This is a genomic window from Snodgrassella sp. CS2, from assembly GCF_050310315.1.
Lineage (GTDB): Bacteria > Pseudomonadota > Gammaproteobacteria > Burkholderiales > Neisseriaceae > Snodgrassella > Snodgrassella alvi_E.
This window is the reverse complement of record NZ_JBNPBA010000003.1, coordinates 168,250-208,914: the sequence shown is the minus strand read 5'-3', so window position 1 is coordinate 208,914 and position 40,665 is coordinate 168,250. Positions and strand designations below refer to the sequence as shown.

General features: G+C 41.0%; 33 protein-coding genes, 3 tRNA genes and 1 pseudogene (1 of these 37 only partly in view). 14 read left to right on the top strand and 23 right to left on the bottom strand.

What is annotated here, in order from left to right:
- Positions 1-77: 77 nt before the first annotated feature.
- The 4 genes and pseudogenes from ACQP6D_RS06240 to msrAB form a co-directional block, all read right to left on the bottom strand.
- Positions 78-153 (bottom strand) — tRNA-Gly (locus ACQP6D_RS06240).
- 31 nt (positions 154-184) lie between these two features.
- A tRNA-Gly gene (locus tag ACQP6D_RS06235) sits at positions 185-260 on the bottom strand.
- 107 nt (positions 261-367) lie between these two features.
- Positions 368-940, bottom strand: coding sequence for a CDP-diacylglycerol--glycerol-3-phosphate 3-phosphatidyltransferase (gene pgsA, locus ACQP6D_RS06230; RefSeq protein ID WP_100141323.1), 573 nt, complete (start codon positions 938-940; stop codon positions 368-370).
- Between the two features lie 236 nt (positions 941-1,176).
- Positions 1,177-2,163: pseudogene (gene msrAB / locus ACQP6D_RS06225) on the bottom strand (bifunctional peptide-methionine (S)-S-oxide reductase MsrA/peptide-methionine (R)-S-oxide reductase MsrB); the annotation flags it as partial.
- Between the two features lie 155 nt (positions 2,164-2,318).
- Between msrAB and ACQP6D_RS06220 the strand changes: the two are divergent.
- From ACQP6D_RS06220 to rfbD, 5 genes are all read left to right on the top strand, one after another.
- Positions 2,319-2,807 (top strand): GNAT family N-acetyltransferase, encoded by a 489-nt coding sequence (locus ACQP6D_RS06220; protein ID WP_100141321.1) that lies wholly within the window; start codon positions 2,319-2,321, stop codon positions 2,805-2,807.
- Between the two features lie 484 nt (positions 2,808-3,291).
- Positions 3,292-3,747, top strand: a complete 456-nt coding sequence (gene nrdR, locus ACQP6D_RS06215) for a transcriptional regulator NrdR (RefSeq protein ID WP_100141320.1) — start codon at positions 3,292-3,294, stop codon at positions 3,745-3,747.
- 103 nt (positions 3,748-3,850) lie between these two features.
- Positions 3,851-4,441: a cytochrome C gene (locus ACQP6D_RS06210; RefSeq protein WP_267391080.1), complete on the top strand. Its 591-nt coding sequence runs from the start codon at positions 3,851-3,853 to the stop codon at positions 4,439-4,441.
- Positions 4,441-5,577: a bifunctional diaminohydroxyphosphoribosylaminopyrimidine deaminase/5-amino-6-(5-phosphoribosylamino)uracil reductase RibD gene (ribD, locus tag ACQP6D_RS06205; protein ID WP_427857702.1), complete on the top strand. Its 1,137-nt coding sequence runs from the start codon at positions 4,441-4,443 to the stop codon at positions 5,575-5,577. Before ACQP6D_RS06210 ends, ribD begins: the two co-directional genes overlap by 1 nt.
- Positions 5,578-5,763: 186 nt before the next feature.
- Positions 5,764-6,624 (top strand): dTDP-4-dehydrorhamnose reductase, encoded by an 861-nt coding sequence (gene rfbD, locus ACQP6D_RS06200; protein WP_427857701.1) that lies wholly within the window; start codon positions 5,764-5,766, stop codon positions 6,622-6,624.
- A 52-nt stretch (positions 6,625-6,676) separates the two neighbouring features.
- Here the strand turns inward: rfbD and ACQP6D_RS06195 are convergent, their stop codons facing one another.
- Together ACQP6D_RS06195 and ACQP6D_RS06190 are read right to left on the bottom strand one after the other, a co-directional pair.
- The gene (locus tag ACQP6D_RS06195) at positions 6,677-7,132 is read right to left on the bottom strand and encodes a DNA polymerase III subunit chi (protein WP_427857700.1); all 456 of its coding nucleotides are present in this window, start codon (positions 7,130-7,132) and stop codon (positions 6,677-6,679) included.
- Entirely contained in the window at positions 7,133-8,542 is a 1,410-nt protein-coding gene (locus ACQP6D_RS06190) for a leucyl aminopeptidase (protein ID WP_427857699.1), read from the bottom strand. It abuts the gene before it with no gap.
- 129 nt (positions 8,543-8,671) lie between these two features.
- Between ACQP6D_RS06190 and lptF the strand changes: the two genes are divergently transcribed.
- Complete coding sequence (gene lptF, locus ACQP6D_RS06185) at positions 8,672-9,781, top strand: LPS export ABC transporter permease LptF (protein WP_267403254.1); 1,110 nt, start codon at positions 8,672-8,674, stop codon at positions 9,779-9,781.
- Entirely contained in the window at positions 9,781-10,869 is a 1,089-nt protein-coding gene (gene lptG / locus ACQP6D_RS06180; protein ID WP_100141313.1) for an LPS export ABC transporter permease LptG, read from the top strand. The genes lptF and lptG overlap by 1 nt, the downstream gene beginning before the upstream one ends.
- A 571-nt stretch (positions 10,870-11,440) precedes the next feature.
- Here lptG and ACQP6D_RS06175 read toward each other — a convergent pair.
- The 7 genes from ACQP6D_RS06175 to ACQP6D_RS06145 all read right to left on the bottom strand — a co-directional run bounded on the left by ACQP6D_RS06175 (position 11,441) and on the right by ACQP6D_RS06145 (position 22,289).
- Entirely contained in the window at positions 11,441-12,763 is a 1,323-nt protein-coding gene (locus tag ACQP6D_RS06175; RefSeq protein ID WP_427857698.1) for a TolC family protein, read from the bottom strand.
- Positions 12,763-14,196, bottom strand: a complete 1,434-nt coding sequence (locus ACQP6D_RS06170; RefSeq protein ID WP_370387409.1) for an HlyD family type I secretion periplasmic adaptor subunit — start codon at positions 14,194-14,196, stop codon at positions 12,763-12,765. The genes ACQP6D_RS06175 and ACQP6D_RS06170 overlap by 1 nt, the downstream gene beginning before the upstream one ends.
- 26 nt (positions 14,197-14,222) lie before the next feature.
- Positions 14,223-16,364 carry a type I secretion system permease/ATPase gene (locus ACQP6D_RS06165; RefSeq protein ID WP_370387408.1) on the bottom strand — a complete coding sequence of 714 codons (2,142 nt, stop codon included), beginning with the start codon at positions 16,362-16,364 and terminating at the stop codon, positions 14,223-14,225.
- Between the two features lie 776 nt (positions 16,365-17,140).
- Entirely contained in the window at positions 17,141-18,661 is a 1,521-nt protein-coding gene (locus ACQP6D_RS06160) for a catalase (protein WP_370387407.1), read from the bottom strand.
- 281 nt (positions 18,662-18,942) lie between these two features.
- Positions 18,943-19,290 (bottom strand): iron-sulfur cluster insertion protein ErpA, encoded by a 348-nt coding sequence (gene erpA / locus ACQP6D_RS06155; protein WP_100141308.1) that lies wholly within the window; start codon positions 19,288-19,290, stop codon positions 18,943-18,945.
- 53 nt (positions 19,291-19,343) lie between these two features.
- Positions 19,344-20,384 (bottom strand): N-acetyl-gamma-glutamyl-phosphate reductase, encoded by a 1,041-nt coding sequence (gene argC, locus ACQP6D_RS06150; RefSeq protein WP_370470219.1) that lies wholly within the window; start codon positions 20,382-20,384, stop codon positions 19,344-19,346.
- Positions 20,385-20,417: 33 nt separating this feature from the next.
- Positions 20,418-22,289, bottom strand: coding sequence for a potassium transporter Kup (locus tag ACQP6D_RS06145; RefSeq protein WP_370470218.1), 1,872 nt, complete (start codon positions 22,287-22,289; stop codon positions 20,418-20,420).
- 432 nt (positions 22,290-22,721) lie between these two features.
- On the opposite strand from ACQP6D_RS06145, the gene rimP reads away from it, so the two are divergent.
- From rimP to rbfA, 4 genes are all read left to right on the top strand, one after another.
- A complete protein-coding gene (rimP, locus tag ACQP6D_RS06140) occupies positions 22,722-23,204 on the top strand; it encodes a ribosome maturation factor RimP (protein WP_100141306.1) in 483 nt (160 codons plus the stop codon).
- 47 nt (positions 23,205-23,251) lie between these two features.
- Positions 23,252-24,739, top strand: a complete 1,488-nt coding sequence (gene nusA, locus ACQP6D_RS06135) for a transcription termination factor NusA (RefSeq protein ID WP_427857697.1) — start codon at positions 23,252-23,254, stop codon at positions 24,737-24,739.
- Between the two features lie 10 nt (positions 24,740-24,749).
- Entirely contained in the window at positions 24,750-27,677 is a 2,928-nt protein-coding gene (gene infB / locus ACQP6D_RS06130; protein WP_427857696.1) for a translation initiation factor IF-2, read from the top strand.
- A gap of 81 nt (positions 27,678-27,758) precedes the next feature.
- Positions 27,759-28,130 carry a 30S ribosome-binding factor RbfA gene (rbfA, locus tag ACQP6D_RS06125; RefSeq protein WP_100141364.1) on the top strand — a complete coding sequence of 124 codons (372 nt, stop codon included), beginning with the start codon at positions 27,759-27,761 and terminating at the stop codon, positions 28,128-28,130.
- An 80-nt stretch (positions 28,131-28,210) separates the two neighbouring features.
- On the opposite strand, the gene ACQP6D_RS06120 is transcribed toward rbfA, so the two are convergent.
- Entirely contained in the window at positions 28,211-28,696 is a 486-nt protein-coding gene (locus ACQP6D_RS06120; RefSeq protein WP_427857695.1) for a YbhB/YbcL family Raf kinase inhibitor-like protein, read from the bottom strand.
- Positions 28,697-29,189: 493 nt separating this feature from the next.
- Between ACQP6D_RS06120 and ACQP6D_RS06115 the strand changes: the two genes are divergently transcribed.
- Positions 29,190-29,888 carry an alpha/beta fold hydrolase gene (locus ACQP6D_RS06115; RefSeq protein ID WP_370470216.1) on the top strand — a complete coding sequence of 233 codons (699 nt, stop codon included), beginning with the start codon at positions 29,190-29,192 and terminating at the stop codon, positions 29,886-29,888.
- Positions 29,889-29,968: 80 nt separating this feature from the next.
- Here the strand turns inward: ACQP6D_RS06115 and ACQP6D_RS06110 are convergent, their stop codons facing one another.
- The 3 genes from ACQP6D_RS06110 to eno form a co-directional block, all read right to left on the bottom strand.
- The gene (locus tag ACQP6D_RS06110; protein WP_367578279.1) at positions 29,969-30,349 is read right to left on the bottom strand and encodes an STAS/SEC14 domain-containing protein; all 381 of its coding nucleotides are present in this window, start codon (positions 30,347-30,349) and stop codon (positions 29,969-29,971) included.
- 262 nt (positions 30,350-30,611) lie between these two features.
- Positions 30,612-30,932, bottom strand: a complete 321-nt coding sequence (gene ftsB / locus ACQP6D_RS06105; protein WP_367422852.1) for a cell division protein FtsB — start codon at positions 30,930-30,932, stop codon at positions 30,612-30,614.
- Positions 30,933-30,965: 33 nt separating this feature from the next.
- Positions 30,966-32,249 carry a phosphopyruvate hydratase gene (eno, locus tag ACQP6D_RS06100; protein WP_427857694.1) on the bottom strand — a complete coding sequence of 428 codons (1,284 nt, stop codon included), beginning with the start codon at positions 32,247-32,249 and terminating at the stop codon, positions 30,966-30,968.
- A gap of 475 nt (positions 32,250-32,724) precedes the next feature.
- Here eno and ACQP6D_RS06095 point away from each other — a divergent pair.
- Together ACQP6D_RS06095 and ACQP6D_RS06090 are read left to right on the top strand one after the other, a co-directional pair.
- Positions 32,725-32,817: transfer RNA gene (locus ACQP6D_RS06095), tRNA-Ser, on the top strand.
- A gap of 312 nt (positions 32,818-33,129) precedes the next feature.
- The gene (locus tag ACQP6D_RS06090; protein WP_370470215.1) at positions 33,130-35,109 is read left to right on the top strand and encodes a ligand-gated channel protein; all 1,980 of its coding nucleotides are present in this window, start codon (positions 33,130-33,132) and stop codon (positions 35,107-35,109) included.
- Positions 35,110-35,322: 213 nt separating this feature from the next.
- Here the strand turns inward: ACQP6D_RS06090 and ACQP6D_RS06085 are convergent, their stop codons facing one another.
- The 6 genes from ACQP6D_RS06085 to pqiB form a co-directional block, all read right to left on the bottom strand.
- Positions 35,323-36,087 carry a TatD family hydrolase gene (locus ACQP6D_RS06085; RefSeq protein ID WP_267391104.1) on the bottom strand — a complete coding sequence of 255 codons (765 nt, stop codon included), beginning with the start codon at positions 36,085-36,087 and terminating at the stop codon, positions 35,323-35,325.
- A 45-nt stretch (positions 36,088-36,132) separates the two neighbouring features.
- On the bottom strand, positions 36,133-36,564 hold the full coding sequence (locus ACQP6D_RS06080) for a ProQ/FINO family protein (RefSeq protein ID WP_370470213.1): 432 nt from the start codon (positions 36,562-36,564) through the stop codon (positions 36,133-36,135).
- 113 nt (positions 36,565-36,677) lie between these two features.
- A complete protein-coding gene (aroC, locus tag ACQP6D_RS06075) occupies positions 36,678-37,778 on the bottom strand; it encodes a chorismate synthase (RefSeq protein WP_100152036.1) in 1,101 nt (366 codons plus the stop codon).
- 234 nt (positions 37,779-38,012) lie between these two features.
- Complete coding sequence (locus tag ACQP6D_RS06070; protein ID WP_267403264.1) at positions 38,013-38,258, bottom strand: hypothetical protein; 246 nt, start codon at positions 38,256-38,258, stop codon at positions 38,013-38,015.
- Between the two features lie 283 nt (positions 38,259-38,541).
- Complete coding sequence (locus tag ACQP6D_RS06065; protein WP_367433060.1) at positions 38,542-39,075, bottom strand: PqiC family protein; 534 nt, start codon at positions 39,073-39,075, stop codon at positions 38,542-38,544.
- On the bottom strand, positions 39,075-40,665 hold the 3' portion of the coding sequence (gene pqiB / locus ACQP6D_RS06060; protein WP_427857693.1) for an intermembrane transport protein PqiB. 53 nt of this gene lie beyond the right edge of the window; only the last 1,591 of its 1,644 coding nucleotides appear in the window; the start codon falls outside the window, past its right edge; it ends in the stop codon at positions 39,075-39,077. Before pqiB ends, ACQP6D_RS06065 begins: the two co-directional genes overlap by 1 nt.

Genomic DNA, 40,665 nt, shown 5'->3' with positions numbered 1-40,665 from the left:
ACCTCAACCTTGGCAAGGTTGCGCTCTACCAACTGAGCTATTCCCGCATTTCACTTTATACATGTGAGCATGTTTTTTGGAGCGGGAAACGAGTCTCGAACTCGCGACCTCAACCTTGGCAAGGTTGCGCTCTACCAACTGAGCTATTCCCGCATTTCACTTTATACATGTGAGCATGTTTTTTTGGAGCGGGAAACGAGTCTCGAACTCGCGACCTCAACCTTGGCAAGGTTGCGCTCTACCAACTGAGCTATTCCCGCGGTGCTCATTCGTACTGAATGAAGAAGCAACATTATATCGATGAAAAAATCTGTGTCAAGGCTATTAATGAAGCTTGCTTGTTTTTTTTTGCTTTCACTATGATTTTTTAAGATTTAAATTCTTTAGTAGCCATTTTTAAATAATACAGCATGGACCAGATGGTCAGAATGCAGGCCACAAGCATCAGAATATTTCCAATTTTCCATAGCAGATTGGGTTCTGCTAATGGGGGAGATGTCATCAATAGTATAAATATGGCACCCATTTGAGCAGCGGTTTTGAATTTGCCTAGTTTGGCTACTGCCACACTATTGCGTTTACCCAGTTGGGCCATCCATTCACGCAAAGCAGAAATGGTGATTTCCCGCCCGATAATTATCATGGCAAATATAGCGTATGTGCGGCCGGTTGCTACTAGCAATATCAAGGCTACAGCTACCATTAGTTTATCGGCAACTGGGTCAAGGAAAGCACCAAAATTAGATGTTTGCCCCCATCGGCGTGCTAGATATCCATCAAACCAGTCAGTAATGGCCGCGGCTGCAAAAAAGCCTGCCGCTAGCCAGTTGATAATCTGACGGTCGCTGATCCAGTCTGTAGGCAAATAAAATAAGAGGGTGAATACAGGAATGATAAGGATACGCAACCAAGTGAGCAATATCGGAAAATTCCATGGCATAACGGGGTGTTCCTGATGGGTTTAGGTTTGGTTAGTTCACATGATACCTGTTTGATCGTTTTCAGGTAATTTTTTATTATTCGTTGTTGTCCGCATCAGTGCATAGAGAGATGTAGGTTCTTAATTTCAAAATAATATCGGTTAAATATTGCTTTGGTTCTAGATATGAGCAGTAATATTCAAATCTTTAATCAGGCAGCATGGCTATTGCACCCGTGCTGCCTAAACGGTAGATATTATTTGACCATATCCTTATAAGCGCCATAGCCTGCTGCTTCCATTTCATCATATGGAATGAAGCGCAGGCTAGAGCCGTTGATACAGTAGCGCAAACCACCCCGTTCTTGCGGACCATCATTGAATACATGTCCTAAATGCGAATCAGCCTGATGGCTACGTATCTCTGTGCGTTGCATACCATGGCTGTTATCATGATGTTCACTAACGGCTTCTGATTGAATTGGCTGGCTAAAAGCGGGCCAGCCGCAGCCGGAATTGAATTTGTCACGCGAACTGAATAAGGGTTCTCCACTTACAATATCCACGTAAATACCAGGAACAAACAGCTCATCATAGGGATGGCTAAAAGGTCGTTCGGTAGCAGAATTCTGTGTTACCTGATAGGCTTCTTCGCTTAACTGTTGATGTAAAGCAGCATTATCGGGTTTGTGAAATGAATTAGGGTTGTAGGCTTGAGTAGGAGTAGTTGGCTGAGGCAGTTCGGGCAATGGTTCACGCGCTTTTTGTAAATCAATATGGCAATAGCCCTGTGGATTTTTATCCAGATAGTCCTGATGATATTCTTCAGCCGGGAAAAAATTTTGTAATGGCAGATTTTCCACAACAATTGGTGCTGTGTACCGACCCTGTTCAGCTTTGATGGCCGCCTGAATAATATTGCGATCAGCTGCATCAACATAATAAATACCACTGCGGTACTGGGTACCTACATCGTGGGCCTGCCGGTTTAGGGTAGTGGGGTCAATGATTCGAAAAAAATGTCGCAGAATATCTGTTAAGGACAGAATGTCTGCATCGTATTCAAGTTTGATGGTTTCGGCGTGGCCGGTATTTTGGTTGCATACTTCTTCGTAACTGGGATTAGTAGTACGTCCATTGGCATAACCTGCTTCCGTGTGCAACACGCCTTTTAGTCTTTTAAAATAGCCTTCCATACCCCAAAAGCAACCGCCAGCTAAATAAATAGTTTTTTTATTCATGATGTTATAACCTGTCGCTGTATGATATTTATCTATATGCTATCACCTGCTTATTATGAATGAAAGGTGTTGTTTTGCTTAATTATGTGTGTGTGATATAAAATCTTAATATTTGATGAGTAAATCTATGTAGTGCAGACCTAATTTAAAGAATTGTTATGAGTATTATTACTTATTTGCGTCCGGCACGGGCGGAGGATTGTGAAGACATCTACAATGCGCATCGCTATGCAGTGCAATATACTTGCGCACGCAAGTATGATGAAACCGTGTTGAAAGCTTGGTTATCATTATTAAATATTGAAAGTTATTTACATACTCTGGCTGATACAAATAAAGCTTTATGGGTAGTTGATTATAAAGGCCATATACAGGGTTTTTTTCAAATGGATCTTGTTGAGGCACAATTGGATGCATTGTATATCCATCCGTTTGTACATAATCAGGGGTTAGGAACGGCTTTGTTGCAGCGTGCTGAAAATGTTGCCATTCGTGCAGGTTTAGGGATGCTGAAGCTGTATGCATCGCTTAATTCTGTAAAGTTTTATGAAATCAATGGCTATGTTTCTTTGGGAGAATGTGCTTTGCCGCTTAATAAAGAGGTTACGGTGAATTGCCTGCTGATGCGTAAATATTTAACTGAGTAGCTTTTTTACAGTAATCTTTTTTTGTAATCACAATTATTATATCTATTAATTTTGTAATATCTACAAAATATATTAATGGTACTTTTTCTTTTTGTTTTAGATAAATCAAAAATTTAATCAATCATTCCACATCTTTGTTTATTTGTGAATTTTAATTTCAATGTTTATTATGTTTTCACAGGTTGATGTAGATGATTTTAGCTCAGTGAATATATCGTTCTTGATTGTTGTATACACTTAATATTGGTAGGTATTTATAAATTGCCTATTTTTTAATCAATTAAAAATATTCTCTAAAAAACAATAGTATATTATAGTTATCCCCAGATTTTACCCGCAGTTTTGCGCTGAAATTTGTGTACAGGTGGATAAGTTAGCGTTTCATGTTCGAATTGTACTAACTCTGTATATAAAGAAGCTTGCCAGCCTTGGTAGTGCCTGCCACAATAGTTGTTCAATTCCTTTTTTATCAATTTGCATTTATATGAAATGTCCCTTTTGTCAACATCATAATACACAGGTAATAGATACCCGTCTGAGTGAAGGTAATAATAGTATTCGTCGCCGTCGCCGCTGTCTTGCCTGTGATAGCCGCTTTAGTACACTGGAAGTGGTGGAAATGCGCATGCCTTTGATTATCAAGCGGACAGGTGAAAAAGTGCTGTTTGATCCTGCTAAACTTTATACCAGTATAAGTAGGGCATTACATAAACGGCCAATGGATAGAGAAAGTATTGAGAATGCAGTAGCAGAGATTGAAACCAATCTTTACCATATGGGTATTAAAGAAGTGCCCAGCCATATGATTGGAGATATGGTACTGGGCTTACTGGCAAAACTGGATGAAGTAGCGTATGTCCGTTTTGCATCGGTATATAAAAGTTTTCATGATGTTTCAGAATTCACACAGCTCATCGCTAGTTTAAAAAAGAAAAATTAGAAGTATAAATTCTCATAGTGTTTCTTTCTGTTCGCTGCAATGGCAGCTAAATCTTGTTATACTTTGTAACTATTATGCCTTGTCATGAAAGCTTGAATTTATCATGTTGAAATCTCGTTTATGGTTGCTGGTTGCAATTGCTTTGCTGAGTTTATCTGCTTGTAAACAGAAAGATACCTCTGTAACGATTGATGCCAGCGACACTCAGGCAGCAAGTAGTGCCAGTGAAGCTTCTGAGACTAATGCAACCTCTACTCAAACATTAAGCAGTAACGATGGCAAAGTTAGCATTGTGTTGGATGGTGATTTTACTGATGTTTTGGATAGTGCCTCAGACTGGGTTGATCAGAGTCAGGTAAAGAATCTGACATTATTGCAGCACGATGATGGCAGCAATATTACACTGGCGGTAAATAATCTGGGCGTAATGAAAATTAAACCAGACGAATATTTTAAAAACTTAGCAGACAGCTTGAAAAACAATGCAGCCATAAGCAAAGTTAAGCTGGGAATTGCTACTGAAAACCGCATGAATTACCGCTTCAGCCATCAGCAGAACGGCACTTTATTAAATGAAAGCTGTGTTGCATTAGTGGCAAATGGAAATCTGTATACAGTTTGTGCCAGCAGCGATAGTGCTTCTGATGATGCTCTTGCCGCTACTTTGAAAACAATTAATTTACAGAATAGTTAATGATGAGCTTTTCCGAGCTGGATAGAAAATTTATGCAAACCGCCCTTGATCTGGCCTGGCAAGGGCGGTTTTCTACTTCTCCCAATCCCCGTGTTGGATGTGTCATTGCTCGTGGTGAGCAGATAGTAGGTGAGGGTTTCCATGTGCAAACTGGTTTAGCTCATGCTGAGGTTAATGCTTTGAAACAGGCTGGATCATTGGCTCACGATGCTACTGCATATGTCACACTAGAGCCTTGCAGTCATACAGGTAGAACGGGGCCCTGTGCACAGGCGTTGATAGAAGCAGGTATTAAGCGCGTTGTTGTGGCCATGCTAGACCCTAATCCACAGGTCAGTGGCAAGGGTATAAAGATGCTGGAACAAGCTGGTGTGAATGTTGAAAGCGGATTGTTTACCTTACAGGCGCGTGAGCTTAATCCAGGTTTCCTTTCTAGACAAGAAAGAAACAAGCCTTATATCAGACTAAAAATTGCAGCCAGTCTTGATAGTAAAACTGCATTGAGTAATGGGCAAAGCCAGTGGATTACAAGTGATGCTGCTCGTAATGATGTTCAGACATTGCGCGCTGAGAGCTGTGCAGTCTTAACAGGTATCAATACCGTTATTGCAGATGATCCACTGCTGAATGTGCGGAGGTTTACAACCTTGCGCCAGCCAGTGCGTATTATTTTGGATAGTCAGCTGCGTATTACTCCTGCTTTCCATGTGATTCAGGATACAAATAGTCCAACACTAATTGTGACTACAATCCGAGACAAGGCTAAACATGCCGTTTTTGCACCATATCCCCATGTTTCCGTTGTAACCATGCCTCCAAACCAGCACGGACAAATAGAACTTTCCGAACTTTGGCCTATACTGGTTCAACGTAATATCGGTTTGATTCTCGCGGAAACGGGCGCGACCTTGAATTCTGCTTTACTGGCAAGCCAAGCAGTAGACGAAATTATTTATTATCAGGCGCCGAAGATTCTAGGTTCATCCGCAAGAAACGCAATCGAACTTCCTGAAAATCAAGAGGCATTGAATGAATCTGAATGGCAATCAGTCGATCTTAGACTGCTGGGTAATGATTGTCGCTGGACAATACGCCATGAGCAGAGTGCTTCTTGGTTAAAAGGTAGTTTGTTATAGCAGTTAAAAATCTACCTATATCAAACATTCTTTAATTAATGTATCAAACACAGCTGAAAATAAAATTTCGTTGTGTAACAATATTCTCATTGTTAGTTTATTTTACTAATCCTACATAATGTATGCAGCATTATTGATATTACAATATTAATTATTACATTGCTCATTGATAATAAAGGCTTCGCTATGCGTATTCTATTAACGGGTTCAAAAGGTCAGGTAGGAAGTTGCTTGCGGGAAAGATTTCCTGAAAACTGGGAATTGATAGCAAGTGATTCTCAGACACTGAATATTACAGATGCACATAATGTGCTCAATATGGTTAAGACATTTGAACCGGATATGATCATCAATGCTGCCGGTTATACTAAAGTCGATGCCGCTGAAACAGATAGCGATAAAGCATTTGCAGTAAATGCAACCGGAACTCTGAATCTAGCACAGGCTGCACAGTCGATTGGTGCACGTTTGATTCATTTGTCCACTGAGCAGGTATTTGATGGACATCATCATGTGGTGCTCACTGAAAATATGGCTCCTAATCCAGCAAATATTTACGGACACAGTAAATTGGCAGGTGAATTACTTGCTTTAAATGCCCATGTTGAAACTGCAGTCATCCGAACTTCTTGGGTTTACAGTGAACATGGTCACAATTTTGTTAAAATTATGTTGCAAAAAGGTTTGGAAGCACCGACTATCCGGGTCGTTGATGACCAAATTGGTTGTCCAACCTATGCCGGAGATTTAGCTGAAGCCATCATCCGCCTAGCTGAATTAAAGAGTTCGCCACGTGGAATATTCCATTTTGCTGGTAGTCAGCAAATGAGCTGGGCAGAATTTGCTCAGCGCATTTTTATCGAAGCTGCCAAAATAGATGATCGCTATAGTAAAGTAAAGGTAGAACACATCGCTACCGCAGATTATAAGTGTGCAGCTAAGCGTCCTGAGTTTGGTATTCTAGATAGCCGTACCTTGCAAAATATCATACAGCAACCAGTAACCGATACGCCTTTATCGCAAGTCGTTAGCAAACTTTTGAAATAAAAAATATAAAATTAGCGGGTTAATAAAAACCCGCTAATTTTAGTTTGACGATTTATTTTTCTTTACGCATATCATGGTGTTCGATTACGAATCCTGCTTCCTTATAAGTACGGAATCTTTGTCTTGCCATTGCGACTTCATCCAGATCATTAGCCACCAGCTCTAATACACGCTCTGGTCTTTGTGGTGCTTCAGACCAATAAACATCTGCCAGATTAATAACTACCCAATCAGTTTTAATAGCAGGTAAATCATTGCCATAAGAAAGTAATACCCATTGTCCTTCTACGGGTAAAGGCTGTGAGTGAGGCCAGATTTCATGTGGTAGGAAACTAGTAGCGTTAAATGACCACAAAGCATGATCAAGTTCGTTGACTTTACCTGCATCTTCCAGCCAAATTAATACACTTAGCCCGCTTTTAAACACTTTTTGTGTCAGCCGGCAGGTGAACGAAACTATGTCAGAGAGGTGCGTGTAAAAAGTGGTAGTGGCCATATCATCTCGCATTTAGACTTGTTGAAGCAGATACTCCACTAGCAGTGGCACGGGTCGGCCTGTTGCACCTTTATTAGAGCCGGAATGCCATGCTGTACCAGCGATATCCAAATGTGCCCATGGGTAGGATTTTGTAAAATAAGAAAGAAATGCCGCAGCAGTAATCGTACCAGCGGGCCGGCCACCTATATTTTGCAAATCCGCAAAATTGGATTTCAGCTGTTCTTTATATTCATCGAATAACGGCAACTGCCAAGTTTTATCGTTAATATTGTAGGCTGCTTCTAACAACTGTTCTATTAGTGGTTGATTATTGCCTAGTACTCCCTGAGCTACATGCCCCAGAGCAATAATACATGCACCTGTCAAAGTAGCGAGATCGATAACAGCTTTAGGCTGGAAACGTTCCGCGTAGGTCAGCGCATCACATAAAATCAGCCTGCCTTCTGCATCAGTATTTAGCACCTCGATGCTTAATCCATTCATGGCTTTTACTACATCACCAGGCTTGACAGCATTACCCGATGGCATATTTTCACAAGTAGGAATAACTGCAACTAGGTTTAAGGGCAGCTTAAGTTTTGCTGCAGCTGCAAACGCTCCGATAACTGAAGCTGCGCCGCACATATCAAATTTCATTTCATCCATAGCTGCGCCCGGTTTAAGCGAAATTCCTCCCGAATCAAAGGTAATACCTTTACCTACCAATACCACTGGATTCTCATCCGATTCAGGAGCACCATGATATTGCAGTTCAATCAGGTAGGCACCTGCTGTACTGCCCTGAGCTACAGCCAGTAACGCATTCATCCCCATTTCCTGAAGTTCTGCAGTAGACATGATACGGGCACTGGCACTTACGTTTTCAGCAATCCTAGCCGCTGTAGAGGCCAGATAGGATGGAGTACATACATTACCGGGTGCATTACCAAGGTCTTTACAGATATTCATTCCGTAAACTATGGCTTCAGCTTTTATAAGGTATTCATTTACTTCTTGAGTAGTATAATAATGTACTTGCTCCAATTTGATTGGCTTAGCATCTTTTTTAAAAGTGTCAAAACGATAAACTGCCTCACCTACAGCGATAGTAAATGCCTGTACCCATTTTTGCACAATGACTTTTGAAACTAAACTCAGATCCACATCAATCCGAATTTGTTCTTTGGCCCAGCATGCTACAGATGTTGCCAGTTTTTGTATGCTGGCATAATCCTCTTCTTCTATACGTGCAACCGCTACAGCTTGTAGCTGATTCTGCTCAAGTGTATGTGTAGCAAGAAAATCTTTTTCTTGCTGGTCTAATTGAGACAGCAAAGTATCGATAACTGTGTTATTGCGATTATTGTTGGCAGCGGCGATAATCAGTAAGGAACTGTTGTTTTGCGGCTGCAATAGTTCGGTTTTTATGCTAAATTTCATATTTCTTCTCCCAATCTAAGGGCGTTGTATATATTCTGTTCAAATCAGCCTTTAGGCAGATTTGGATTCCCCTATTGTAACGCAGGCTGTCAGTAAAATATGGACAGTCGCAGATGTGTTTATTAATTTATGATTTATCAACGCCAATTTATTAAAGAATTATCATGGACGGCCGTTGGCATATTCGTGATTTTACTTGTTGTACTGGTGGCCACTCAGGCAATCAATTTACTTGGAAGAGCTGCCAGCGGGCGGGTAGCCATTGATGCGGTAACAGCGCTGATTGGGTTTTGGACGATAGGTCTGACGCCGGTATTACTAATTCTGACAGCCTACATCAGCATCATTACAGTATTGACACGCTACTGGCGTGACAGTGAGATGGTAATCTGGCTATCTAGTGGCTTATCATTAAGAAATTGGATTTTTCCAATTATGAAATTCAGCATACCATTTGCTGTGCTGGTTGCGCTGGTATCAATGCTGATACAACCGTGGGCAGAATGGCGCAGCCGAGAATTTGCAGAATTACTGAAACAGAAACAGGAAATGTCTTTGCTCGAACCGGGCGTATTCAGAGAAATAGGTAAAAGCCATCCTCGAGTTTATTTCATTGAAACTTTTGATCCTGATACGGGCAAGGCCAGCAATCTTTTTGTACGTGAAAAAGAAAAAAATGGCAAAGACAGTACCATATTTGCCAAAAGAGGGGAGTTTAAACAGGATGGAGAAAAAAGAATTCTGACACTTGAAGACGGATTCCGCTATTACGGACAACCCGGACAGGCAGATTATCAAAGAGCTTCATTTAACAAAATGACACTTGTAATCAGTGTCAATACAATGATTATTGATCCGAAGCAAAATAGACATACCATACCAACAGCGGCACTATTAAGTAGTAATGAAGCCATTTATAAAGCTGAGCTGATGTGGCGGTTGTCACTACCGATTAGCGTAATTATTCTGGCTCTGCTTGCCTTACCTTTGTCTTATTTTAATCCGCGTACAGGTCATACCTACAATATCCTGATTGCAATAGCCATTTTCCTGATATACCAGAACGGACTCACTTTTCTACGTGACTTAGTTGAGAATGAACGTATTCCGCTATGGTTGGGTATCATACCAATGCATCTGTTGATGTTTCTGGTGTTTTTATTTCTATTACGCTGGCGGGATATGCCTTCAGCACCATTTAAAACAGCATTTACATCATTGCTGGGAGGCCGCTCCTGATGCGTCTGCTCAATCGTTATGTAATTAGCCAACTATCGATTTGTACAATTTATGCACTTTTAGCGCTGATTAGTTTATACAGCTTCTTCGATATTATGGGGGAAATTAGCCATGTTGGTGACGGACGATATACGGCTGATAAAATGCTGTTTTATGTTTTATTGCTGATTCCTACTCATGCTTACGAACTGATGCCTCTGGCCGTACTAGTAGGTGCTTTGGTTTGTCTGAATCAGATGGCCAGCCATAGTGAATTTACCGTCATCCGAACATCTGGAATTAGTCTGGCCAGCATCATTGGTATGATGCTGCAATTTGGTCTAATGTTTGCAATTATCGCAGCATTATTAGGTGAATATGTGGTTCCTAAAACAGGACCATATGCAGAACAATATCAGTTGCACGCTCGTCAAAACACTATTAGTGCTGGAGATAGCGGTATCTGGCTCAAACAGGGCCAAGATATTGTAAATGTAGCAGAAATGTTGCCAGATGGTAGTTTAAAAGATATCAGCATATACCGACACGATGATCAATTTCATTTAAGTGAAACATTACATGCTGCCAGTGCTAATGTAGATGTGCATACTCAAGCGGGTAAACAGACAAAATGGCACTTGCATCAGGTAGACCAATCAATATTACAAGCACATCAGATTGTCGTAAACCATCTGGAAAATGTTGATTGGCATATGTCCATAAATCATCAGCTGCTCAATATTTTGCTGGTAGCACCAGAGCAAATGTCTATAATCGCATTATCTACGTATATCAAGCACCTGAAAAATAATCACCAGCAAATAATTCGTTATGAACTCGCTTGGTGGCGCAAAATTGCTTATCCATTAGCCTGCATTGTTATGGCACTGGTGGCATTGGCATTTACACCCCAACAAAACCGGCGCGGTAATATGGGCTTGAAACTATTTTACGGCATCTGTTTGGGTTTGTTTTTTCATTTCTCGGGTCGTTTATTTGGTTTTACCAGTCAATTATATGGAGTGCCAACACCGGTAGCAGCATTTTTGCCGACACTTTTATTTTTAGGTTTGGCAGTCTATCTTATAAGACGACAAGAAAAAAGGTAGTAAGAATATATTGATGCCCTATAGGTAAAGAAGTTTATCAGTAGGGTATCAATTATATTTATCTACTATAGTAGTACATAATAAATAATTCACATGAAATTCAACAGAAATGAAATATTATTTTGATATTGAATATAGCTTAAGTTACAACTCTTCCGAATAATCAAAAATCATTTTTTTACAATATCATTATTATGATTTTTTATATAAATAAGAATGATAGAGATAAGCTAGCTATTTTAAGCAAAATCGAATAAAACTGAGCAAAAACAAATACGTCAAAAGAAATACTCTAAATAATTAGAATGTCGGATATAACTTTTTAAAAATATCTTTCAATTATACGTGAATATTTGTTATTCAACATATTCTAATTTATTCATATAATTTGAGTTCTTGATTCATCATGGGGAAATATAGGTCAGCAAAGTCACTCAAGAAACTAGATTTTAATTTATCAAAACTTTCAATGAATGATTAAGTAATAATCTAAACAGCTTTTAAAAAGAGTTATCAAAGTTAATTTTAATAGCTATTTAATTTTTTCTTAAATCAAATAGAAAATATATATTTAATAAAGCAATTTATGCAGTTTTTTCTGTTCGTTCATTTGTGTCAGAACACCTGCACTTTGAAGTAACTGAATATATGTAGTAATGTAGCTATACTGCGCTTCTGCCAGTTTTTGCTCTGCATCAGCTTTGGCCTGCAAAGCCTGTAATTCGTCCAAATTGCTTCGTATGCCAACCTTACGTCCCAATTGCGTAGCTTGTAGTTTTACTGCATTGGCTTCCAATAATTGTTGTTGGGCCTGAATCTGGTATAGATTACCCATAGTTGTTTGATAAGCCTGATCTATGTTTAGTTCAATTTTACGTTCAGTAGCAATTAGTTGAAATTTATTTTGCTGTTCTTTGGCTGCTGCTTCCTTGATTTTACTGTGAATCATTCCTCCTGAAAATAAGGGCATAGAAAGCTGAACGGTTACAATACCTCCTTTACTTCGCGTGCCATGATCCATACCATAAAATTGCTGAATCTGATGATTATCCTGATACCCACCATTTAGAGTTAGTTTAGGCCAGTTTTCAGCTTTGGCAGCAATATAAGCCTGTTTGGCATTTTGCAGAGCCAGTTTTTGCTGCTGCCATTCCGGATTATTTTTTTGTGCCAGCATCAGCCAGTCTGATTTACTTGTTTTCCCAAGTAAATCACCAAAATCGGTGTGTTTCAACCGCTTTATTTGTTTGGGATCCAATCCTGTAATATTAGCTAAATTATTTTGTGCTACCAACAAATCCGTCATAGTACTGACTTTTTTTGCTCGTGCAGCTTCATAGCCTGCCTGAGCTTCATTGGTATCTACAATAGTGGCCGCACCCTTATTGAATAAAGCTTTAGCCTGTTTGATTTGCATGGCGTAAGCTTCTTTTTCTTTTTCGATTGAAACTAATTTGTCTTCTATCAATAAAACCTGAAAATAGGCTTTCGCAACTTTAAAAAGTAAATCTTCTTTCACATTTTCCAGCTGCCACTCAGCCATGCTGGCCGTGATTTTACCCTGCTGATATTGCGCCCATTTGGATTTATCAAATAATGATTGACTTGCCTGAACATTCCATCCGTGAGTCTGAGTCGTACTGGATAAAGAGGAAGGTTGTTTCTGGTATACATAGTTAGTATTTACTTGCGGCAGTAAAGCAGCTCGAGTTTGTGGCAGTTGTTCCTTTTGTACATCCCGCTCGCTTTGTGCCGCAGCATAATCTGCAGAGTAATTGATTGCAGCCTGCCAGGCTTCGAATAAATCGAATGCCTGTGCATTATGGTGTAGAAATACGAAGCCGAGTAAAGTACAGATAAATTTTCTGCAATTAAAGGGGTAATTTTTGTGCATCAGCGTTCTCGCATACTTTCATCTACTTTGGTTTGTAACGGGCTTAATAAATAAGTAATAACGCGACGCTTACCGGTTTTAATTTCAGCAGTAACATTCATACCTGCAGTCAAATTAACTTTTTTACCATCTATCATTAAATAATTTTTGTCTAGAACAATTGTTGCAGCAAACACCAATCCTAGTTTTTCATCTTCAATAGCATCAAAGCTAACATTTTTTACTTTTCCGGTTAGATAACCATAACGAGTGTAGGGGAAAGATTCGATTTTAATAACTGCATTCTGCCCAGCTTTGACAAAACCGATATCTTTATTTGATACCAATGCTTCAATTTCCATTTGATCCTGATCAGGCACCACCACCATAATCTGTTGAGCGGCAGTCACCACACCGCCCACAGTATAGGTGGCTAGCTGCTGTACTGTACCATCAACAGGGGATTTCAAAGTCATTAGCTGTTTGCGTTGTAAAGCCTTTTCTGTTGCTTGAGTGAGTTGCTGTATTTGTTCGTTTGCCTGTCGAAGCTGATCTAGCGTATCTCGTTTAAGTGTACTGGTTTGTAATTGACGATTTTGCTCTGCTTCACGAATACTTTCCTGTATCTGCCGTAACTGACTGCGCTGACTAGCTAAATCGTTTTTATTCTGAATAAATTTGCTTTCCTGTTCATAGTAAGCGTGTTTCGAAACAAAATTTTGTGCCAGTAAGTCTTTATAGTCTGATGTCCGGCTTTGTTCAATGGCTGTAGTTTGCTCCAGCTTGCTTACCTGAGACTGAGTACCTTGAAGCTGAGCCTGATGTTCACGCAGCACCGTTTGCAATTGTGCATCTTGAGTAAACCAAGTCTGATACTGATTTAAAGCCAGAGATTGTGCTTCTGTAATCTGATCAGGACTAAGGTGCCACTGTGTCGCAAGCTTCTTATCCAGTATAGGAGGCTGATGAGTATCTAATGCGCGGATTACGGCCTCCAGACGCAATTTATTCAAACGAGCCGCCTGTAAAGATTTTTCCGATTGTGCATAATCACTGTCAGAGCCAATGCCACTTAACTCGACAAGTACTTGCCCGTTTTTTACATGGTCGCCATTTTTTACTGCAATTTTATCTACTACCGAAGTTTCTAATGGTTGAATAACTTTGCTGCGTCCACCTGGTGTTGTTTTGCCCGTGGCCACTGCAACAATATCCAGCTTACCGATTAAAGCCCATAGAAGAGCAATTACTGCGAACAGGATAATCAGTCGAGCGGTCCACTTTGGTGCCGCAGAAAGTGGAGTTTCGGTTAATTCCAGATGTGCTGGTAAAAAGTCACGTTCATCTTTATCGCGTTTAGGTGGATCGAGCTGAAACCGTACGGCCCACACATTTTTCCATACTGTGCTATAGCGTTGCAGGAAATCTTTAAATGCTTGAATGCGAATACTCATATATTATTTTCTTATTCTGATTCGTTTCAGCTGTTTTGCAGCTGATATAAATAGCGATAATAGCCATCTGGTTTGGCTAGTAATTCTTGATGAGTACCTTCTTCTACAATGCTACCCTTATCCATGGCAATAATGCGATTAGCCATACGCACTGTAGATAAACGATGAGCAATAATCAAAACAGTACGACCTTTACAAATAGCCTGCATATTTTTCATAATTGCACGTTCAGACTCATAATCTAGCGCACTTGTCGCTTCATCAAGTATTAAAATACGCGGATTACCAACCAGTGCTCGAGCAATGGCAACACGTTGTCGTTGTCCGCCAGACAATCCTGCCCCTTGTTCACCAACGATTGTGTCGTATCCTTCAGGCAATTCCATAATAAAATCGTGTGCACCAGCCATTTTTGCTGCATACATTATTTTTTCTAACGGCATGCCTGGATCTGCAAGAGCAATATTAGCGCGGATACTCTGATTTAGCAGAACGTTTTCTTGTAAAACAACGCCCACCTGACGACGTAACCACGCAGGGTCTGCCAGTGCTAAATCATTACCATCTACCAGTACCCGTCCACGCTCTGGCGTATATAAGCGTTGCACCAGTTTGGTTAATGTAGATTTGCCAGAACCGGAACGACCAACAATGCCTAGTATTTCACCCGGTTTAATCTTTAAGTTCAAATCACGTAGAATTTCTGCACCATCTGGACGATAGCGAAAAGAGATTTTTTCAAACTCGATTTGTCCTTTAATATTGGGTAAGGCCATACGTGAAGTGGGATTTTCTGTTGGGGTATTTAAAATGTCCCCAAGTCTGGACACAGAGATACCCACCTGCTGAAAATCCTGCCATAACTGAGCCAGACGGATAACCGGAGCGGATACTTGCCCTGCCAGCATGTTAAAAGCGATCAACTGTCCTACAGTCAGTTCACCTTTAATTACCAGATGTGCGCCAAGCCATAAAGTAATAAGTGTGACCATTTTTTGGATAAACTGCACGCCTTGCTGGCCAATAGTAGCCAGACGGGCAACACGAAATCCGGAGCTGACATAAGCTGCGAGCTGCTGATCCCAGCGTCTGGTCATCTGAGGTTCTACAGCCATGGCTTTGATCGTACCAATGGCAGTTACCGATTCAACAAGAAAAGACTGATTATCAGCATTGCGCGCAAATTTTTCATTCAGTCTAGAACGTAGTATGGGACTGATGGTGGCAGACCAGAAGGCATAACAGGGTAGTGAAATAATCACGACCAATGTAAGCCAACCACTATAAAACCACATGACTATCAGAAATATAAATGAAAAGCACAAATCCAGAACAGAGGTCAGTGCTTGCCCGGTTAAAAAGTTACGGATTTGCTCAAGCTCCCGTACTCTTGCCACCGTATCACCTACTCGGCGATGTTCAAAATAAGCCAGAGGCAGGCTTAAAAGATGACGAAAGAGTCTTGCACCTAATTCGACATCAATACGTGAGGTAGTATGGGCGAAGACATAAGTACGCAGGCCACTGAGGACTACATCAAAAATAATAATTACCAATAATGCAAAGGTAATTACATCAAGAGTAGAGAAACTGCGGTGTACTAGAACTTTATCCATGACTACCTGAAAAAACATAGGTGTCACCAGAGCGAAAAGCTGAATAAAAACCGATACTACCAATACTTCTAGAAAAATCCGGCGATATTTAATTACAGCAGGAATAAACCATGTGAAATCAAATTTAGCTAATTGCCCAAGTACAGATGCTCTAGAAGTAACCAGAATCAGTTGACCAGAATAACGCTGTGCAAATTCTTCTTGGCTGAGTATAACCGGCTTGCCCTGTGCTATATCCTGTATCAGATACCGGTCGCCATCTACTCTGGCTAAAATAAAATGTTGTCCATCCTCACGCCAGACTACTGCTGGTAATGCTACCAGAGAAAGCCGCTCTATACGATGCTTTACCAGCTTTGCTTTCAGCCCTAAATCTTTTGCAGCAAGAAGCCATTGCTCAACATTTAAATCTTCTTTATCTGAGTATTTATGCGTTATATCTGCCGGATTAACTGCAATACCATGATAGTGAGCCAGTAAAACAAGCGCTGATAACGCAATATTACTTTTTTGTGCTGAAGATGTTTCAGATAATTCCGAAGATGGCTGCATAAGAATGAATAAATAAGTTGGTATAATTTACCCTAATTTAACACAAATACTTAAAAATTAATACACCTAGAATAGTATAAAAATTATGTGGTTATTATATTTATTAGTTAGTTGTAATTTTTAAAATTGAAATGGCATAGAGTTATATAATTAAATTTAAGTATATATAATGAATTAAAAAAAGAGTTTTATATATATTTGTCTTACAAAATTAATATCTATGAAATAATATTTAAATAATTTGCTAATTATAAACTTTAATATTAATTTCAAGTTTCTCTTTAATCATATTAAAAATTAAGTTTTTCATTATTGTATTAATATATTTGTAACTCTAAAGCCATATTCAGACTCAGGCTTAGATTGAGAAAGATATAATGAATAAGGAAAATGAATATTTAAATTATTAAATTTTTCATATATTTACTAACATATTCTTGGCTTGCTAGGTTTAAAAATAAAACAATATGATTGAAACTAGACAAGAAAATAATAATAGATATATCGTGAAATAATAGATGCATACAGATTATGGCAATTTAGATTTGCAGATTTTATAATTTATCTTTAACAGCTTTTTATTTACTAAAAAAACATGAAAATTAGGCTAATAAATATTGAAATATTTTTACTTAATTGTCTGATATTATTTATTTTTTCAACAGTTATTTTGACTATCGATTTATTTTAAGTTTTAAACAATATTTTTAAAACAAAAATAAAAATCAGAAATCCTTAGTCTCAAATGTTTAAGGATTTCTGATAGACATGAATAATTAAATTAAAACTGCACAACCTTGAGCTGGATCACTGCTGCGCGCAGCCAGCGCATCTTCAACGGTCATGCCTAAGGCTTTGGCTACACCGGCGCCATAATCAGGATGGCAGGCATGGCAATTGCGGATGTGGCGATATTTAATAAAATCAAGTGCATCCCCCATAGCTCGTGCGGTATTTTCAAACAATACTTGTTTTTGAGCATCACTCATCAGATTAAAAAGAGCTCGAGGCTGACTGAAATAATCATTATCGTCTTCATGAAAATTCCAGAAGTCTGCATCTCCGTGTATTTTTAATGGTGGCTCTCTGAATTCCGGTTGTTCTTGCCACTGATGAAAACTATTTGGTTCGTAATGTGGCAGACTACCGTAGTTATCGTCTACTCGAGTTAAACCATCACGATGATTGCTGAATACGGGACAACGGGCTTTATTTACTGGTATCTGATGATGATTCACGCCAACGCGATAACGAGCAGCATCTGCGTAGTTATATAAACGAGCCTGCAATACTTTATCGGGTGAAACGCTTATTCCCGGAACCAAATTGCTGGGGGCGAAGGCAGCTTGTTCAACATCAAGATAATAGTTATCGGGATTACGGTTTAGTTCGAATTCGCCTACTTCGATCAGCGGATAATCTCCATGTGGCCAAACTTTGGATAAATCAAATGGGTGATAAGGTACTTTTTCTGCATCGGTTTCGGGCATAATTTGAACGTACATAGTCCATTTTGGATAATCGCCTTTCTCTATAGCATTGTAGAGATCTCTCTGATGACTATCCCGATCCTGTCCCATGATGTTGGCAGCTTCTTCATCGGTAAGATTTTTGATGCCTTGTTGGGTACGGAAATGAAACTTAACCCAAAATCGTTCTTTGTTGGCATTGATAAAGCTGAAGGTGTGGGAGCCAAAACCATGCATATGACGATAACTAGCTGGAATGCCTCTGTCTGACATAGTAATGGTGACTTGATGAAAAGCTTCGGGAAGCAGTGTCCAATAGTCCCAGTTATAAGTAGGGCTACGCAGATTGGTACGTGGGTCCCGTTTAACTGCTTTGTTTAAATCTGGAAATTTGCGAGGGTCACGCAGAAAAAAAACCGGTGTGTTATTGCCAACTATATCCCAATTGCCTTGCTCGGTGTAGAACCGCATGGCAAATCCTCGAATATCCCTTTCTGCATCGCCGCCTCCACGTTCGGCTGCTACTTCTGAAAAGCGAACAAACATTTCGGTCTTTTTGCCAATCTGACTAAACAATTTGGCACATGTGTATTGTGTAATATCGTGAGTGACAGTAAATGTACCAAATGCACCAGAACCTTTGGCATGCATTCGTCGTTCGGGAATAACTTCGCGCACGAAATTAGCCAGTCTTTCATTTAGCCACAGATCCTGTGCCAATAATGGGCCACGAGGACCGGCGGTGAGACTGTTCTGATTATCAGATACTGGGGCACCCTGATCGGTGGTCAGGTGGGTAACTGGGCATTTTTTTAAATCATGGTTCATGGTAAAGCTCCTTATTAATTTATTATTAAGTAAGAAAGGCCTTTACTGCTCTGGCACCTTGATTATTATAAGCTTGGTATAAAAATTCTAATGTAAATAACTTGTTATTTTACATTTTATTGAAGATGACAAATTTTTTTAAAACTTGTCAATTTAATTATATTTTAATGTTCATTGTTTAGTTAAAAAAATAAACCAGCCTGTTTTGGCTGGTTGATGTTTTTTTAAATTTAGTTAATTTTGATTTATTTTAGCTGAATTGATATTTTAAAGTTTTACGGTTAAACAGAAAAAGATGAGCCACAGCCACATGTGGTGGTGGCATTTGGATTGCGGATGACAAATTGCGAACCATGCAGGCTTTCGGAGTAATCAATTTCTGCTCCGACAAGATATTGGTAACTCATTGGATCAATCAAAAAGGTTAATCCGTCTTTTTCAATTTCAAAATCATCTTCATTTACGATTTCATCAAATGTAAAGCCATACTGAAAACCAGAACAACCTCCTCCAGTTACAAATACCCGCAGTTTCAGATCGGGGTTATTTTCTTCAGCAATCAAATCTTTAACTTTGGTACAGCAGCTTTCGGTAAATACAATGGGTGTTTCAATGTCGGTTTCTGACATGGTAATTCCTTTAAAAGATAAGTGCATACTGGATTGTCTATCCTGTCGGCTAGTTATGGCAATAGGGGAACAAGTGCTAATCCGCAGCTTTCATCCAGCCCATACATGATATTCATATTCTGTAATGCTTGTCCGGCTGCGCCTTTAACTAGATTGTCTATGACCGACAGAATTATCCATGTGTTATTTCCAGGAGCTCGTTGTACGCTGATTCGACAAAGATTTGCTCCGCGAACAGATCGAGTTTCCGGCGTACTGCCGCTTGACATGACGTCTACTACCTGACTGTTACAATAGTAATCCTCAATCAGTTTGGCTGGATTGTAACCATTTTTTACCTGTACATATATGGTGGCATGCATGCCGCGAATCAAGGGGGTGAGATGGGGAACAAAAACGAGATTGTTTCCCATCTGGGGGTGTAGATGATTAAGGGTTTGTCTTATTTCGGGTAAATGACGATGGCCGCTGATGCCATAAGCCTTAAAATTATCGCTGCATTCAGCATACAGATTGCTGGAGCTCGCTTTGCGCCCTGCACCGGAAACGCCAGATTTGCAGTCTGCTATTACTGGCTGATTATCAATCAGGCATTGCTTTTGCAGCAATGGGATTAAAGGCAGGCTGACGCAGGTCGGATAACAGCCTGGGTTCGCTACTAATTGTGCATTGGCGATGGTTCTGCGGTTTAGTTCGCACAGACCATATACAGCTTTCGCAACCCATTCTGGGCTACTATGAGTAAATGGATACCATTGTTGCCACAGAGAAACATCTTTGATGCGGTAATCCGCTGATAGGTCAATAACTTTTACACCTTGTGCCAGTAAAGGTGGTGCTTCCTGCATAGCTATGCCATTGGGAGTAGCAAAAAAAACGACGTCACAATCCTTTAAACAGGCTTGTTCTGGATGTTGAAACACCAGATCATCGTACTGCCCACGCAGACTGGGAAAGTATTCACTTAATTTTATTCCTGCTTCACTTCGGCTGGTAACGGCAATGATTTCTGCTTCGGGGTGGTGGGCAAGAAGGCGCAGTAATTCTACTCCTGTGTATCCTGTAGCACCGACAATACCAATTTTAATACTCATAAATTTTTCCTGTTTTGGTAACGGGTATGTTGGTTAAATGACTACTTGAGCGCCCAGTTCGACTACACGGTTAGCAGGGATATGGTAGTAGTTTGTAGCTGTTGCGCTGTTTTTATATAACCATTTAAATATGCGGGCGCGTAAGCGTCCCATATTGCCATGTTTGGTTCGAGCAGCAACGACGATGCTGTCATGAGAAAGAAAAAACGATGTGTCCATGGTATCAAGTGTGATGCCTTGTTCGGCCATCAATGACAGAATGTGGCTAATGTTGGCGGTTTCCTGAAATCCGTAATTTGCAATTACGCGGGTAAAACGTGGCCCTATTTGCTTCATGGCAATGCGTTCATTATCGGTGACATAAGGTATTTCTTTGGTTTTGATACTGAGTAAGACATTGTGGTTATGTAAGACTTTGTTATGTTTAAGGTTGTGAAGTAATGCGCGAGGTACGCTGAATGGATCTGACACCATAAATACGGCATTACCTGTAACTATCTGTGGTGGGTATTCATGTAGATTTTCGACAAAGTTATCAAGTGAAAATTCTTTGCTTTGCTGTGCTTGATGCAATTGCCATTGTCCACGGCGCCAGGTTGAAAAAAGAGTAACGACAATCAAAGCTACCATTACGGGAAACCAGCCTCCATGAATAAGTTTCAATAGATTGCTGCTGAAAAAAACCAGATCAAAACAAAGGAACAATGAGGTAAGCATTACTGCAATGGGTATAGGCCAGTGCCAGTTTTTAATCATGACAACACAAAACAGGCATGAGGTAATGACCATGGTTCCGGTAACGGCAATGCCGTAGGCTGAGGCTAAATGTTCAGAATCGTGAAAAGCCAACACTACTAAGGTAACGGCGGTTAGTAATAACCAGTTGACTAATGGCAGATATATCTGACCAATTTCTTCATTATTGGTATGGATGATGTTCATGCGTGGTGCGAATCCAAGCTGAATGGCCTGACGAGTGAGAGAATAGGCACCAGCTATAACAGCTTGACTGGCAATAATGGTTGCGAAGGTAGCAAGTATGATTAATGGGATTAATAACCAGTGTGGAGCACTCAAATAGAAAGGATTGTTAATTGCCGTTGGGTTATGCATAATCAATGCTCCCTGTCCTAGATAATTGACTATCAGGCTTGGCAACACTATTTTAATCCATGCTGTTTGAATGGGCTGGCGACCAAAATGCCCCATATCGGCATATAAAGCTTCAGCACCAGTTACAGCTAATACAACACAACCCAATCCGATAAAGCCATCCCAGCCATGATCAATGGCAAATTTGATGCCATAGTAGGGATTGAATGCCAATATTACTCTTGGTGCCTGTACTATCTGATAGAGACCTATCAAGCCGATGGCACTAAACCAAACAAGCATAACAGGGCCAAACAATTTGCCGATTTTATGAGTGCCCTTTTTTTGTATCAGAAATAATCCGAATAGAATTGCCAGTGCTATTGGCATTACGTACGGCCGAAAGCTTTCATTGATGACGGTCAGGCCTTCAGCAGCAGAAAGTACAGAAACAGCAGGCGTAATCATGGCATCGCCGTAAAATAATGCTGTGCCGGTAAGCCCCATCATCATGGCAATCAAGACTGGTTTCCCTTTTAGATGCCGCATAGCCTGTTGCATGAGGACTACCACTCCACCTTCACCATTGTTGTCAGCTCGCAAAATAAAAAGTACATATTTCAAGGTGACTATTAGTAGCAATGACCAGAGAATAAGAGAAACAAAACCTAATATATTTGCTTCAATGGGCGCTAAGGAAGATGCGCGAAAGCTTTCTTTTAAGGCATACAGAGGGCTGGTGCCAATATCGCCGTAGACAATGCCCAATGCTGCAAGTGTCATTGTCGTATTGGCAGAAAACTGTATACGCATTTATTTACCCTATTGATGTGTTTAACAGGGGGAGCAGTTTAGTCTTAACATGGGGTTTAGCCAATCCCTTAAGACTGGGTTTTTATAGATTTTTTTGTTTATTAGACATTGATGTGTGCTCTTGGTGTGCAATGAGTGCTTATTTTTGGTAAATATGCAGGTTTCAGCCAGTTTAAGTTAAGGTAGTGGCAAGTATTGTTGTAATAAAACCAAGGGTTAAGCTAAAAGTTTTTTATGATCGGACTTTTAAGAAGTTATAAGAATATAAGAACCGATACAATTGATTGATATGTCTAGTTTTATCGCATTATATGGGCAATCAAAATAATGGCAGGTGGTTTCTTTTTTTTCAACAATGAGTTAAAATAAAGAAATTTTTCGAATTATTGAGAAATGGCCCTGAGGCCATTTTTTTGTTTTTACGGAGCACAGATGGATATTCAGGGCATTTTGGAAAAAACTTTGCCAGGTCTGGGCTATGAGTTGGTGAATTATGAGCTGACTTCGCAAGGAGATTTACGGGTCTTTATTGATAAAGCTGAAGGCGGCATTTCTCTGGATGATTGTGTAGCTGTTAGCAACCACTTAAGTCGTGTATTGGCGGTGGAAGATGTTGATTATCAGCGTCTGGAAATTTCCAGTCCTGGTTTGGATCGTCCGCTGACTAAGCCTGCTGATTTTGCACGTTTTGCAGGACAACTGGCTAAGATTAAAACCCGTTTGCCGATTGATGGCCAGAAAAATTTTATCGGTCGCATCAATGGTATTGATGATAATGGTTTGATTAGTATTACGCTGGAAGAGGCGAATGAGATACGCAGGGCCAAACGTGCAGCGGTTGCAGCCGGTAAAACGGTATGTATTGAATGGCAGAATGTTGACAAAGCACGTTTAAAGCCAGAGTTTGATTTTTAAATTAAATTTTCATATTGTTGTAAGCGCAGGCTTGCAAGGAGAATTAAATGAGTCGTGAAATTTTACTACTGGCCGAAGCTTTGGCAAGTGAGAAAAACGTTGATACAGAAGTAGTATTTAGTGCACTGGAGTTTGCTCTGGCCAGTGCAGCTAAGAAAAAAACCGAGCGTGAAAATATGGATGTGCGGGTAGTGATTGATCGCAATACTGGCGATTACCGCAGTTTTCGCCGCTGGCTGATTGTGGCCGATGAGGATTATACGTATCCGGATATTCAGAAAACGATTGAAGAAATACAGGAAGAAATTCCGGATACTACGCTGCAAATTGGTGAATATTATGAAGAGCCAATTGAGAATGTTGAATTTGGCCGGATTGGCGCACAGACCGCTAAGCAGGTTATTCTGCAGCGCATTCGTGATGCAGAACGCGAACAAATTTTAAATGAATTCTTACAGCGCAAAGATAATCTGGTTCTAGGTACGATTAAACGTATGGAACGGCATGGTGCTATTGTGGAAATCGGACGATTGGAAGCATTGCTGCCGCGTGATCAGATGATTCCTCGGGAAAATTTTCGAAATGGAGACCGTGTAAGAGCTCTGTTTTTACGTGTCGACCAGATCGGCAATCGCAATCAGGTTATCCTGACTCGTATTTCGCGTGAATTTTTGCTGAAACTGTTTGAAATGGAAGTGCCCGAAATTGAGGACGGTCTGCTAGAAATTAAAGAAGTCACTCGTGATCCTGGCTTACGCGCCAAAATAGCGGTGAAATCAAATGATGCCCGCATTGATCCGCAAGGCACCTGTATCGGTGTTCGTGGTTCTCGTGTGAATGCGGTTACTGAGGAGCTTGCTGGTGAACGTATAGATGTGGTGTTGTGGTCACCTGAAACCGCTCAATTTGTAATTAATGCATTAAGTCCGGCTGAGGTTACACGCATTCTGATTGATGAAGATCACCATTCTGTAGATGTGATTGTGGCTGAAGAGCAGTTGGCACTGGCGATTGGTCGTGGTGGTCAAAATGTACGCCTTGCCGCAGAACTGACTGGCTGGCAACTGAATATTATGACTGTGGAAGAGGCGCAGGAACGCCACGAAGCTGAAGATAAGGCTATACGTGAACTCTTTATAAACAATCTTGGTGTTGATGAAAATGTGGCCGAAGTACTAGTTCAAGAAGGATTTACTAGTCTGGAAGAAGTGGCTTACGTGCCTGTTCAGGAAATGCTGGAAATTGAAGGTTTTGATGAAAGTACAGTTGAAGAGTTGCGTAACCGTGCTCGTGATGCGATTCTGACTCTGGCCATTGCCTCTGAAGAGCAGCTGGAACGCATGGATGAAGACCTGAAAAATCTTGAGGGTGTCGATCAGGAGATGCTGCATGATTTGGCTAATGAGGGAATTAAAACCCGTGATGATCTGGCTGAGCTATCAGTTGACGAACTGATTGAAATTACTGGCATTGATGAGGAAACCGCCAAGAAAGTGGTGATGGCTGCACGCGCCCACTGGTTTGACGAAGTATGAGGGTACGCGAATGAGTAATCAAATAACTGTAGAACAATTTGCCTCGGAGCTACATATGTCTACAACTAGACTGTTGACACAGCTGGCCGAAGCAGGAGTACATAAACAGACAGCATCAGATAAACTGACTGCTGAAGATAAGAAACAATTGCTGGTTTATTTAAAGCAGTCTAATGGTAGTCAGTCTGCCAGTACCATCACACTGAATCGTAAGAAGCAGGCCGAAAAGAGTACGGTAGGTGGGGTACAGGTTGAAACCCGTCGTCGTCGTCGTATTGTAGTGCCACCAGAAGAACAGCAGGTCAGTTTGTCTGAAGAAAAGCAGGCACCTGTTAAACATGAAACAGAACCAGTTAAGGTAGATACTGAAGCTGAGCTACAGGCGAAAAAAGCCGCTGAAGAGCAGGCTGAAGCAAAACGCAGAGAAGAATCTGCTGCTGCCGCAGCTGCAGAGGCGGTGCGTTTGAAAGCAGCAGCCACGGCCAGTAAAACCGAACCAAAACCTAAAGTGGAGGCTGTGCAGACAGAAGTGGTAAAACAGGAAGTGAAACAACAAGAAGTTAAACAACAGCAGGTTGAAGTGGTAGCTCCTAAGGCAGAAGTTCCTGCTGATAAAAAAGCAGCAGATAAAAATGAGCAGCACAAATCCAAACGCAATCGTAATCGTAATAATGCGAAGAAAGTGGATTTGGCTGCTTTGGTGGCCGAAGCAGCCAAACCGATTATTAGTCCGGAAGAGCAAGCTCAACGCGATGAAGAAGCACGACGAGCAGAGGCTTTACGAGAACAGCGGGAAATGCTGCTGAAACAGAAGCAAGAGCGTCAGGCGCGCCGAGAAGCGGCCAAGCAACAAGCTATGGAACAAAGCAAAGCCGCCAGCGAGCAGAAATCTGCAGAAGTACGTTCAGCCAAACCGACTGAGAAGAAATCAGTTAGCAGCGCTTCTGTCAAAGCTGCGGATAGCGGGACTGATTCAGGCTCACGGCGCAAAAAAGATGAGCAACGTCATCAGCGTGAAGATGATATGCCTAAAAATAAATCTGCTCGCGGAGGTAAAAACCGTCGCGGAACAGATATGGGTAATGGCGAAGACAGCCGTAGACGTGGTGGTAAAAAAGGTGGTAAGAAACAGCTTAAACTAGAGCCGAACCAGCATGCATTCCAAGCACCTACAGAACCGGTAGTACATGAAGTGCTGGTGCCGGAAACCATCACGGCGGCAGAGCTGGCTCATAAAATGGCCGTTAAAGCAGCTGAAGTGATTAAGACCCTGATGAAGATGGGCATGATGGTGACCATTAATCAGTCATTGGATCAGGAAACCGCCCTGATTGTGGTAGAAGAAATGGGTCATATCGGTAAGGCTGCGGCAGCAGATGATCCTGAAGCATTTCTGGATGAGGATACGACTGTTACTGAAGCTGAAGCATTGCCACGTCCACCGGTGGTGACAGTAATGGGTCACGTAGACCATGGTAAAACTTCTTTATTGGATTATATTCGCCGTGCCCGTGTGGTACAGGGTGAGGCCGGTGGTATTACTCAGCACATCGGTGCTTATCATGTTGAAACGCCTCGTGGTGTGATTACCTTTTTGGATACTCCGGGGCATGAAGCATTTACGGCTATGCGCGCTCGTGGTGCTCAGGCTACTGATATCGTTATTCTAGTTGTGGCCGCCGATGACGGTGTAATGCCGCAGACGATAGAAGCGATTGCTCACGCTAAAGCAGCCAAAGTACCTTTGGTTGTGGCTGTAAACAAGATTGATAAAGAAGGCGCTAATCCGGAACGTATTCGCCAAGAACTAACTGCACATGAAGTGGTGCCGGATTCATGGGGTGGTGATGTACAGTTCATCGATGTTTCTGCCAAGCAGGGTACGAATATTGATGCTTTACTGGAAGCAGTACTGCTCGAAGCGGATGTGCTTGAACTGAAAGCACCGGTTGATGCTGCTGCTAAAGGTATTGTTGTTGAATCACGGCTGGATAAAGGTCGTGGTGCTGTGGCAACTTTGCTGGTACAAAGTGGTACTCTGCACAAAGGCGATGTGGTCTTGGCCGGTACAACTTTTGGTCGTGTACGTGCTATGGTGGATGAGAATGGCAAAACTATTGCTGCTGCCGGCCCATCCATTCCAGTTGAAATTCTGGGATTATCTGATGTGCCTAATGCAGGTGAAGATTTCATCGTACTGGCCGATGAGAAAAGAGCTCGCGAAATTGCATTGTTCCGTCAGGGTAAATACCGCGATGTACGCTTAGCCAAGCAACAGGCAGCCAAACTGGAAAACATGTTTAATAACATGGGTGAAAATCAGGCACAAAGTCTGCCGATTATCATTAAAGCCGATGTACAGGGTTCGTATGAGGCTTTGGCTGGAAGCTTGCGTAAACTATCTACTAATGAAGTACGTGTAGATGTATTGCATAGTGGTGTAGGTGGTGTAAGCGAATCTGATGTTAATTTGGCGATTGCATCCGGTGCTGTGATTATTGGCTTTAATGTCCGTGCTGATGCTACTGCACGCAAGCTGGCTGAGCATGAAGGTATTGAAATCCGCTATTACAACATTATCTATGATGCTATTGATGATGTGAAAGCTGCTTTGAGTGGCATGTTGGCACCTGAGCAGAAAGAAAATGTAATCGGTACGGTAGAAATCCGTCAGGTTATTACGGTATCTAAGGTAGGCAATATTGCTGGTTGTATGGTTACGGATGGTTTAATTAAGCGCGACTCGCATGTACGCTTGATTCGTAATAATGTGGTTGTTCATACTGGCGAACTGGCTTCATTAAAACGTTTCAAAGACGACGTTAAAGAAGTACGGCAGGGCTTTGAATGTGGTTTGATGCTGAAAAACTATAATGACATTATGGAAGGTGATCAGCTGGAAGCATTTGAAGTGGTTGAGGTTGCCCGTAAACTTTGAAGATAATGAGCATTAACAGGCAGCCTAAAAGGATATTTTGGGCTGCCTGTATTCTTTGCCTTTTCATAGAAAGGAATGATTATGCGCAAACCACAACGCGGTTATGCACGTCAGGATCGTGTCAAAGAGCAAATTATGCGTGAGTTGGCCAATTTGGTACGTGTGGGGCTGAAAGACCCGAGAGCCGGTTTTATTACGATTAATGAAGTTGAAGTAACTCGTGATTATAGCCACGCTACTATTTATTATACGGTGCTGGATGACGCTACACGTGCTGTTACTGAAGAAGCTTTAGAACATGCTAGAGGCTATTTGCGCAGTGAGCTGGCGCGGCGAATTACTCTTTTCCGAACACCTGAATTGACTTTTATTTATGACGATTCTCTTGAACGGGGTATGAGTATTTCGCATCTGATAGATACGGTAGCAAAAGAAAAACCCATAGAAGATTGAAGAAAAATTATGAATAAAAGGTTGGTCTTTGAAGGCCAACCTTTTTTATATTTGGTGATAAATTAATATTATTGAATTAATCATCGACCGTAGTAAATAGTAATCGAAGCTTGAGCAATAGCATGGCTGTTGATTATAAAACCTGCACAACTGGTAGTTACATCCGTCGGCAAATCAATTTTATTGGTATCTAAAGCATAAACGGTAAAAATATAACGATGGGGCGGAGTGCCTTCCGGTGGGTAGAATCCTGAATAACCCAAGGTTCCTGTGTCATTACGTAGTTGCTGTGCACCTAAGGGAAGATTTTGCCCATCTGCTGCTCCGGCATTACGTTGTAATTCGGTTATGTCTTTAGGAAGATTGACTGCCATCCAGTGCCACCAGCCTGCACCTCCAGTTGGTGCATCCGGATCATGACATTGAATTGCAAAACTTTTGGTTCCGGCCGGTGCATTCTGCCATGCTAATGCTGGCGACTGATTATCTCGGTCACTTTGATAGGAGGAATCAACGGTATCGCCATTTTTAAATTCGGAACTGGTTAAAATAAAATTTTGGGTCATGATTTCCTCTCAATCAATTAATAATGTTAATGAATGTTTAATTTTGCGATATGTGCTGCGTCAAGTCAATTTTGCTATGAATGATGAGGTTTAAGTTACGGATATATTTATATGTATTGTATTTATGCAGGATGGCATAATGTTTATTGTTCAGAGGATGTGGTTGAGAAATTTTTTGCATGTGTAGGGCGCAGTGATTGATGATAGCGTTGGTTGAAAATACTAAATACTTACTAAAGTGAGTATTTGTGAAGGTATTTCTACTTGCTAGAGAAATAGAGACAATTGATGATTGTTATCTTGAAAAATGGCTCGCTGTTTTTGCTTTAAATGCTTTAGCTTGAGTTGATATAGAATACTGATATATTAAGCCTACTATATTTTTATTTATGTGCAGAATACAAAAAACCTGTTTTGATTTGTTAGTGGGCAGAGTAGAAATTAAGCTGATATTTAATTTGTAAAAATAATTTTTTTGATGGTGAATTATAAAATGTCCGACCAAGGCTTTTTACCCTGGGTATGTATTCCCGGCTTTATGCTGGATGAAACATTATGGGATGAGATGAAATCTTGTTTACCTGTTTCTCAATCTGTATGCTGTGCTTCCTTGTCCAAGGGTGAAAATATTGAAACTATGGCGGAGAATATAGCTGCTTTTGCACCGAAACGGTTTGTACTAATCGGTTTTTCTCTGGGAGGATTTGTCGCAAGGGCTTTAGCTGCAAGATATCCGCAACGGGTTGCCGCTCTGGTGTTAATCGCATCGTCATTACGTGAAGATACTCCTGAGCAGCATAAAGCTAAGCTGAATACATTAGAGATTCAGCAACATTTACATTTTCGAGGATTAGGAAACAAAGCCATTATGCAGACTTTGCGTCCGGATAATCAGAATAATATGGATTTAATTGCTCGTATTCGTGGTATGAGTGCACGTTTGGGATTTGAGGTTTTAAAACGACAGTCGCTGCTCAATCGGGCAACGCCAACTGACCAGAAAATTTCTTGTCCAACTCTGGTTATTGCTGCAGCACAGGATCAGATGCGCTCTTTGAATGAGGCACAAGAGTTGCAGGAATTCATACCACAGGCCAGCCTTAAAGTCATTAACAATTGCGGGCATATGATTCCCTTGGAGCAACCGGAAGTACTTGCTCAGACCATTTCTAATTGGATAAACCTATTGTGATTAATTATGCTAAATATTTTATTATTTTTGGAATAGGTTTATTTGGTAAAAGTAGAATATATCAATTTAAATTGATGCATTTAATGATTGTTACCAATAACAGTTGTGGTTTGAGCATTCTGTTCTAGCCATCTTTGTGCTGGTTCGATTTCACTAAAGTATTTTGGGTGTTGTAAAGTCAATAGGTTGGCAAAACGTGCACCAAGCCGAATCCATATGTCTTCAACAACGATAGCGGTACGGCCGAAGTCATGTGCATGTTGGCGTAAAAATCGTAGATGTTCTAGAGCCATATCGATGGTAAAGTCTTTCATTTGGCTCAAATCCAGCAATAAATCAGGCTGTTGTTTTTGATTAATGGCTGATAATAATGCTTCTTCCAGTTGATTGAAGTCTTTAAGTGTAAAGTCGTTATGTAATACAACTTTGAGACCGTAACTTGTTTTCTGAATAGATATCATTTATCTGCCTTTTTATTTCCTACTTATATGCAACGTGCGCCTATGATCTATAACATCATACTGATGGTTAAATATACTGGCTATCTATATTACCGCTTTATGCTTTGATATCGACCTGAAATGGCCAGTAGCTGTCGTAGGTATGCAACTGAATTTTGTAATATGAAATTTCGAATGGATAAAAATTGAATGACATATCATATCTGTGAATAAAAACAGCTTTCATTAATGAAAGCTGTTTATCTGGGTAATTATTGGCATGTCATCTTGTGGGTATGGTGGCTGATGTATCAGTTATGGTTGTGAGCGTTCCAGAGGGTACAAAGCGGTAAAATACTTCGCCTTCTTGTATATATCCAAGTTTATCGCGAGCCATTTCGTTGATTGCATCTTTTCCATCAGCAAGATCTTTAACTTCAGCAGTGAGGGCACGATTGCGTTGTATCAATGCTTCATTACTGGAATTTTGCGCAATAACACTTTTTTCCAGTTTCCACATGTCTTGCCAGCCGCCATGTCCCATCCACAGGTCATATTGCAAACTGGCCAGTGCCAATAACAGTACCCAGGTTACCCACTTCATCTTATTTGCCTATCAGTTTTGCCTACATCCGTTTTAGCCCAGCTGATAAAAGGCTTTTTTACCTGGATAATAAGCAGCGCTACCTAGTTCTTCTTCAATTCGCAGCAATTGATTATATTTGGCGATTCGATCGGAGCGTGACAGGGACCCAGTTTTAATTTGCATGCAGTTGGTACCCACGGCTAAATCAGCAATGGTGCTGTCTTCAGTTTCACCTGAACGATGGCTCATTACACTGGTATAGCCTGAACGTTTCGCCAGATCTACAGCTTTTAGTGTTTCTGATAAGGTACCAATCTGGTTAACTTTAACGAGTAATGAATTAGCTAGTCCCTGAGCAATGCCTTCGCTTAAAATGGCGGGATTGGTGACAAATAAATCATCGCCTACCAACTGTACTTTTTTGCCCAATCGCTCTGTTAATAATTTCCAGCCATCCCAATCGTGTTCACTCATACCATCTTCGATTGAGACAATCGGATATTTGTTCACCAGTTCTGTAAGATAATCTGCAAATTGCGCACTGGTCAGGTTCAGTCCTTCTGCTGTTAATTGGTAATGTCCATCTTTATAGAATTCACTAGATGCACAATCTAAAGCCAGAACGATGTCTTTGCCGGGTTCATAGCCTGCGGCTTCTACTGCAGACAGTATCAGTTTGATTGCTTCTTCATGGCTGGACAGATCGGGTGCGAAGCCGCCTTCATCACCAACGCAAGTAGACATTCCTTTGTCGTTGCATAGTTTTTTCAGCTGGTGGAAAACTTCTGCACCGCATTGCAGAGCTTGACGGAAAGATTCTGCACCTACCGGCATAATCATGAATTCTTGAATATCCAAACTGTTGTTGGCATGTGCACCTCCATTAATAACATTCATCATGGGCACGGGCATAGACATGGGTCCGGCTCCACCGATGTATCTGTATAAAGGTAAACCAGCATCTTCTGCAGCGGCGCGGGCGACAGCCAGTGATACGGCGAGAGTAGCATTGGCTCCAAGACGACCCTTATTTTCGGTACCATCCAAATCAATCATAATCTGATCAATGTAGCTTTGTTCGCTGGCATCGATGCCAATTAATGCTTGTGCAATCTCATTATTAACATTTTCTACAGCGTGTAATACACCTTTACCAAGATAACGCTGTTTGTCTCCGTCACGCAGTTCCAATGCTTCTTTTTCGCCGGTTGAAGCACCAGACGGTACTGCGGCTCTGCCCATTACGCCTGATTCTAGTAAAACATCACATTCAACTGTTGGGTTACCACGTGAATCGAGTATTTCACGCGCAAAGATGTCAATGATTGCACTCATGCAAGTCTCCAGATTTTTTAAATTTTTGTATTGTTGTGCGATAAATTGTACAAACAACAGGCCTGTCAATGATTAGCAGGTTAAGGTAATTAAGCTTGGTATTATACCGAAGCCTTGGTATGAGAACAGGGTAATTTACACTTGGATAAGACAGGCTGAAATTTGGAAAGCATTTTTTTGTATAGTGCAGCAAATTTTGACCCTTTAAGCGTGTAGCTATGTTAATACAATATACTGTTTTTGCTATTTGTAATGGGATAGTTTTAGCTTGATATGGATGCTTTGCTGGAATTGTCTATGTTATGGAGGTATTTGCTTTATGTAATAAAATTATGAAGCTGATGATAGATTTTATCGAAAAGAAAATATCTTTTACTGTTAGTGTGTTAGAAATTGTTCTAATATTTCTGGCTGTTTTGCCGTGAATATTGTTTGACAGTAAAGCATCGATTGGGTATAGTTCGCACTTCTCTACGGAGAGTTGGCCGAGTGGTCGAAGGCGCTCCCCTGCTAAGGGAGTATACGGGCAAAACCTGTATCAAGGGTTCGAATCCCTTACTCTCCGCCATTTTTGAAAAATCCCTGATTTATTCAGGGATTTTTTATTTGTTCTCATTTAGATAAATAAAACTGATTTGTTTTAGATAGAAATATCGAATCTTCTGGGCTGGGCTGCCTTTCTAATTGCGCTCATTAAGGCTGAAATAGTCATTCTTGCTTTCTTTGATGTAGCTCTGATTGATGATTTGTCAATAAATTTAATGCTTTTATTGTTTATTTATGTTAAATTACATAATGATTATTATTATCATTATGTAAATGTAACGCTTTAGTTTAAGCGTTTTTTTGGCGTGATCATTTTCAGGAGTCTATTTTTTGTATGCGCAAACTAGTCCATCATTCTTTTTCGCTGGCGCTTCTGCCTACTTTGGTTTCTCCATTATATGCCGCGGAGGCGGATTTGGCTGATGTAGTGGTGACTGCATCTGGTTTTAAGCAACAGGCAAAAAATGCTGCAGCTTCAATTACAGTAATTAATGCTAAGGAGCTGGAAACTAAAGAGTACCATGATGTGACTGATGCTTTGCAAGATGTTCCGGGCGTGGTGATAACCGGTGGCGGCAGTACTAAGGACATTAGTATCAGGGGTATGTCTGGGGCGTATACGATGTTGCTGATAGATGGTAAGCGTGTAAATTCGCGTGGTGTTCGCCCGAATTCTGATGGGCCTGGGATTGAACAGGGTTGGATGCCGCCCATATCTGCAATTCAGCGAATAGAAGTGATTCGGGGACCGGCTTCGGCTTTATATGGTTCTGATGCGATGGGTGGTGTAATTAATATTATTACGAAAAAAACGGCTGCTGACTGGACAGGATCAGTGAAAGCAGATGGTACGATTCAGCAGCACAGTAATAGTGGCAATATATTGCAAAGTAGTGTGTATGTTTCCGGTCCTTTGATTAAAGAGCGTCTGGGCATTAGAGCTAATGCAGGATATTCTCATCGGGATGAGGATAAGTTTATTGGTGGCTATAAAGAACAGCGTATGCGCAATGGTGATTTGGTGCTGTCTTGGACGCCTGATGATAATAACACGGTTGATTTTGAAGTCAGCCGCAGTTTGCAGAATCGTAATGGTAAGGTCGGTAAAACGATCGATCCGACTCCGCGACGCGGAGCTAAACCAACTGATGACTATACGCTGTATGACCGTAATCAATATAGTGTCACTCATCGTGGATATTATGAAAATATTGATACTCAATCATATGTCCAGCGAGAGGAAAATGATAACCCGTCTCGTGATATGCATGAAAAAAATACTATTTTCAATACGCAAACTCAGTTTCGCTTGCATCGGCATACGCTAAGTATTGGTGGCAGATGGCAGCGAGAGCAGCTTAATGATTCCGGTAATCAGTTGATTATTAATGGACGAAGGTTAACAAAACTAGAGCGTGATTCTTGGGCAGTTTTTGGTCAGGATGAGTGGCGTATTGTGCCAACTTTTGCTTTAACTGGTGCGGCACGTCTTGATCATGATGAAAATTATGGTTCGGAGTTAACACCGAAGTTGTATGGGGTATGGACGCCGAATGAAAAATGGACAATTAAAGGAGGATATTCCCGTGGCTACAAGGCGCCGGCGTTACGCGCTGCGTCAGATGGCTGGGGACAGGCAACTGGTGGTGGTTATTCTAATGGGATGATTGTGGGTAATTCTAAATTGAAACCAGAAAAATCAGATAATTTTGAAATCAGTTTTAATTGGGATAATAACCGTAATTTGTCCGGCGGGGTGACTGCTTATCACACTAAATTTAAAAATAAAATAACAGAAGTACGTACTTGTCAGGGCAAGGTTGGTTCAAATGCTTGCTCATGGCGAAATGAGTATTTTGATTTCATAAGTCAGCGTGAAAATGTGGATAAGGCGCTCTTGCGCGGTATTGAGGCAACTTTTGGCTGGAAAGTTACGCCTAAAGTAGATTGGTCTGCCAATTATACTTTTACTCGGAGTGAGCAAAAAAGTGGGCAGTTTAGTGGTAAACCGCTAAATGAGATGCCGAAACATATGTTCAATACCACGCTGAATTGGAATGCGAATACAAAATTTTCTAGTTGGGCGCGCTGGAATTTCCGCAGTCGTACTTCAGATTATTTATCACGTACTTCTATGGCGATTGGTAAGCCTTCTTATGGTTTTGTGGATACTGGTCTGGTATATAAACCTCGGAAAGATTTGATTCTGAGTGGTGGGATTTATAATATTTTTGATAAAAGAGTTGATCAGCAAGATTATGGCCGTACTTTGGATGGACGCCGCTATAATATCAGTGCACAAGTCAATTTTTAATCTGAGTATTTTAGTTAAACAAGGGGGAGATTTCCCCCTTGTTTATTTTTAAATGATTTAGTTTATCTGCGGGTTCTTTATTTAAATGATAAATGCATAAAATTACAGAGGAATCGGGGTGTAGCATGTTTGGAAATTATAATTCATTGCATTTAAGTAAGATCTGGCTGTACCAGATGAGTGATTAAATACATTATCTTTGTAAATAAAAGTTTAATTTATATTTAATAATTTAAACATATTTTGAGTGGTGATAGTGGCGATATCCTGCCAATGCATGTTACGCAAGTTGGCTATGATTTTAGCTATCTGAAGTAAATGCTCAGGACTGTTGCTGTGTTGAGGGTTAGGGGACATATAGGGTGCATCTGTTTCGATGACCAGATGTTGTAAAGGAAGCAATGTGGCGATTTGGCGTATTTTTTTAGCCTGTGGGCGCAAAAGCAGAGAACCGGCACCAATTAGAAAACCCTGTTTAATCCATGCCTGTGCTTCTTCTATGCTTCCAGAAAATGCATGTGCAATACCTCCATTAGTAAAACCACAGCGTTTAATGCTGCGCAAACAGTCAGCTGTAGCATGTACATGATGAATGATTGTTGGTCGCTGAGTTGTTTTGGCCAATTGTAATTGGGCTTCGAAACAGTTAATTTGTTGGTTTTTATCATTTATATTTTCAGCATGAACATAATCAAGTCCGATTTCGCCAATTAAGGCTTGTGAATGCTGAAGCAGCAATTTTTCCAGATTGTCGATTGCAGTATCGCTAAAGCTGTCTAAATACCATGGATGAATGCCGATTGCTGCGTATATGTAAGGTTGAGATTGTGCCAAATTAAGGGAGGCTATCCAGTCGTCAGGATTGGTTGCTGGCACGAGGAAGTGGCTGATGTTTTTTTCGGCAGCCAGCTGCAGCACTTGAGTTAGGTTCTCAATAAGTGGGCTATGGTTAAGGTGGCAGTGGCTATCGAAGAGCATAATATGAAAACACGAGCATGAAGCTCGTGTGTTAAATATGGAGTATTAGTTTTGTGTTTGTTCGCTATCGATACTTTGGCCAGGTTCTAGAACTTCTTTTTCAGTAATTGAAGTATTGTCTGTGGCTGGTTTGGCTGTTTGCATCGAGGGATGTTGCTTAGCAATGGCTTGTTCTTCTGGTGAAACTTCACCTTTAAAGCGGTTATTCAGGTCAAAGCGTTTACCGCCGCGTGCCAAAGATTTGATATAACGTGGCCGGCGACAGTGATTAGCTAGTACACGCGCAATCAATGCTGGATCATATTGTGGCAGTGCTGTGATTAAGTCCTGATCAATACCAATTGCCAATGGTTTGAAATGTTTGAATACGTCGTACTTACGGTAGATATGTTCGGCAATCATATCAGTTTGTTTTTTCTTGCTCATGGTTTGTACAGCTGATTTGAGGGCTGCACCCAAAGCGGTTTCTTGACTCATATAGTTACTTCCTTGTTGTTTACGGCCACTTTAGTAATTGGAATTAATCAGTTGATGATTCAGTTCATTACATGTATGGATGGCTATAAAAATTACATCTAGATATTGGTGGGCTATTGGTTATGATGGGCAATATTTGGTGTATTTACCTGTATATCCGCATTCTGGGCTCGATGGCGTAATGCATGATCTATCAATACCAGTGCAAGCATAGCTTCAGCAATCGGCGCGGCGCGTAAACCTACACACGGATCATGGCGACCATGGGTGGCGAGTATAACTGGTTGACCATGAATGTCGATAGAGTGTCGCGGTGTGGCGATGCTGCTGGTAGGCTTGATGGCTAGATTAATGTGAATATCTTGGCCACTGCTAATTCCGCCCAGTATACCGCCAGCATTGTTGGATAGAAAGCCTTCTGGTGTCAGTTCGTCTCCATGTTCGCTGCCTTTTTGGCAAATACTTTCAAATCCGGCTCCGATTTCAACACCTTTTACAGCGTTGATGCTCATCATGGCATGGGCTATATCGGCATCCAGTCGATCAAATACAGGTTCGCCTAAACCTACTGGAACATTACGGGCAGTAACATGCAGTTTAGCTCCGATAGAGTCGCAGGCTTTGCGGATGCTGTCCATGTATTGTTCCAGTTCTTCAATCTGGCTCTGATTGGCAGCGAAAAAGGGATTGTTGTTTATAAAACTTTCGTTTTCGAATGGTATTTTTTTTTCGCCAATTTGGGTAATATAGGCAACGATTTCAGTTTGATAATGTTCGCGTAGCCATTTTTTTGCAATGGCACCAGCAGCGACTCGAGCGGCAGTTTCGCGAGCCGAGCTACGCCCACCACCACGAAAATCGCGAATACCGTATTTGTGCCAGTAAGTGTAGTCAGCATGTCCGGGGCGAAAGCTTTGGGCAATTGCGCCATAATCTTTACTACGCTGATCGGTGTTTCTGATTAATAATCCGATTGGTGTACCAGTGGTTTTGCCCTCAAATATACCAGAAAGTATTTCGACAGTATCTTCTTCACGACGCTGAGTAACATGGCGGCTAGTGCCCGGTTTGCGTCTGTCTAGATCTTGCTGAATATCAAATTCACTTAGGTTCATTCCAGGCGGACACCCATCTATCACGCAACCAAGTGCGGCACCATGGCTTTCACCAAAGGTGGTAACAGTAAAAATTTGCCCGAAAGTATTGCCAGCCATAGGTTTTACTCTGATTTTTGAGTAATTAATTTAAGTTGCTGTTGAGTTTAGCACGGTTTATACGGTTTAGGCATAATTTGTCTAAAAGCTATTTTGTTTTTGTGGCATAGGTATTGATGTTGTTATGAATTTACATGATTTGGAAGTGTTTTTTGAGTTTGCGGTGTCTATCTCTTTGGTATTTTGTTTATGTTTTATTGATTGTTAAGTTCAATGCCAGTAGTGCCAAACAGGCTATCTTGCTGGTTGTTTCTTGTTTGAAGCAGATGGAGTGGCAGTAGGAGGGCTGCTTTTTTCGGTACCTGCTATGGCAGGCGGTTCTGCAGGTATTGGTTTGGTTTTAATAGGAAAATATATTGAGGTGCCTAGTCCGAAATTATGATTACCTCCGCCTATACCTATGGCGACGTTGGAAGGCACTCCTATGCTACACGCACAAAGTAAGAAGCAGGCTATCTGTGAAACGATAAAAGGTTTCATGGCTTTTTTTCAAAGGAAATAAGTGTTTTATTATAAATCTTTCTTCTTGTCTGGCGATGAAATTGTTTGATGCTTTAAATAGACTGATTTTCTTTCGCAGAAATTTTTTAATTTAATTTTTCAGTTATACCATCGGTTGACATTCTGTGGTTTGCTCTAACTGAAGTTATAGATAATATGAATTTAGTGTAGTCAATGTTTTTAAACAATCGATTTAGCATTTCGGCCAGTTAAACAATAGTTTTACTGGCCGAATTTGTGCGGATGATAAGAGAAAATAAGTTTAGTCAGCAGGGGCAATGGTTTGTGCTACGTTAGATAGTCCCTGTGCTAGTGCATTAACCATGTTGCTGTAGCCATTACCTTGCTGCGGAATATGGATATTGAAATTTTTGTTGTTTTCAGTTGCTCCCTGCCAGCTGCTGTAACCATTGATGTTTATATAGCCATCATAGCTACCCTGAAAAGATTGGATATATACGGTGAGTGTGGCTTTGGTTTTGTTTTCTGGTGTAAACCAATATCGCACGCTTTTTTTGTTTAGTTCATTAGCCAGAACCAGTTTGATTTCGTTGCTCAAGTCGTCTGCCCATAAATGTGTCTGCGCAAATTGAAGGGTGGTTGGAGTATCTTGATACACTAGATTACCTTGATTGAGTCGTTCTGCCAGAACAACTTTTATCTGTACCGGTATTCGCTGGCTTGTGGTGGGCAACTGATAATTGCTGCCTGGTAGTTGATAATAGGTCACTGGTGTGCCAGCACACGCGGTGAGGGTCAGAGCAGCAGTGCATACAAGTGATAGTATGATTTTCATTATCTGGCTCCTTTAGGTTCAGGATCATGACCGCGACGGTTGAAGATAAGGGCGTTTGGTTGCTGTCTGAGGGTTTTCAAAGTTGGCTGTGCTTCTTTAAGAGTTGTATCTATACTTTTCAGGGTTTGCTGAATATCACCATAAAGTGGGGATGTGCTGGAAACACCTTGCAGAGTGGTGCGCAATTCTTTCAAGGTAGCGGTAAGCTCTGCTGGTAGTTGCTGGGTTTTATTCTGTGCCAGCAGTTTGTCTGCGGTGGCTAGTGTGGTTTTTAGCTGTGCTAGTGTGCTGTCCAGCTGTTTCATGGAATGTTCTATCGGTAGGTTATTGAGTTTTGTCAATAAGGCAGAAAGTTGATTCTGAATCATATCTAATCCGGTTCGATTGCTGCCGATAACGGTGTAACCCTGATAGTGTGTGAGCGGTTTGAGCAGCGTTTCTCCCGGTTGAGCCTGTGTGAGGCTGATGTATTGATTACCGGTGATTAAGTTGTCTTTTTCTAGCGAGGCAGAAAGACCGTGATTAAGGGCCTGCTGAATTTGCTGCTGCCAGATTTTGTCATCTTGTTTACTGGCATTAATTTCCATGCGCCCGGGTTCGATACGCAGCCGGACGGGTACCCAGCCATGCTGAAAGAGTTTATGGCTGTCATTGAGTGCAAAATAGGGTACGTCGGCAACGGAACCAATATTAATACCTTGATACTCTACAGGAGCCCCGACACTTAAGCCACGTACGGATTGCTGGAAGAAAACAACGTAATATTGGGCGCGTTTGGTAGGCAGGTTGTCTAGTTCTCGTTCGCTGTTGTATAGAGTAAATTCTGTATTATTGCCTACAGGTGTACCTTTGCCTTCAAACATAGTTTTAAATACGATGGCACCGGATAAAAGAGCAGGTAATGGTGCTGAGTCGATATGGACGCCGCCGCCAGATGCGGTAACCTGAACACCGGTTTGGAGCCAAAATTTGACTTTATCACCAATAAGGCTGTCGTAAGGGCTGTTGATATATATTTGGTAGTGAACGTTGTTGTCTTTGGGATCAAAATAGGCCTTTTCTATCTGGCCGGCACTGATATCACCATATAAAACAGGGCTACCGGGGGTAAGCAGTTTGTCACTGTGACCCTTAAGGCGCAGACGGATTCCGCTCTGAGAAATGGCGCTAACAGGTGGTAAATCTGCTACGGTAAACGTTTCAGCTTTTTCTTTGCTGTGCCCAGGCGTAAAGGCAATATAGGAACCGGATACCAACGTGTTCAGGCCGGTGATGCCGCTTTGGTCGATGCGTGGTTTGACTATCCAAAACTGTGTATCTTTACGCAGCATATTTTTGACATCGGCATTCATTTTGGCTTTGATTTGTACACCTTTTTCATCCGGACTGATGCTGATTGATGTGACTTTGCCTACCGTAACATTTAATACTTTAATTTCTGTTGAGTTGATTGCAATTCCATCAGCATCATTGATATATAAGGTAATTTCCGGTCCTGTATGGCGAAGATGTTGTATGAGTAGCCATGCGCCAGTGAGTAAGGCTAGGGCAGGAATAATCCATACCAGTACATTGAATGGAGGTTTATGC

Bases quoted from the DNA above. Each gene is read 5' to 3' on its own strand.
- pgsA (WP_100141323.1), bottom strand. From the start codon at position 940: ATGCCATGGAATTTTCCGATATTGCTCACTTGGTTGCGTATCCTTATC.
- ACQP6D_RS06220 (WP_100141321.1), top strand. From the start codon at position 2,319: ATGAGTATTATTACTTATTTGCGTCCGGCACGGGCGGAGGATTGTGAA.
- nrdR (WP_100141320.1), top strand. From the start codon at position 3,292: ATGAAATGTCCCTTTTGTCAACATCATAATACACAGGTAATAGATACC.
- ACQP6D_RS06210 (WP_267391080.1), top strand. From the start codon at position 3,851: ATGTTGAAATCTCGTTTATGGTTGCTGGTTGCAATTGCTTTGCTGAGT.
- ribD (WP_427857702.1), top strand. From the start codon at position 4,441: ATGATGAGCTTTTCCGAGCTGGATAGAAAATTTATGCAAACCGCCCTT.
- rfbD (WP_427857701.1), top strand. From the start codon at position 5,764: ATGCGTATTCTATTAACGGGTTCAAAAGGTCAGGTAGGAAGTTGCTTG.
- ACQP6D_RS06195 (WP_427857700.1), bottom strand. From the start codon at position 7,132: ATGCGAGATGATATGGCCACTACCACTTTTTACACGCACCTCTCTGAC.
- ACQP6D_RS06190 (WP_427857699.1), bottom strand. From the start codon at position 8,542: ATGAAATTTAGCATAAAAACCGAACTATTGCAGCCGCAAAACAACAGT.
- lptF (WP_267403254.1), top strand. From the start codon at position 8,672: ATGATTTATCAACGCCAATTTATTAAAGAATTATCATGGACGGCCGTT.
- lptG (WP_100141313.1), top strand. From the start codon at position 9,781: ATGCGTCTGCTCAATCGTTATGTAATTAGCCAACTATCGATTTGTACA.
- ACQP6D_RS06175 (WP_427857698.1), bottom strand. From the start codon at position 12,763: ATGCACAAAAATTACCCCTTTAATTGCAGAAAATTTATCTGTACTTTA.
- ACQP6D_RS06170 (WP_370387409.1), bottom strand. From the start codon at position 14,196: ATGAGTATTCGCATTCAAGCATTTAAAGATTTCCTGCAACGCTATAGC.
- ACQP6D_RS06165 (WP_370387408.1), bottom strand. From the start codon at position 16,364: ATGCAGCCATCTTCGGAATTATCTGAAACATCTTCAGCACAAAAAAGT.
- ACQP6D_RS06160 (WP_370387407.1), bottom strand. From the start codon at position 18,661: ATGAACCATGATTTAAAAAAATGCCCAGTTACCCACCTGACCACCGAT.
- erpA (WP_100141308.1), bottom strand. From the start codon at position 19,290: ATGTCAGAAACCGACATTGAAACACCCATTGTATTTACCGAAAGCTGC.
- argC (WP_370470219.1), bottom strand. From the start codon at position 20,384: ATGAGTATTAAAATTGGTATTGTCGGTGCTACAGGATACACAGGAGTA.
- ACQP6D_RS06145 (WP_370470218.1), bottom strand. From the start codon at position 22,289: ATGCGTATACAGTTTTCTGCCAATACGACAATGACACTTGCAGCATTG.
- rimP (WP_100141306.1), top strand. From the start codon at position 22,722: ATGGATATTCAGGGCATTTTGGAAAAAACTTTGCCAGGTCTGGGCTAT.
- nusA (WP_427857697.1), top strand. From the start codon at position 23,252: ATGAGTCGTGAAATTTTACTACTGGCCGAAGCTTTGGCAAGTGAGAAA.
- infB (WP_427857696.1), top strand. From the start codon at position 24,750: ATGAGTAATCAAATAACTGTAGAACAATTTGCCTCGGAGCTACATATG.
- rbfA (WP_100141364.1), top strand. From the start codon at position 27,759: ATGCGCAAACCACAACGCGGTTATGCACGTCAGGATCGTGTCAAAGAG.
- ACQP6D_RS06120 (WP_427857695.1), bottom strand. From the start codon at position 28,696: ATGACCCAAAATTTTATTTTAACCAGTTCCGAATTTAAAAATGGCGAT.
- ACQP6D_RS06115 (WP_370470216.1), top strand. From the start codon at position 29,190: ATGTCCGACCAAGGCTTTTTACCCTGGGTATGTATTCCCGGCTTTATG.
- ACQP6D_RS06110 (WP_367578279.1), bottom strand. From the start codon at position 30,349: ATGATATCTATTCAGAAAACAAGTTACGGTCTCAAAGTTGTATTACAT.
- ftsB (WP_367422852.1), bottom strand. From the start codon at position 30,932: ATGAAGTGGGTAACCTGGGTACTGTTATTGGCACTGGCCAGTTTGCAA.
- eno (WP_427857694.1), bottom strand. From the start codon at position 32,249: ATGAGTGCAATCATTGACATCTTTGCGCGTGAAATACTCGATTCACGT.
- ACQP6D_RS06090 (WP_370470215.1), top strand. From the start codon at position 33,130: ATGCGCAAACTAGTCCATCATTCTTTTTCGCTGGCGCTTCTGCCTACT.
- ACQP6D_RS06085 (WP_267391104.1), bottom strand. From the start codon at position 36,087: ATGCTCTTCGATAGCCACTGCCACCTTAACCATAGCCCACTTATTGAG.
- ACQP6D_RS06080 (WP_370470213.1), bottom strand. From the start codon at position 36,564: ATGAGTCAAGAAACCGCTTTGGGTGCAGCCCTCAAATCAGCTGTACAA.
- aroC (WP_100152036.1), bottom strand. From the start codon at position 37,778: ATGGCTGGCAATACTTTCGGGCAAATTTTTACTGTTACCACCTTTGGT.
- ACQP6D_RS06070 (WP_267403264.1), bottom strand. From the start codon at position 38,258: ATGAAACCTTTTATCGTTTCACAGATAGCCTGCTTCTTACTTTGTGCG.
- ACQP6D_RS06065 (WP_367433060.1), bottom strand. From the start codon at position 39,075: ATGAAAATCATACTATCACTTGTATGCACTGCTGCTCTGACCCTCACC.